Raw genomic sequence first — 55,786 nt, 5'->3', positions numbered from 1 at the left:
CGCGTACGCCGGCGGCAGGCCGAGCCGGTCGCAGTCGTCGGCGGTCAACGGCACGCAGATGTAGCCGGAGGTGTAGCGGATCATGAACGCGACCAGCTCCGGGGTGGCCTTCTCGGCCGCGAAGATGAGATCGCCTTCGTTCTCCCGGTCCTCGTCGTCGATGACGACAACAGCCTTGCCGGCCGCGATATCGGCGACCGCGCGCTCGATGCTGTCCAACCTGGTCACGTCTGCTTGCTCCGTATATTTGGCGGCCGGGGCCGCGGGTTTCTCGGCCCGGTGGGCCTCGATCTTCCCTCCCGGCGGGCACTCCTTCGTCGCACCCTCTGGTCGGTCCAGATCGAGGCGGCCGAGAAACTGCCCTGGGGGATGGCAATGACTTCCTACATTACGGCGTGGCCTCGGGGTGTTCGGTGAGGCCCGGCGCCGATCGGTGTCAGCCTCGCTGGGCGAGGCGCTCCACGTACTTGGCGATGACGTCCACCTCGAGGTTCACGGTGGCGCCGACGGGGGCGGTGCCGAGGACGGTCAGGGCGAGGGTGGTCGGGATCAGGGAGACCTCGAACCAGTCACGGGATCCGTCGGCGTTCGGCTCGTCGTCGATGCCGAGCGCGGAGACGGTGAGGGAAACGCCGTCGACGGTGATCGAGCCCTTCTCCACCACATAGCGCGCGATGGAATCCGGCAGCGAGATCCGCACGACCTCCCAGTTCTCCGACGGGGTGCGTCGCAGCACGGCGCCGGTGCCGTCGACGTGGCCCTGTACGAGGTGGCCGCCGAGGCGGCTGTTCAATGCGGCCGCGCGCTCGAGGTTGACCGGCGATCCGGGGACCAAGCCGCCGATGCTCGAGCGCTTCAACGTCTCGTCCATGACGTCGACGGTGAAGCTGTCGCCGTCGATCACGTCGACGACGGTGAGGCAGACGCCGTTGACAGCGATCGAATCGCCGTGCCCGGCATCGGAAGTCACCAGCTTGCCGCGGATCGTCAATCGGGCGGCGTCGGTCAGCGCCTCGGTGGCCACGATCTCGCCGAGCTCCTCGACGATCCCTGTGAACATGCCTGACTCCCTTGTCGCGTCATCCGTACCCGTTGGGCCCAACAGCAGGTGAGTGGCCGCTATTCCCGCGAGGCCACCCAGCTCGTCGCACAGCCTAGTAGCGCGGCCCGTGAGCCCGGGTCGGGGGCCGAACCCGACCGCGCGCAGCCCTTGATCACCGAAAGCGATCGATAGCGCATCGTCCAGGTCGCAACCGTGTATCGACATGAAGCAACGCCGCCGTTAATCAATACGGCGGTCGGCGTTCAATCCAATTTTCGGCGAACCGATCCCCGGCATTCATCAGGCTGCCTTAGCCTGGTATTACCCGCCACTACGAACTGGAAACACGGTGAGTGTAATGCTTGCGCCCGCCGCGCCGCTGACGCAATATTGTTACGTCAACGATTCCTGCTGTTCAGCCAGATGTCGGGCCCTGGAACTGCAGGTTCTCCCGACATCATCGCCCGGAGCACAGCGGCTACCGGGAGTTCGCCCCAGGGATAGTCCACCACTCCAGGAAGACAACACTGTGGGTCACAACAGGTTCGCTATATGTGGGGGTGCCGCGTGAGCACATTGATCGATTCGACGCTGGAAATGCGCTGCGTGCGTTATCGGCGAGAACTGCACCTACCGGCCAAGATCGATTTCGATTCCCGCCGCATTCTGCTCCAGATCGGCGCGCACTACGGCGCGGTCACCATGCCCGGCGATCTGGGCGAGCGCGTCCAGGCCCGACTGCGCGAGGCCGCGATCGCGGGTCCGGTGGTCGATCATCCCCGCGCGCGGCGCTGGACGTTCCTCACCGGCCCCTGCCGCCCGGACTCCGTCACCGCGACGGCGTCGGCCGAACTGTTCCGCCTGTACGCGACCGTCGCCTGCGCGGGCAGCCAGATCGTGCTGCCCTCCCCCGACGACGAGCGCACCGGCTACCGCACCTGGGTGCAGGAACCCGAGTCCGGCGACCAGCGGCCGCCGGTGCAGGCCGTCATCGACGCGGCGCGGGCGCTGGGCACCCGCAAGCTCCGCGCCCTGTAGTTACGGCAGCCAGGCCGAGGTGGCCAGGTTGCGCAGCTTCTGCACGGCAGCACCCGGGTCGGCCGTGTTGTAGACGGCCGACCCGGCCACGAAGCAATCGATGCCGGCGGCGGCCGCCTGCTCGATGGTGTCGTCGTTGATGCCGCCGTCGATTTCGACGACCAGGTGCAGTTCGCCCGAATCGACCAGATTGCGCACGATCCGCGCCTTCTCCAGCACGCCGGGGATGAACGACTGCCCGCCGAAACCGGGTTCCACGCTCATCACCAGCAGGGTGTCGAATTCGCGCAGGATTTCCAGGTACGGCTCGATCGGGGTGTTCGGCTTCACCGACAGCCCGGCCCGCCCGCCCGCGGCGCGGATATCGCGCGCCACCGCGATCGGATCATCGGTCGCTTCGGCGTGAATGGTGACGTTGTAGGCGCCCGCCTCGGCGTAGCTCGGGGCCCAGCGGCCCGGATCGTCGATCATCAGGTGGCAATCGAACGGGATATCGGTCGCCTTCAGCAGGCTCTGCACGATCGGCAGACCCAGCGTGAGGTTCGGTACGAAGTGCCCGTCCATGACGTCGACGTGAAGCCAATCGCATCCTTCGACAGCGGCGGCCTCGGCGGCCAGATTCGCGAAGTCCGCGGACAGGATTGACGGGGCGATCATCGGCTGGGACGGACGGGAGAACGTCGGAGTGGACACAGCGCGCCAGTGTAGCGACGGCGATGGTGATTGCCCTGCCGGGATATGGGTAGCCTTCTCAGGGTGACCAATTTTTCGGCGGAACATGGGCCCTTCGGCGCCCCGGTGGAGATTCGTGTGGCAGCACAGCTGACGCAGCTGCCAATCGTGCGCGGACTGGCCGAAACACTGGTGCTACTCAGTGATTTCACCCTCGACGAGGTAGCCGACGTGCGCCTGGCCGTGGATGAGGTGTGCTCGACGATCATCGCGATCGCGGGCCCGGATACGCTGCTCACCTGCCAATTCCTCGTCGGTGACTTCGAACTCCAGGTGCGCGTCGACGGTGTCGCTGCGGCGCAGGGCATGCCGGATCAGCGCAGCTTCGGGTGGCATGTGCTGCGCACGCTCTGCGACGAGGTCATCGCCGAACAGCAGGATTTCGACGCAGGCGTGTCCGGGTACCCGACGACGGTCCGATTCCGCAGGGTCCGGGGGAAGGCATAGTGCACGGCGAGGACAACCAGCCCGACCAGCACGATCTCAGCGAACCCGACAAAACCGACTCCCCTGCCGCGGAATCGGAGAACGCCGCGGAACCGGACAAGGAAGCCCTCGAGCAGGACAGTATCGAGGAGGAGACCGAAACTCCGGAACCGGTGTCGGGGTACGACGACGTCAGCGCCTTGTTCGAGCGTCTCGCGGCGACCGAGCCGGGCAGTGTCGCGCACGCGGTCGCGCGCGATGCGCTGATCAACCGCTGCATTCCGCTGGCCGATCACATCGCCCGCAAATTCAGCGGGCGCGGCGAGCCGTTCGACGATCTGTCGCAGGTGGCGCGCGTCGGTCTGGTGCACGCGGTGGACCGGTTCGACCTGAGCCGTGGCTCGAACTTCCTGTCCTTCGCGGTGCCGACGATCATGGGCGAGGTCCGGCGATACTTCCGGGACAACACCTGGGCGATGCGAGTCCCGCGGCGCGTCAAGGAAACCCACCTGCGGATCGGCGCGGCCGTGGATCAGCTCTCGCAGCGACTGGGCCGCTCCCCCACCGCCAAGGAGATCGCCGCCGAACTCGATGTCGACCCCGACGAGGTCACCCAGGCCGTCATCGCGGGCAATGCCTATCAGCCGACGTCGATCGACGCGGCCTCGATCGGGCGCGACAGCGACGCGTCGCTGCTCGACACGCTCGGCGAGGAAGAGTCGCAGTTCGACCGGGTCGAGGAGTACATCGCGGTGCGGCCACTGCTGGCGGGCCTGCCCGAACGTGAGCGCCGCATCCTGACCATGCGATTCTTCGAGTCGATGACGCAGACACAGATCGCGTCGCAGCTGGGGATCTCGCAGATGCACGTGTCCCGGATTCTCGCGAAAACCCTGGCGCGCCTGCGCGAATTGTCCGAACGGGACTGACTCGGGGACAGGACAACGGCGTCCTCTCCTATGCACCCTGCCTCGCGCGCCGCAGCTTCGCGGGTGCGCGCAGCCACCAGGCACTGTCGAGTAGCTCGGCGAGCTGCTGTGGGTCGACCACGTCGAGGTCGATGAGGATGTACGGGTACCCGTCATAGTGCGGGGTCGTGTAGAAAGCTGGGTCGCCGGAAGCCAGCAGCGCTTCCTTCTCCGTGGGCTCACAGAGCAGCACGAGGCCGCCTTCGGCCTCATCACGCAGTCGAGCGAAGCTCTTGCCGCCGACATTCAGGCCGGGACTGCGCCACCAGGTGCCTTCCGCCACACCCGGTAGTGCCGTCGCCATCGCGACCACCTGATCCCATGTCATCGCCATACGCCGATTCTCCGCTCGGCGCTCGCTCCTCGCTTGGACGAATGGAACGGCGCCGCCCCTGCGCGGGGGACGGCGCCGTCGTACTGTCGCGGCTACTTCTTGCGCAACGTCGCCAGGAACATGGCGTCGGTGCCGTGGCGATGCGGCCACAGCTGGGCGGAGGGGCCGTCACCGAGATCGGTGACACCGGGCAGGAACTCGCGGCTGTCGAGTTCCTCGGCGCCGCTGCGGCGGACGAAATCGGCGACCACCGACACTGTTTCGGCGAGGTGCGGTGAGCAGGTCGAATACACGACGACACCACCAGGGCGCACCAGATCCCATGCGGCGGTGAGGAGTTCACGCTGCAGGGTCACCAGCTCCGCCACGTCGGCCGGAGTGCGGCGCCAGCGCGCCTCGGGGCGGCGACGCAGGGCGCCCAGGCCCGTGCACGGCGCGTCGACGAGGACGCGGTCGTAGCCGGGGGTCAGGCCACTGTCGCGACCGTCCGCGACATGCACGGTGACGGGCAGACTCCGGGTGGCTTTGCGAACCAGTTCGGCACGGTGCTCGGCCGGTTCGACAGCGTCGACGGTGAACAGGTCGATCGCGGCGAGCGCGCCGAGCAAGGCCGCCTTACCGCCGGGACCTGCGCAGAGATCGAGCCAGCGACCCTTGTCGGGGCCCTCCAGCGGCGCACGCGTGAGAGCGAGCGCGACCAGCTGGCTGCCCTCGTCCTGGACGGAGGCGATGCCGTCACGGACCGGTTCCAGCAGACCGGGATCGCCGCCGTCGAGATACACCGCGTACGGGGACCAGCGGCCCTCCTCACCGCCGGTGACCAGCGCCAGCTCTTCCGAGGTGATCTCGCCGGGCCGGGCGACCAGGTGCACGACCGGGCGTTCGTCATCGGCTTTCAGGAGTGCGTCCAGCTCACCCGCCTGCGCGCCGAGCGCGTCGGCGAAGGACTGGGCGATCCATTTCGGATGCGCGTGCTCGAAGGCGAGTTTGCCGACCGGGTCGGCGGGGGCCAGCTCGGCGATCCACTCCTCGGCGGTCTTCTCCCCCGCTCGCCGCAACACCGCGTTGACGAAACCGGCACGGCCCTGGCCGAATTCGGCACTGGCCAGGTCGACGGAGGTGTCGACGGCGGCGTGCGCGCTGGTACGGGTCCGCAGCAACTGGTAGACGCCGAGGCGCAGGATGTCGAGGATGGGGCCGTCGATCTCGTCGACCGGGCGGCCCGCGCATGCCGAGATCACCGCGTCGAGCTGCCCCTGCGAACGGCTGGCGCCGTAGGTGAGCTCGGTCGCGAACGCGGCGTCGCGCCCGCTGATCTTGCGCTCGCGCAACAGTTTCGGCAGCGCGAGGTTGGCATAGGCGTCGCGCTCACGCACGGCCCGCAGCACATCGAGGGCGACTTCGCGCGCGGGGTCCACGGGCTCGCCGCGGCGCTTGCGCGGACTGGGCACACTGGGATCGGGACGCTCGGGACGACGCTGAGCGGGCGCTTTGCCCGCCGGCGCACCAGCATCCCGGTTGCCCGCACCACGGCCACGCGAGTCTCCTACGCGCGCACCACGATCGGGACGTGACGCGCCACGGTCGGACCGTCCCGCACCGGAACGTGCCGCGTTGCCACGGTCACCGCGCTGGTCCGCCGAGTCACGGCCCTGAGCCTGCTCGTTCGCGCCGCCGAAGCCAGGGCGGTCGTCGGCACGACGAGGTGCCTCGGAGCGCGGGGCGTCGTCGCGTCGAGCGCCCGCGTCACGTCCTTGCGCCCGGTCACTCGCGCCGCGACCGAATCCGGGGCGGTCGTCTTCGCGGCGGGGCGCGCCGGAGCGCGGAGCATCGTCGCGTCGATTGCCCGCGTCGCGACCCTGCGCGCCGCGAGCGAAACCGGGGCGGTCGTCGGCGCGGCGGGGCGCGCCGGATCGGGCGCCCCCGGGGCGGTCGTCGCGGCGGGGGCGGTCGGAGCGATCCGTCCAGCGGTCGCCGTCCGCGCGCGGGGTGGTGGTGCCCTTCGCGGCGCGGGCGGCCCAGCCGCCGTCGACGTTCTTGCCGGTGATCTTGCGGTCGTCGCGGGGGCTACCGCCGCGCGGCTCGCCAGACTTTCCGGTCGGTTTGCGATCCTCGCGGGGGCTCACACCCTTCGCGGCGTCGGCTTCACGGCGACGGCGGCGGTCCGAGGCACTCATCCGATCACCGTGCCGGGCGCGAGGCGGGCGCCACGCGCCCAGTCCAGGGCGTTCATCATCTTCTTGCCGGGCGGCTGGACCTGACCCAGGCGGACCGCTGTGGTCGATGTTCCGACGAAGACGCCGGATTTGCGCACCTCGATCTCGCGTTCGGGCAAGGTTTCCTCCACCATTTCCACCGGGCCGAGTTTGAGGCGCAGCCCGTTCACCTCGGTCCACGCGCCGGGCGCCGGGGTGACGGCGCGAATGTGGCGGTGGATGGCGAGCGCGGGTTCGTCGAACCCGATCCGCCCGGCTTCCACGGTCACCTTCGGTGCGTAGGTCACGCCGTCATGGGATTGCGGAATCGCTTGCAGCGAACCGTCTTCCACGCCGTCCAGGGTTTTCTCGAGCAGCACGGCACCCGCTTCGGCGAGCCGGGCCAGCAGTTCGCCCGCGGTGTCGGTGAGCCCGATCTTCTCGGTCATCACCCCGTACACCGGGCCCGTATCGAGGCCTGCTTCGATCAGGAACGTCGACGCGCCGGTCATGTCATCACCGGCGTCGATGGCCGCCTGCACGGGAGCCGCCCCGCGCCAGGCGGGCAGCAGCGAGAAGTGCAGGTTGATCCAGCCGTGGGCGGGGATGTCGAGCACCTGCTGGGGCAGCAGCGCACCGTAGGCGACGACCGGGCAGCAGTCCGGTGCGAGCTCGGTGAGCGCGGCGACGAACTCGGGCTCGGACGGCTTGCGTGGCGTGAACACCGGAATGCCGTGTTCGTCGGCGAGCTGCCCGACCGGCGAGCGCAGGAGCTTGCGACCACGGCCCGCGACCGCGTCGGGCCGCGTGACGACCGCGACAACCTCGTGGCCTTCGCTCTCGATCAACCGGCGCAGCGACGGCACAGCGGGCTCGGGCGTGCCCGCGAAAACTACGCGCATCAGCGACCACCGCCGACGCCGCTGGATTCGCGCACGGTGATCCCGCCGCGGAACCAGTCGGATTCGCGGATGGTCCGCATCGCGTCCTTGCGGTCGGCCGGTTCGAGCCGGTTGATGAACAGCACGCCATCGAGGTGGTCGTACTCGTGCTGTACGCAGCGCGCGAGCAGACCGTCGGCTTCGAATTCGACCGGCGCACCGGTGACGTCGACCCCGCTGACCCGCACGCGCGCCGCCCGGCGCACGTCGTACCGCACGCCGGGGATCGACAGGCAGCCCTCGGGACCGACCTGTTCGTCGGCCCCGAGGGCCGACCACTCCGGATTCACCACATGCCCCGCGGCATCGCCGGTGTCGTAGACGAACACCCGCAGCCCGACACCGATCTGCGGCGCGGCCATCCCGACCCCACCGTCGTCGTGCATGGTCTCGGTGAGATCGGCGACCAACGTGGCGAGGTCGGGACCGAACTCGGTGACCGCGTCGGCACGAGAACGCAGGATCGGGTCGCCGAACAGGCGAACGGGCTGAATGGTCACGGCGGCTCCCGGGGAGGACGAATTGCGGTCGTCCCAGTCTAGTGACCCCGCGAGGTACTTCCGTCCAGCCCGGCTGTCAGGAGTTGCCCGCGATGATCACCTCGGGGATGCCGGTGCCGAGCGGGACGGGCGCGCAGACCGGTGCGGGCGCCCGGGCCGGGTCGAGGACGCGCTGGAGCAACTGCTGCACGAAGGGGTCGTAGACCAGGTGGAAGTGCCCGGTCAGGTCGTCGGCGCACAGGTCCTGCAGGACGAGGTTCTCGGCGCCCGCACCGCGCAGCGCGATGTTCGAGAACGGCTGGATCATCTCGTCGACCCGGCTGCCGACGGTGACGTACCGGACACCGGCCACGGTGTCGCCGCCCGCGTTGAGCTCCACCATGAGTGGTTCGCCCTGGGCCTGCTGGACCGCAGCGGTCGAGGTGACCCTCGCGAAGACATCCATCATGCCGGGAACGGCCTGCCCCACCGGGACCAGTCCGTACATGACCCCGCCGTAACTGGGTGAGGCCAAGCCGACCCAGGTCCCGACCTTCGGCGCGCCCCCGAGCTTGTTGATATAGAACCGACTGACGTTCGCCCCCTGCGAGAACCCGACCAGATCGACCTTGGTCGCCTTGGTCGCGACGAGGACATCGTCGACGAACTGGGCGAGCTGGGCGAAACTGATGCGCATGTCCTCAGTGCCGTAGGTGTCTGCGCCCGGCGCTCCGCCGTAGTTCAGCGCGAAGACGCAGTAGCCGGCCGACACCAGCTGCGGCCCGATTCCCGCCCAGTCGGAGTACGCACTCGAGTCGGTGCCGTGTACCAACACGATCGGCCGCGGGTGCTCGGCGGTGGGCGTACACCCGAAGTTGTTGAGCCCCACCGGAACCGAGTTCGGGTTGGCCTTGATGTAATGGGCGGCGTCCAGGTGATCGGACTGCGCCGGACCCGCTTGCATCGGAATGACGGCGGGCCGATAGCCCGCCGGTTCAGCGGCGGCGATCGGTGCGAAGGACACACCGATCACCGCCGCGCAGGCGAGTGCCGTGACCGACACCGCGCCGCGCAATCGTGATGTTCCCCAACCCCACAACGTTCCCAGTTGTTCCATACCCCAAACATTTACTCCATGGGACCGACAACCGCACGCCGGGCAGGGCGGTCACGACGCCCTCACTTCTCGGGGGTTGTATCGCCCTCGGAGGCGACATCGTCCTCGGCGAGGATTCGATACAGCGCCCGGCGGGTCTCGGCGAGCACCTCGGCCGCCTTCGCCGCCTGCTGTGCCGTGCCGACCTGGGCCACCTGACCGACCGCGCCCATCACCTGTCCGACCAGTCCGCGCAGGTCCAGCGCCTGGGCGCCGACGTCCTGCTTGACCTCGGCCCACGGGTCGCCGAGATCCTCACGATGGGCCTCGACATAAGCCTTGCCCTCGTCGGTGAGCTGGGCGGTCTTACGACCGGCCACCTTTTCGATGAGCACCAGACCCTCGTCCTCGAGCTGGGCCAATGCCGGGTAGATGGACCCCGGACTGGGGCGCCAGACATCGTCGCTGCGGTCGCGGATCTGCTGGATCAATTCGTAGCCGTGCATCGGGCGCTCGACGAGCAGCAGCAGCACCGCTGCCCGCACGTCACCGCGCCTGCCACGCCCGCCGCGGCCGCGACCGCGACCGAAACCAGGACCGAAGCCCGGTCCGAAACCTGGGCCGAAGCCCGGTCCGAAGTCGGGGCCGTGGCCATGGCGCCCGCCGTGGCGGAACTGCTGGCGGTCGGGACCGAATTCCCGGGGGCCCGGTCCGCGACCGCGCCGGAAGTGTCCGAATTCTCGTTGTTCTTGGTTCTGCATGACAGCCTCCTCAGGCTCTCTCGTTGTTCTTGACACTATCGACGATATATCGGCAATGCATCGAGCGCAAGGAGTAATCTGAATTCGTGACGGACCCGTCCCGGCCCCTTCGGCTCGCCGAACTCGTCGCCTCGCTGTCACTGGCCACCGACCTCGGGCTCGGCCAGCCGCAGGAACATGTCCTGCGCCAGACCGTTCTCGCTGTCCGGCTCGCCGAGGCCGCGGGGTTGTCCGAGGCCGATCGCGCCGCGGTGTATTACGTCTCGCTGCTGGCGTGGGTCGGCTGTGTCGCCGACTCCCCCGAGATGGCGCGCTGGTTCGGTGACGACCTGCGGATCCGGGCCGACAGCTACAACATCGACAAAACCGGGTTGCCGATGATGGCCTTCTTGCTCGGGCACCTCGCCGAAGGCGGGTCCTCGCTGCGGCGGATCTCGATGACCGGCCGGTTCCTCGCGGGCGGGGTGCGCGACACGATGGACTCGTTCCTCACCCACTGCCGCACCGCGGCCGATATCGCCGACCGCCTCGGCCTGCCGGCCGCCGTCCGGGCAGCGCTGCCTCAAGCCTTCGAACGATGGGACGGCCACGGCGTACCCGGCGGATTGCGGGGCGAGGCGATCATTCCGGTGATGCGTGTCGTGCACATCGCCGACGACGCCGAGGTCCATACCCGGGTGGGCGGTGTCGACGCGGCGGTCCGAATGCTGCTGTCGCGCAGTGGCACCGAGTTCGATCCCGAACTGGTGGACCTGTGCGCCCGGGGCGACGGCGCGTTGCTGGACGGACTCGACCGGGTCGACGCCTGGCAGCAGGTGATCGACGGCTGCGCGGCGCTCGACCGGCCGATCGCGGACGACGAACTCACCGACGTCCTCACCGTCTTCGCCGACTACGCCGACGCGAAAGCAACCTGGTTCCTCGGTCATTCGCGGGCCGTGGCCGACTTGGCCGCCGCCGCGGCCCGCGAGTACGGCCTGCCCGCCGACCAGGCGGTGACCGTGCGGCGGGCAGCCCTGGTGTGTCGTCTCGGCACCATCGGTGTCTCGACGGGCATCTGGAACAAACTGGGTCCGCTGACCGCCTCCGAACGCGAACGGGTGCGGATGGTTCCGTATCTGACCGAGCGAGTGCTGGCGCGCAGCCCGCACCTGGCCGCGCTCGGCGGACCGGCTTCGATGGTGTACGAACGGCTGGACGGGTCCGGCTATCCGCGCGGGCTCACCGGCTCGATGCTGCCGCCCACCGCGCGAATTCTGGCCGCCGCCCAGATGTTTCGCGCACTCGGTGAGCAGCGACCGCACCGACCCGCCATCGAGCCGGACGAGCGAGCCAGGATTCTGCGCGCCGAGGTGACAGCGGGGCGACTCGACGGCGACGCCGTCGCCGCCGTACTGGCCGCGGCCCAGGGCCGAAGACCACGCAAGCGCGCGCAGATCGCCGGGCTCACCGCCCGCGAGCTCGACGTCCTCGCCCTGCTGGTGCGCGGCCGGTCGACCCGAGAGATCGCCCAGGCCCTCGGCATCAGCCCACGCACGGCGGGCAGCCACGTCGAGCACATCTACACAAAAATCGGTGTCCACAGCCGTGGTTCGGCCGCGGTGTTCGCGATGCGCCACGGCCTACTGCCCGACGAGGATCAATCGGCAAAGATCGGGTGATCACCCGATGTTCGACATCGGCGCAGGTCGCAGACTTTTCCCATGACTACTTCGACCCACACCCCGCAGACGACCTCCTCGGTCGCCGACCTGTTTCTCGCCGCGCTGATCCGGCGCGACTTCGCCGCGATGGCGTCCTACCTCGCTCCCGAGGTCACGCTGCGCGGTCTGATCCCACCCGGCCCGTTCACCGCGGTGGGTCCCGATCCGGCGATCGCGCGCTTCCGCGGCTGGTTCGGCGGTCCCGACGACTTCGCCGTCGTCGACTCCGGCCGCGAACACATCGGCGACAAGCTCGCGATGCACTGGCTGGTCCGCATGCGCCCGGCCAACGGTACGACTCGTGTCGCCGACCAGCGCGTTTTCCTGACCACCACCGATAACGCGATCACCACCATCGACCTGCTGTGCTCGGGTTGGCAGCCCACCGATTGACCTCCGGCCACGGGCAGAACCGCGCCGACGAACGACCCCGAGCCGGCGCAGGTGCTATCCGGACTCCTGCGCCAGCTCGTCGATCCATCGTTCCAGCCGGGCACCTTCGGTGACCATCAGTTGCGGGTCACGGAAGGTGTTGGTCAGCAACGAGATCCCCTGGTACGCGGCCACGAAGGCAACGGCGAGCTCGGCGGCGTCGGCGCGACCGAGGGCGGCGAACTGTTCGCGTGCCCACTCCACGAGCAGCCCGATCACGCGTGCGGGCTGCCCCCCGAAGGCGTCTTCGCGCTTGTCGAGTTCGGCGGCGAGTGAACCGGTCGGACAGCCGAAACGCGCCGCCATCTCACGTTGTTCGACCCAGCTGCGCACCATGGCCTTCAGCTTCTCGGCGGGTCCCGGCAGTTCGGCGAGTTCGGTGACGACGCCGGACAGCACCTGCGCGTGCAACTCGATGACCGCGGCGATGAACTGGTCCTTGGTCTTGAAGTAGTAGTAGACGTTGCCGACCGGCACGTCGGCCTCGCGCGCGATATCGGCGATCGTCGTCTTCTCGATGCCCTGCTCGTAGAACACGCGCATCGCCGCTTGCACCAGGCGTTCCCGCTTCCCGATCTTCGGGCTGAGCTGCGCGTCCGATTTAGTCATACAACTAACTATAGACAGAGCGCGGCCGGTGGGATACATTCGTGTCCAGCAAGTCAGTCAGCTAACTAACTAACTAAGGATTCAGATGATCGTCGTCACCGGAGCAACCGGCAATATCGGCAGCACCCTGGTCGGACTACTCGTCGACGCGGGAGCACAGGTCAGGGCGGTATCCCGCGGCACCCGCCCCGTCGACCTGCCGACAGGTGTCGAGCACACGGTCGCCGACCTGGGCGATCTCGACAGCCTCTCCCCCGCGCTACAGGGCGCCGACGCGCTGTTCCTGCTGATCACCGGCGAGCAACTGATGACCGGCCCCGAGCCGGCCCTGCTGCTGAAAACCGCCGCGGACGCCGGCATCCGCCGGGTCGTCTTCGTCTCCTCGCAGGGCGCGGTCACCCGCCCACAGTCCGACGGCTACGCACGAACCATCGCGTTCGAACAGGCCCTCGCCGAATCCGGCCTGGAGTGGACGGCCCTGCGCCCCGGCGCGTTCTTCTCCAACACCTTCGCGTGGATCGAACCGGTGCGCACCCAGCGAGTCATCCCCGCACCGTTCGGCGATATCGGCCTGCCGGCGGTAGACCCCGCCGACATCGCCGCCGTCGCCGCCGTGGCACTGCGTGAAGACGGCCACCACGGCCGCGCCTACACCCTCACCGGACCCGCCGTGATCACCCCACGCGACCAAGCCGCGGCGGTGGCCGAAGCGATCGACGCCCCGATCACCTTCCTCGAACTCACCGTGGACCAGGCCAAGCAGAACATGCTGCGCTTCATGCCCGAGCCGGTCGCCGACCACACACTCACCATCCTCGGCATGCCCACAGCCGAAGAACAGCAGGTCAGCCCTGATATCGAGGATGTACTCGGTCGACCGGCCACCACCTACGCGCAGTGGGCGAGGCGCCATCGGGCGATGTACGCCTGACCGGACCGCGGGGACCCTCGTCAGCCGATATCGACCGGGTCGATCTGCACGCGCAAGGGCGCGTCGGAGCGGTGCGAACTGCGGACGGCTTGGGCCGCGGTGAGGGCGCGCGCCAAGGGAGCGCCGTCCGAGCGGGCCACCCGCAGCAGCATCCGTTCGACCTCGGCGGGAGAATCGCCGCCGGAGAACGGTTTACGGGCCGTCGGCGGCAGCGGTACCGGGCCGAGGATCTCGGTACCGTCGGGAAGCGTGGTGGCGTCGAGCAATTCCGCGATCGAGGCGGTGGTGCCGTCGATGGCGGCGAGCCGGACCGCAGGCGGAAAACCGACCTCGGCGCGAGCCTCCAGTTCGGCGGCGGCATGGTTGACAGGATCCCACCGGACCAGCGCCTGGACGGTGGCGAGGGACGGCTCGGCCATGACGATGACCTGGCCACGGGGGCGGACCAGGGCGGCCGCACCCATCCACCGGCGCAGGGTGTCCTCGCTCGCGCGCAGGTCGGCGCGACCGAGCAGCGCCCAGCCGTCGAGCAACAGCGCGACGCCGTAGCCACCGCGAACGAGGGGTTCCGCACCGACGGTGGCGACGACCACCTGGGCGCCGGGTTCGACCGTGTCGAGCACTTCCCCACCGCCCGAAGCACGAATCGGGACGCCCGAGAACGCACGCCCGAGCTCTTCGGCGGTGCGCGCCGCGCCGATCACCGTGGCCCGCAGCGCTCGCGCACCGCAGGCCTGGCAGCGGAACGCGGCTTCGGTGATGCCGCACCACTTGCACTGTGGACTCGCCGCTTCACCATTGCCCGAATGCGGTAGCGCCAACGGCCCGTTGCAGTGCCGGCAACGCGCGGGGGTACGACATTTCGCACAGGCCAGCGATGGAACATAACCTCGCCGCGGCACCTGGACCAGCACCGCCACGTTCTCCTTGATCGCGGAGCGCGCGGCCGCGAACGCGACGCCGGGCATTCGCACCGAGCGGGCCAGCGCGTCGCGCTCCAGGGCGTAGTCACTGTCGCCCGGCGCACTGATCCGGGGCGTCACCTCACGCAACACCTGACGTTCGGCGAGAAGGTCATGAGCCCAACCGGTTTCGACCACCGCCTGGATCTCCGCGGTCCGCGCGAAACCGGCCGCGACGAACGCGGCCCCCGTCTCGTGCGCCCGGAGCATCGCCACTTCGCGAGCATGCGGATACGGCGAACGGGGTTCGGCGTAGGTGTCGTCACCGTCGTCCCAGAGGGCGATCAGCCCGAGATCCCTCGCGGGCGCGAAAACCGCCGCCCGAGTCCCCACCACGATCCGCGCCTGCCCCCGCAACACCGCCAGCCACCGCCGATACCGCGCTGCGGGGCCCAGCCCCGCCGACAGTCCGACAGCCGAATCACCCACCAGCGCAACACATTCGGCGAGTAGTCGATCGAGGTCGCGCTGATCGGGCACCATCAACACCGCACTGCGACCAGCGGCCACCACCGTCGCCGCCAACTCCGCCAGCCGGGCCGCCCAGTCCTCCCCCGGCAACGCCTGCCACGCCGCCCGCACACCCTTACCCTGTGCCAGCGCGCCGACGAACCCCATGCCGTGCGCATACCGGCCCCAGGCCGACGCGTCGACCTCGCTGCGCGCTTCCGCCGCGGCGCTCGACGTCTGCTCGACCTGGACCGTCGCTGCCTTGTCGCCCGCCGCCCCGCCGAATTCCGCGACCGAATCGCCGACGCCGCCCGAACCCGCCGCCGAGCCATCCGCCCCGGTGGAGCCGTCCACACCGGTGGCACTGCCCGCGTCAGTCGAGCGCGAAAGATGCTCATCATCAACAGCTTCCGGTGCCGAGTCGGCCACGGCGCCCGCACCTTGCTCATCGGCGAGGGCCGGGTCTTCCGGCGACGACGTCGGATCGTCGGCGATATCGACAACGCCAGCCGCCGAACGCGTCGACTTCTTCACGGCATCGGGCTTCTTCGCCCCGCCGGTTTCGGTACGGGCGTGGCGCGGAGGGATGGCAAGACGCAGGACATCAGCGCGAGTTCCCGCGTAGCGGGCGGCGACGGCGGTGGCCAGGCGCAGAATTTCCGGGGTGAGAACGCGTTCGGCGGAGACCACTCGTTCGAGCGGCATCATCTTGCCGTTGTGATCGCTGCGCGGGAGACGTTCGAGCAGATATCCGTCGACGAGGCGGCCTGCGAAACGCACGCGCACGCGCACGCCGGGCTGCGCGATCTCGTCCAGTTCAGCAGGGACGAGGTAGTCGAAGTCGCGGTCGAGGTGGGCAGGCGAAAGCAGCGGGAGCACCCTCGCGATGGGGTGTCCCGCTGCTGTCGATGTTTCGCCCGCTGACACGCGGTCCGTGGGTATTACAGGCCGACGGCCGCGCGCAGCTTGTCGGCGCGGTCCGTGTGCTCCCAGGGCAGGTCGACATCGGTGCGGCCGAAGTGCCCGTAGGCGGCGGTCGGCGCGTAGATCGGGCGCAGCAGGTCGAGATCGCGGATGATCGCGCCCGGACGCAGGTCGAAGACCTCGGAGATGGCGGTGGAGATGCGGGTCGGGTCGACCTTCTCGGTGCCGAAGGTCTCGACGAACAGACCGACCGGGGCCGACTTGCCGATCGCGTACGCGACCTGCACCTCGACACGGTCCGCCAGACCGGCGGCCACGACGTTCTTGGCGACCCAGCGCATGGCGTAGGCGGCCGAGCGGTCGACCTTCGACGGATCCTTGCCGGAGAACGCGCCGCCACCGTGGCGGGCCATGCCGCCGTAGGTGTCGACGATGATCTTGCGGCCGGTCAGGCCCGCGTCACCCATCGGGCCGCCGAGGACGAACTTGCCGGTGGGGTTCACCAGCAGGCGGATGTCGGAGGTGTCGAGGCTGGGCAGGTTCAGGTCGCCGATGACGGCGTCGACGACCTTCTCGCGGATATCGGGTGCCAGGAGGTTGTCCAGGTCGATATCGGCGGCGTGCTGGGTGGAGATGACCACCGTGTCGAGGCGAACCGGGCGGTCGCCGTCGTATTCGATGGTGACCTGGGTCTTGCCGTCGGGACGCAGGTAGGGCAGCACGCCCGACTTGCGGACCTCGGTGAGCTTGCGCGAGAGCCGGTGCGCGAGCGCGATCGGCAGCGGCATCAGCTCGGGCGTGTCGGTCGTTGCGTAGCCGAACATCAGGCCCTGGTCGCCGGCGCCCTGGCGCTCGATCGCGTCGTCGGAACCGCCGACGCGCGCCTCGTGCGAGGTGTCGACACCCTGGGCGATATCGGGCGACTGGGCACCGATCGCGATGTTGACTCCGCAGGAGTTGCCGTCGAATCCCTTTGCGGAGGAGTCGTATCCGATCTCGAGGACCTTCTCCCGCACGATCCGCGGAATGTCTGCGTAAGCGGAGGTGGTGACCTCGCCCGCGACATGGACCTGCCCGGTGGTGACCATGGTTTCCACCGCGACCCGGCTGCTCGGGTCCTCCGCGAGCAAGGCGTCGAGGATGGAATCGCTGATCGCGTCACAGATCTTGTCCGGATGCCCCTCGGTCACGGACTCACTGGTGAAAAGCCGACTGCCTGTCGTACGCACAGTTATTCCCTCTCCCTCAACGGGTTACTCGTTCGGCTTGTGACGGTAACTTCTCGGTGTTACCGCGCAACCCTTCTCATCAAGACTATTCCAAACCACCGACATGGTGGCGAGTAAGTACCAAGCCACGCCGCGAACACCCGCACGGGCGGTAGACTGCACGACCCGCGTTGCCGCGCAACCGTTTTCGCGCGAAATCGACGCGAACTCCCCGGTCAGCGCAGCAGCGGAACCAGCGCGTCGAGCACCCGGCTGGCCAGCAGCGCCTTCGAACCGTGATCGAGAGCAGCCTCGGTGCCGTCGGCACCGAGCAACCAGCCGTCGTTGGTGTCGACCTCGAACGCCTTGCCCTCGCCGACCGCGTTGACCACGAGCAGATCGCAGCCCTTGCGGGCCAGTTTCGCGCGAGCGTGGGTGAGCACGTCACCGTTGTCGTCACCGGTCTCGGCGGCGAAGCCCACGATCGCGGTACCGGCGAGCCGTCCCTCGGTGCGGGCGTCGACCAAGCCGGCGAGGATGTCCTCGTTCTTGGTCAGCGGGATCACATCGGGTTCGTCGGCACCCTTCTTGATCTTCGCCGCGGCCACGTGGGTCGGACGGAAATCGGCGACCGCGGCCGCCATGATCACCGCGTCGGCGCCGAGCGCGTGCTTGTCGACCGCGGTCTTGAGCTGGTCGGCGGTGGTGATGTGGACGAGTTCGACCGCGGCGGGCGGTGCCAGCTCGATCGTGTTGCCCGCGATCAGCGTCACCTGGGCACCGCGCTGAGCCGCGACCCGGGCCAGGGCGTAGCCCTGCTTACCGGAGCTGCGGTTGCCGAGGAAGCGCACCGGGTCGAGGGGTTCCCTCGTGCCACCGGCGGTGATCACCACGCGACGACCGGTCAGGTCGCGCGGCAGCGCGTCGGCACGTTCGAGCAGCAGCGAGGCCAGACCGAAGATCTCCTCCGGCTCGGGCAGCCGTCCCGGACCCGTATCGGTGCCGGTGAGCCGGCCCGACGCGGGTTCCATCACGTTGGCGCCGTGCGCGCGCAGCGTCGCGACATTGGCCACCGTCGCCGGATGCTCCCACATCTCGGTGTGCATCGCGGGCGCGAACAGCACCGGACATCGAGCCGTCAGCAAGGTGGCGGTGAGCAGATCGTCGGCACGCCCCTGCGCGGCGCGTGCCATCAGATCCGCGGTGGCGGGGGCGATGACGACGAGATCGGCCTCTTGGCCGATCCGGACATGCGGCACCTCGGGCACGTCGGCGAACACCGTGGTGTGCACCGGCTGACCGGACAGCGCCTCGAAGGTCGCCTTACCGATGAACTGGAGAGCCGACTCGGTGGGAATCACCCGCACCTGGTGTCCGGTCTCGGTGAAACGGCGAACGAGGGCACACGCCTTGTAGGCGGCGATGCCCCCGCCGACCCCGACGACGATCCGCATGGTCTTTACGCCTCCGGACTAGAGATTGTCACTCGCCCTCGGTGTGTTCGAGCAGGTCGGAGTGGATTTCGCGCATGGCGACCGACAGCGGCTTCTCCTGCAGACCCGGCTCGACGAGCGGGCCGACGTACTCGAGGATGCCGTCACCGAGCTGGTTGTAGTAATCGTTGATCTGACGGGCGCGCTTGGCCGCGTAGATCACCAGGGCGTACTTGGAGGACGTGCGCTCGAGCAGCTCGTCGATCGGGGGGTTGGTGAGGCCGATCGGAGTGTCGTACGCGGGTACTGCGGTGATGTCCGTGCTCACTAGGGGTGACTCCTGCGGGTTAGTGGGTCAAGAACTCGAATTTGTGCTAACGAACAACGATACCAACTGCTCACACGCGGTCGTTACCTCGCTGTTCACGATGACCGTGTCGAACTCGTCACAGGCCGCCAATTCGACCCGAGCCGTCGCGAGCCTGCGCTCGATCACCTCGGGCGTCTCGGTGCCGCGCGAACGCAACCGCGAGACCAGTTCTTCCCAGCTGGGCGGCGCGAGAAACACCAGCAGTGCTTCCGGCATCGCCTGCCGGACCGACCGTGCACCGGCCAGGTCGACTTCGATCAGTACTGAAAGTCCGCTCGCCAGCGCTTCGCGCACCGGGGCGGCGGGGGTGCCCGATCGCTGCAGCCCCCCATGGATGTCTGCCCATTCGAGCAGTTCGTCCGCCGCGATCATGGCGTCGAACTCGACTCGGGAAACGAAGCGGTAATCGAGACCGTCGACCTCGCCGGGACGGGGGTCCCTGGTGGTGGCCGACACACTGAAAACCAGTTCGGGCAGGCGTTCCCGCACGCACCGAACGACCGTGGACTTACCCACGGCCGAGGGGCCGACCAGTACTACCAGTCGGCCCTTCCGCGTGTTTTTGTCCACCAGACTTTAGGCGTCGAAGTCGAAGCGGGTGAGCAGCGCTGCGCGCTGCCGGGCACCGAGACCACGGAGACGACGCGTAGGCGCGATCTCCAGCTCGGTCATGATCTCCGCCGCCTTGACCTTGCCCACCTTCGGCAGAGCCTCGAGCAGCGCAGAAACCTTCATCTTGCCGAGAATCTCATCGGACTCGGCATCGGTGAGGACCTGCTTCAGGTTCGTTCCACCGCGCTTCAGGCGCTCCTTGAGCTCTGCCCGAGCGCGGCGAGCGGCAGCCGCCTTCTCCAGAGCAGCGGCGCGCTGCTCATCAGTCAGCTGGGGAAGGGCCACGGGTTCCTCCGTCTCATCGTTCATTGCCAGATCTACCGCCGGTTACCCGGACGGTCTGTGCGACCGTACCCACGGTGCGCGCCGATTGCGAACCCGACCCCCAGGTCAGGGCAGGATTACGCATGCCGTATGGCGCGCGCGGACCCGATGCGGTGACGGCTGATTCCCACGTCTCGATCGTACAGTCGAATCGCTGAAATGCATCCTCACCTGCGGTTATACCGATATGGGCGATGATAGCCACCGGGTAGCGTGAGTGCCGGGTGCCGCCCTGGCAAACCCGGTGGCGCGCGACCAGCGGGTTTCCTGAAAAAGCCCGCGTGTCGCCCGATTTCGCACAGCGTGTCGTCACGATCGGGTCCGAAACTGGTCGAGAACCGCACCCGATGCGGTCGCTACGACGTCGTCGATCCAGTCCGGAATCGGGGCGGCACGGGCGATGTAATCACGGACCAGACCGTACGGAATCGCCTTCACCGCGGCGTCCGCGATGGCCAGCGAGCGGTCGTCGGCGACCCCGAATTCGGTCACCACGGCCGTCAGCAGCGCGGCGTTCATCTCGTCGTTGACACCGGCGATCGCGGCCCGCAGATCCTCGGCGCCGACCTCGAGCAGTTCGTCGCGATGAAACATCTTCATCGCCCGCGCCTCGGTCGGGTGCGCGCGACAATAGCGCGGCAGAAACGTGGCCGCGGCCAGCAGCGGCGCGGGGCCGGTCAGTGCCGTGATGAAGCCCTCGTGGAATCGGCGGATCGACCGCAGCCACAGGCGGGCGAGCAGTTCGTCACGTGAGGCGAAACGCACATAGATCGACCCGGCGTGCACGCCGGCGGCCCTGGTGATCGCCGTGATGGCGGGCCGGGTGATCGCGGGATCGGCGAGCAGGTCGCGCGCCGCGTCGAGCACCTGTTCATCGGTGAAAAGGCGGGGTCTTGCCACCGGATCAGCCTAGTGGCACAGTTTATGAATATGGATTCAAGAACAAGATTTCCCCTCGCCGGAGCCCTCCTGACATTCATCGGCACGGTGCACACCGCGCTCGGCGTCGCGGTGTTCGCCGCCGGCGATCAGGACATCGAGCTCACCTTCTGGTTCACCGAGTTCGGCGTGGTCAGCATCGGTTTCGGCCTCGCGATGATCGCGCTGGAGCGCGCACTGGGGTACGTGCCCGGCACGGTGCTGCTCGTGCTCGGCGTCGCGACGGTGTTCGGCCTCGCGTTCATGCCGCTGTCGGGGTTCATCACGGTGCTGCTGCCGCTCGGTGCCGGCGTCTTCGGCTGGTGGCGGGCCAGGAACGCGCGAGCCACGGCCTGAGCGGTCAGCCCTGCGCCGCACCCGCCCGCAGGTGTTGCAGGATGGCGAGGACCCGCCGGTTGTGGGCCTCACCGACCGGCAGATCCAGCTTGGTGAAGATCGCGTTGATGTGCTTCTCGACGGCGCTGCGGGTGACGTAGAGCTGTCCGCAGATCGCCGCGTTGCTCAGACCCTGCGCCATGAGTTCGAGCACCTCACGTTCGCGCTCGGTGAGCCGGTGCAGTGGCGAGTCGGCGCGATTGTGCAGCAGGAGCTGGCGCACCACCTCCGGGTCGAAGGCTGTGCCGCCCGCACCCACCCGCTCGACGGCGTCGAGGAACGAGCCGATCGCGGCGACCCGGTCCTTGAGCAGGTAGCCGATGCCGCCGGTGCCGGTGAGGAACTCCGCCGCGTGCCTGCGCTCGACGTACTGCGACAGCACCAGGACAGCGACCCCCGGCTGGTCGCGACGGATTTCCAGGGCCGCTCTGATCCCCTCGTCGACGTGGTCGGGCGGCATCCGCACGTCGGCGATGACCAGATCGGGCGGGCGCACTCGCACGGCGGCGAGCAGTTCGGTCCCGGTGCCGACGGAGTCCACGATCTCGTGTCCCTCCGCGGTGAGCAGCTGGGCCAGGCTCTCGCGCAGCAGCGCGGAGTCCTCGGCCAGGGTTATCCGCACGGAACCTCCACGGTGATGATCGTCGGGCCGCCGGGCGGGCTGGCCACCGTCATGGTGCCGTCCAGCGCGGTGACGCGGGTGGCGATGCCGGTCAGGCCGTGTCCGGTGGGGTCGGCGCCGCCCTGTCCGTCGTCGTGTACCCGCAGGCGCACGATCGATCCCACCCGCTGTACGCCGACCTCGACGGCCGTGGCGCCGGAATGCTTGATGGCGTTGGTGATCGCCTCGCTGGCGGTGAAGTAACAGGCCGACTCGACCGGGCGGGGTGCGCGTTCGTCGAGGTCGACGGTCAGGCGAGTCGGAATCGGGGTGCGGTCGGCGAGGGCTTCGAGAGCGGCGCGCAGGCCGTCGCGGGCGAGCATGGCCGGGTAGATCCGCCAGGAGACCTCGCGCAGTTCGTCGAGGATGTGCCCGGTTTCGGCGATCGCACGCCGGCGTAGGTCGGCGCGCCCGTCCTCGTCGGCCGCCCGGTCCATCCGGCCGAGCAGGATCGACAACGCGACCACCCGCTGCTGCACACCGTCGTGCAGATCGCGCTCGATCCGGCGCCGTTCGTCGTCGATCACTTCGACCATCTCGGCGCGAGTGGTGGTGAGCTGGGCGACCCGCTGGGTCAGTTCGTGCTGTCCCGGGCGCGTGCTCCGGCGCAGGTACCAGGCCTCGGCGCGCACCACCCCGAGCAGACCCTGGACGGCGAGGAAGCAGAGCACCGCGCCGGGAAGAACCAGCACGGCGACCGTCGCCCAGGTGACCTGTCCCGGTTCGGTCGCGTCGATGATCGGTACCGCGGCGCCGGTGGCAGCGCCGTAGACCACGGCCACCGCGACCACGACGCCCAGCACCGACAGCGCCAGCACCAGCGCGCCGAGCACCCCGACGAGCGCGCGGACCGCCAGATACCCCGCCGCCCGCGTCCCGCTCGGAACACCACTCGACCGCACGTCGAGCAACCGGGTGAGGCGCCGCTGCTCGACCTGAGCGATCCGATCGGTGAGGCCCGGCGAGATCGGCGCGGCAAGCACGCCGAGCAGATCGAGAGGCACGGTGAGCACGCCGAGCAGATATCCCGCGACCGCGGCGGCGACGCGTGCGGATCGCGCCGCAGAGGTGCTCATCGGCCAATTCTCGCGTGCCGCGCCCACTCCGGCCATCCGGGCCCCGCCCCCGTCGATGTCCGACCGGCAACCACTCCGGACGCGCGGTCAGCCCACGCCGTGACGCTCATCGGCCGGTGCTCGGCTGTACCTGCCGCTGCCGCACGCGCCGGACGACGAAGACGGCCGCGGCCACGAGCACGGCGGCGATCACGGCCTTCTGCACGATGCCGGCGTAGGTCTCGACGACGTGCCAGTTCTCGCCGAGGAAGTAGCCCGCGAACACGAAGACCGCGTTCCACAGCAGGCTGCCCGCCGTGGTCAGCAGCGTGAAGCGACCGAGCGGCATGCGTTCGACACCGGCGGGTATCGAGATCAGGCTGCGGAAGATCGGGATCATCCGGCCGCAGAAGACCGCCTTGTCGCCGTGTCGGGCGAACCAGTCCTCGGTGCGGTCCAGGTCGGACAGGCGGACCAGGGGTAGCCGGTCGACGATGCGGCGCAGGCGGTCGCGGCCGAGGGCGGCGCCGAGGCCGTAGAGGGCGAGCGCGCCGACGACCGAGCCGAGGGTGGTCCACAGCAAGACCTCAGCGATGCTGAACCGGCCGCGACTGGCGGTGAAGCCGGCCAGCGGCAGGATCACCTCGCTGGGCAGCGGGGGGAAGAGGTTCTCGAGTGCGATCGCGAGGCCGGCGCCGAAGCCGCCGAGCTGTTCCATCAGCTGGACGGCCCAGCCCGCGATGCCGGTCAGTTCGGTCGAATTCCCTGTCGTATCCATGTTTTCGACGCTAGGGAGCCCCGGCGCGGTGATCAGTAGCGTCAACCACCCGGTCGACGCGGTACGACCGCAGTCGCAGGGTGGGGTTTTCCGCACCCGTCGTCGCGGGCCTGCACCATCGATACGGTCCGAGTAGCCCCTTAGCGTCGAAAGCTATGCGACAGAAACTCTTTCGGGCCACAGTGGTCGTTGTGGGCACCGTTGTGACGGCCACGTTGGTGGCCGCTCTCGTCCTCGTGACGGCACGCTGGCGGGTCGTCGGGGATATGGTCGAGGCCACGGCGCGCTGGAACGACACCGACGTGGTGGTGCGGGTTTCCGACGGCGAGCGGCAGCGCGAATGGCACCACGAGGGCAGCGCCGCCGGGCAGACGAGTACGCCGGGACCGCACAGCAGGTTCCGGATCGGCAGCATCACCAAGACCTTCGTCGCCACCGTGGTGCTGCAACTGGTCGACGAGGGCAGAGTCGAGCTCGACGGCCCGATCGCCGGGCAGCTGCCGGAGCCGATTCCGGGCGGTGACCGGATCACGGTGCGGCAGTTGATGAATCACACCAGCGGGCTCTACGACTACATGAAGGAATCGGGCCTGTCGACGAACCGGTGGCGCGGTGACGACCGCTTCCGCGCGCACGCGCCGCGCGATCTGCTCGCCACCGCGATGCGCCACGACCCGTATTTCGCACCGGGCGCCCGCTTCCGGTACTCGAACACCAACTACATCGCGCTCGGCCTGCTGATCGAGCACGTGACCGGGCACCGCTACGGCGACGAGATCCGCGACCGTGTGCTCACGCCGCTGCGGTTGACCGCCACCACCGTGCCCGGCGACGACCCGCGCGTCCCCTCGCCCGCCCTCACCGCGCACCGCGACATCGACGGTGTCGGGCGCGTGGATGTGACCGAGATGAACCCCTCGCTGGACTGGGCCGCGGGTGAAATGATCTCCACCACAGCCGATCTCGACGCGTTCTTCGCCGCACTGCTCGGTGGGCGCCTGCTGAGCCCCGCGTCGTGGGACCGGATGCGGGAGACGGTCCCGATGGGCATGGGTTTCCACTACGGCCTCGGCCTGCAGCGTTTCGAGCCTCCGTGTGGCGCCGACCTGTGGGGACACGGCGGTGAACTGCTCGGCTACGTCTCGTACGCGTTCCGCTCGACCGGCGGCCGATCGCTGACGATGGTTCTCGGCTCGGCGGCGTCGTCGGACGCGCTGTCGCTGTTCACCACGGTCACCGCCACCTACTGCCTCGCCTGACGGAGTTCCCCCTTGGGCAGTGGGGCGCGACAACGACGAGGCCGGGGCAGCGTGTCGCTACCCCGGCCCGCCATGGCGTGCATCAGCGCTGCAGGAAGGCGAACTCCTCTTGCAGCTGTGCCGTCTTGTCGCACAGCGCCGTCACCGACGGGCCCGCGTTGAGCACCTCGCGCGACACCGCGGGGACGGCGGCGGCGAAGTTCGCCTCGGTGACCAGGGCACGGATGGAGTCCGCTCCCCCGCCCTGCGCGCCGACACCGGGCATCAGGATCGGGCCGTTGAGGGCCGACAGGTCGGGCGCCTCGGTGAGCGTCGCACCCACGACCACGCCGACGGAGCCGAAACCGGACCCGGCATTGCGAGCCGCGGCCTCGTCGACCATCGTCTGCGCGATGGTGCGCCCGTCCGCGGCGGTGATCCGCTGCAGTTGCGCCCCTTCGGGATTCGAGGTCGCCGAGAGCACGAAGACCCCACGGTGATTGTCCTTCGCCAGGCTCAGCGCCGGGTCGAGGGAGCCGAACCCGAGATAGGGCGAGACCGTCACGGCGTCCGAACCCAGCGGGCCGTCGCCGAGCCAGGCATGGGCGTAGGCGTCCATGGTGGAGCCGATGTCGCCGCGCTTGGCATCGGCCAGCACCAAGGTGCCCGAGGCGCGCAGCACCGAGATGGTGCGCTCGAGCACCGCGATGCCGCCGGAACCGTAGGTTTCGAAGAACGCGACCTGTGGCTTCACCAGGGCGACGCGCCCGTCGAAGGCCTCGACGCAGATCTCGGCGAACGCCTCGAGCCCGTCGACGTCTTCGGTGAGCCCCCACGCCCGCAGCAGCGCGGGGTGAGGGTCGATGCCGACGCACACGGGTCCGAACTGCCGCATGGCGTGCTGCAACCGGTGACCGAAGCTCATGTCAGCCACGCAGTTTCGAGTGCAGTTCCTGCAGCGAGCGCACCCCGATGCCACCGTTGATACCGGCCTCGATGCCCTGCACCGCCGCGGCAGCGCCCTGCACGGTGGTGATGCACGGGATGTTCGCGCCCACCGCGGCGGTGCGGATCTCGTAGCCGTCCACGCGGGGGCCCGAGTTGCCGTAGGGGGTGTTGAACACGATGTCGATCTCGCCGTCGCGGATCTGCTCCACGATCGAGGCCTCCGGCATGCCGGTGGCCGGATCGGTCGATTCCGGATCCGAGTGCTTGCGTGCCTGTTCGCACGGAATGCCGTTGCGGCGCAGGGTTTCCGCGGTGCCCTCGGTGGCGAGGATGCGGAAGCCCAGGTCGTGCAGGCGCTTGATCGGGAACACCATGGCGCGCTTGTCGCGGTTGGCGATCGAGACGAACACGGTGCCCTCGGTCGGCAGCGAGCCGTAGGCGGCGGCCTGGCTCTTGGCGAAGGCGGTGCCGAAGTCGGCGTCGATGCCCATGACCTCACCGGTGGACTTCATCTCCGGCGAGAGCAGCGAGTCGATGCCGGAGCCGTCGGCGCGACGGAACCGGTGGAAGGGCAGCACGGCTTCCTTCACCGCGACCGGCGCGTCGAGCGGCACATGACCGCCGTCGCCCTCGGGCGGCAGCATGCCTTCCTTGCGCAGGTCGGCGATGGAGGCGCCGAGCATCACGCGCGCGCACGCCTTGGCCAGCGGAACCGCGGTGGCCTTGGAGACGAACGGAACCGTGCGGCTCGCCCGGGGATTGGCTTCCAGGACGTAGAGCACGTCGTCCTTGAGGGCGTACTGCACATTGAGCAGGCCCTTGACGCCGATGCCCTTGGCCAGCGCGATGGTGGAGCGGCGCACGGCCTCGATATCGCTGCGGCCCAACGTGATCGGGGGCAGCGCGCAGGCGGAGTCACCGGAGTGGATGCCGGCTTCCTCGATGTGTTCCATCACGCCGCCGAGGTAGACCTCGTCGCCGTCGCACAGCGCGTCGACGTCGATCTCGATGGCGTCTTCGAGGAAACGGTCGACCAGCACCGGGTGATCCGGGTTGAGCTCGGTGGCGCGGGAGATGTAGCCCTCGAGGGACTGCTCGTCGTAGACGATCTCCATGCCGCGCCCGCCCAGCACGTAGGACGGGCGGACCAGCACCGGGTAGCCGATCTCGCCTGCGATCTTCTTGGCCTGGGCCACCGTGGTGGCGGTGCCGTACTTGGGCGCGGGCAGTCCGGCGGCGACGAGCACGTCACCGAATTCGCCACGGTCCTCGGCCAGGTCGATCGCGGCCGCGGAGGTGCCGACCACCGGCACGCCGGCGTCGGTGAGCCGCTGCGCCAGACCCAGCGGGGTCTGTCCACCGAGCTGCACGATCACACCGGCGACGGTGCCCGACTCGGCTTCGGCGTTGTACACCTCGAGGACGTCCTCGAAGGTCAGCGGCTCGAAGTAGAGACGATCGGCGGTGTCGTAGTCGGTGGAGACGGTCTCGGGGTTGCAGTTGACCATCACGGTCTCGTACCCGGCGGCCGACAGGGTCTGGGCCGCATGCACACACGAGTAGTCGAACTCGATGCCCTGACCGATGCGGTTCGGGCCCGAGCCCAGGATGATGACCTTCTCGCGCTCACGCTGCGGCGCGACCTCGGACTCCGCACCGGGATCCAGCTCGTAGGTGCTGTAGTGGTACGGGGTCTTGGCCTCGAACTCCGCGGCGCAGGTGTCGACGGTCTTGTAGACCGGGCGCACCGCGAGCCGGTGACGCAGCGAGCGCACACCCGACTCACCGGCCAGCTCGGGCCGCAGGGCGGCGAGCTGACGGTCGGACAGGCCGTAGTGCTTGGCGCGGCGCAGCAGATCCTCGTCGAGGACGGGCGCGTCGAGGACTTCGGTCCGCAGCTCGACCAGGCCGAGCACCTCGGCGACGAACCACGGGTCCACACCGGAGGCCAGCGCGACCTCCGCGACGCTCGCGCCGTAGCGCAGTGCGCGTTCGACCTGGTAGATGCGACCTTCGGTCGGCACACGCAGGTCGGCGAGGATGGCTTCGATCGCCTCGCGCACCGAGGCCGGATCGCTGGGATCGGCCGGGGCCCACTGGCCGTCGTCGGTGGTCCAGAAGCTGGCGGCCTTGGTCTCGAGCGAGCGCAGCACCTTGCCGAGGGCCTCGGAGAAGTTGCGGCCCATCGACATCGCCTCGCCCACCGACTTCATGGTGGTGGTCAGCGTGGCGTCGGCGCCGGGGAACTTCTCGAACGCGAACCGCGGCGCCTTCACGACGACGTAGTCCAGGGTCGGCTCGAAAGAGGCCGGGGTCTCGCCGGTGATGTCGTTGACGATCTCGTCGAGGGTGTAGCCGATGGCCAGCTTCGCGGCGATCTTGGCGATCGGGAAGCCGGTGGCCTTCGACGCCAGCGCCGAGGAGCGCGAGACGCGGGGGTTCATCTCGATGACGATCAGGCGACCGTCTGCGGGATCCACCGCGAACTGGATGTTGCAGCCGCCGGTGTCGACGCCGACCTCGCGCAGGATCGCGATGCCGAGATCGCGCATCTTCTGGTACTCGCGGTCGGTGAGGGTCATCGCGGGGGCGACGGTGACCGAGTCACCGGTGTGCACGCCCATCGGGTCGACGTTCTCGATCGAGCAGACGATGACCACGTTGTCGTTGCGGTCGCGCATGAGCTCGAGTTCGAACTCCTTCCAGCCGAGGATGGACTCCTCGATCAGGACGTTCGCGGTCGGCGAGGCGGACAGGCCGCCACCGGCGATGCGGTCGAGGTCTTCCTCGTTGTAGGCCATGCCCGAGCCGAGCCCACCCATGGTGAACGAGGGACGCACGACCACGGGGTAACCGAGGTCGGCGACGGTCTCGCGGACTTCGTCCATGGTGTAACAGACGGCGCTGCGGGCACTCTCGCCGCCGACCTTGGCGACGATGTCCTTGAACTTCTGCCGGTCCTCACCGCGCTGGATGGCGTCGAAGTCGGCGCCGATCAGCTCGACGTTGTACTTCTGCAGCACACCGTTCTCGTGCAGCGCGACCGCGGTGTTGAGCGCGGTCTGCCCACCGAGGGTGGCCAGGATGGCGTCGGGGCGTTCCTTCTCGATGACCTTCTCGACGAACTCCGGGGTGATCGGCTCGACGTAGGTGGCGTCGGCGAACTCCGGGTCGGTCATGATGGTCGCCGGGTTGGAGTTCACCAGCGAAACGCGCAGTCCCTCGGACCGCAGCACCCGGCACGCCTGCGTACCGGAGTAGTCGAATTCGCACGCCTGGCCGATCACGATCGGGCCAGAGCCGATCACCAGGATGTGCTTCAGATCCTCGCGGCGAGGCATCAGGCTCCTTCCATGAGACCGGCGAAACGGTCGAACAGGTATGCGGCGTCGTGCGGGCCTGCGGCGGCCTCGGGGTGGTACTGCACCGAGAAGGCGCGGCCGTCGATCAGCCGGACCCCTTCGACGGTGCCGTCGTTGGCGCAGATGTGGGAGACCTCGGCCTTGCCGAACGGGGTGTCGAACACCTCGCCGCGCTCGCCCTCGAGGGCGAAGCCGTGGTTCTGGGCGGTGATGGACACGCGGCCGGTGCCCTCTTCGATCACCGGGATGTTGATGCCGCGGTGGCCGAACTTCATCTTGTAGGTGCTGCGGCCCAGTGCCCGGCCCAGGATCTGGTTGCCGAAGCAGATGCCGAACAGCGGGATCCCGCGTTCCAGGACACCCTGGGTGAGCGCGATCGCGCCGACCTGGGTGGCCGGGTCGCCGGGGCCGTTCGACAGGAAGACACCGTTGGGGTTCAGCGCGAGGATGTCGTCGAGGGAGGTGTTCGACGGCACCACGTGGGTGCGCACGCCGCGCTCGGCGAACATGCGCGGGGTGTTGGTCTTGATGCCCAGGTCGACCGCGACGACGGTGAACTTGTGGTCACCGATCGGTTCGATCGTGTACATCGCGTCGGTGCTGACCTCTTCGGCGAGGTCGGCGCCCAGCATCGAGGCCTGGCCGTTCACCCGGGCGAGGAGTTCCTCGTCGTTGGCCAGTGCCGCGCCGGAGAAGATGCCCGCCTTCATCGAGCCGCGGCTGCGCAGGTGGCGGACCACCGCGCGGGTGTCGATGCCCGCGATGCCGACCACGTCCTGGCGGTCGAGCTCGTCGGTCAGCGTGCCGGTGGCGCGCCAATTGGAGGAGACCCGCGAGGGGTCGCGCACGGCGTAGCCGGCGACCCAGATCTTGGCGGACTCGTCGTCCTCGTCGTTCCAGCCGGTGTTGCCGATCTGCGGGGCCGTGGCCACCACGATCTGGCGGGCGTAGCTGGGATCGGTCAGGGTTTCCTGGTACCCGGTCATCGCCGTGCAGAACACGGCCTCACCGAGTGTCTGTCCCTCGGCGCCGAAGGCGGTACCGCGGAATACGCGGCCGTCCTCGAGCACCAAGGCTGCCTTCACTGTGCTCATTCATCGTCTCCCGTCGTCACCCTGGTATCCGCAGTCCATGCCGGGTACACCGTCTTGTCGTCGCCCCGGAATCCGGTATCGATCTCGGTTCCGGTCGGCAGTGTCCAGCGAATTACCAGCACACCATTCTCCGTCATCACTTTGCCCGCGTGTCCGCGCTCGGTACGCACGGCTGTCACCGATTCCTGCGGAATCCAGATCACCGTGGCGCCGTCGCGTTCGAGCAGAATCCCGCGTTCGAACCGCGTCAGTTCGGCGGTCGCCCGGAATCCCAGGTCACCGACCGCGATCCGGTCCTGCCAGCTGGGCGCGATGGTGCTGCCCAGGTACATGCCGGTGGTCGGTTCCAGTAGTTGTGCACCCAGTTCGGCCGGCACCGTCGGCAGTTCGCCGATGCGTGCCTGCTGTCGCGTGGCCTTCTTCTGCCAAGCCCGGTACATCAGCCACAGGCACACAATGAAAAATGCCAGCAGCCCGACTACCCACAGCGTTCTTTCCACGTCCTGGCCTCCCTAGATCCCGACCGCCTTGCCCTCGCGGGCAGTTACCCGGCCGCGCAGCACAGTGGCTGTGACCTCGGCCGGGAACGTCATGTCCTCGAACGGTGTGTTGTTCGAGCTACTCGCCAGCTCGGCGCCGCGCACCGTCCACTCGGCGTCGGGGTCGATCAGCGTGAGGTTGGCGGGCTCGCCGACCGCGATCGGGCGGCCGTGGTCGTCGAGGCCGACGATCGCGGCGGGCTTCTCGCTCATCACCTTCGCGACGCCGCGCCAGTCGAGCAGGCCGGGCTCGACCATCGTCTGCACGATGATCGACAGCGCCGTCTCCAGCCCGAGCATGCCGGGGCGGGCGGCCGCGAATTCGCAGCACTTGTCCTGCTCGGCGTGCGGGGCGTGGTCGGTGGCGACGCAGTCGATGATGCCGTCGGCCAGCGCCTGGCGCAGGGCCGCCACGTCGGTGGATTCGCGCAGCGGCGGGTTCACCTTGTTGACCGCGTCGTAGGTTTCCAGGCGCGAGTCATCGAGCAGCAGATGGTGCGGGGTGACCTCGGCGGTGATCGAGATGCCCTGGGACTTGGCCCATTTCACCAGTTCGACGGTGCCCGCGGTGGAGGCGTGGCAGATGTGTACGCGGGCGTTCGCGTCGCGGGCCAGCAGTGCGTCACGCGCGACGATCGACTCCTCGGCGGCGCGCGGCCAGCCGTGCAGTCCGAGGCGCGCGGCGTTGGGGCCTTCGTGCGCGATGGCGTTCTTGGTCAGGCGCGGTTCCTCGGCGTGCTGGGCGATGAGCACGCCCAGCGAGTTCGCGTATTCGAGGGCGCGGCGCATGATCAGCGGGTCGTCGACGCAGTGACCGTCGTCGGAGAACATCCTGACCTGGCCGATACCGGCGGCCATGGTGCCCATCTCGGCGAGCTGCTTGCCCAGCAGGCCGACCGTCACGGCGCCGACCGGGAACACATCGACGAGGCCGACTTCCTGGCCGCGCCGCCACACATGGTCGGTGATGACGACCGAGTCGGCGACCGGGCTGGTGTTGGCCATCGCGAACACCGCGGTGTAACCGCCCAGCGCGGCCGCGGCCGAACCCGTTTCGATGGTCTCGGTGTCCTCGCGGCCGGGTTCACGCAGGTGCGTGTGCAGGTCGACGAAGCCGGGCAGCAGGATCTGGCCGTTGCCCTCGACCACCTCGGCGCCGTCGGACGCCGTGAGGCCCGTGCCGATGTCGGCGATGAGGGTGCCGCGCACCAGGACGTCGACGGGGTCGCCTTCGCCGTAGGGCTTGACGTTCTTGATCAGCAGCTCACTCATACCGTTTCCTCCTGACCCACGAGCAGCCGGAACAACACGGCCATCCGCATGTGCACTCCGTTCGAGACCTGCTGCAACACAGCAGATTTCGGCGAATCCGCGACCGCCGAGGCGATTTCCATGCCGCGCAGCATCGGTCCGGGATGCAGTACCACCGCGTCGTCGCCGAGCAGCGCGAGCCTGCGCTCGGACAGTCCGTAGTTGATCGAATATTCGCGGGCCGACGGGAAGAACCCGCCGTTCATCCGCTCCGCCTGCACCCGCAGCATCATCACCGCGTCGGCGCCGGGCAGTTCCGCGTCCAGCGAGGACGAGACCCGGCAGGGCCAGGCCTCCACGCCGACCGGCAGCAGCGTGCGCGGCGCCACCAGGACCACTTCGGCACCGAGGGTGTTGAGCAGGGAGACGTTCGAGCGGGCGACCCGGCTGTGCAGGATGTCGCCGACCAGCACGATCCGCTTGCCCTCGATGTCGCCGAGGCGCTGGCGCAGGGTGAGTGCGTCGAGCAGGGCCTGAGTGGGGTGCTGGTGGGTGCCGTCGCCCGCGTTGATGATCGACGGGGCGGCGCGGTTCTCCTCGCGCGCCCACTGCTCCATCCAGCGCGCGATCTGGTGCGCGGCACCCGACGCCGGGTGCCGCACGATCAGCGCGTCGGCGCCCGCCGCGTGCAGGGTGAGGGCGGTGTCGCGCAGCGATTCACCTTTGGAGACAGAGGAACTCGACGCACTCACATTGATCACGTCGGCGCTCATCCACTTGCCCGCGACCTCGAAGGACACGCGGGTGCGGGTGGAGTTCTCGTAGAACACCGTCATCACGGTGCGTCCGCGCAGGGTCGGCAGCTTCTTCACCTCGCGGCCCAGCAGCGCCTGTTCGAAGCGCTCAGCTTCGTCGAGGAGTTCAGTGGCGGCGCCGCGATCCAGGTCGGCGACCGTCAGCAAATGCTTCACTCTTGACCTTCCTGATGCAGATACACACCGTCACGACCGTCGTGCTCGACCATCAGCACCGAGATGTCCTCGGCGCGCGAGGTCGGCACGTTCTTGCCCACGTAGTCGGCGCGGATCGGCAGTTCGCGGTGGCCGCGGTCGATGAGCACGGCCAGCTGCACGGCGCGGGGGCGGCCGAGGTCCCGCAGGCCGTCCAGGGCGGAGCGGACCGTGCGGCCGGAGAACAGCACGTCGTCGACGAGGACGACCAGGGAGTTCTCGATGCCGCCGTCGGGCACCGAGGTGCGTTCGAGCGGGCGGTGCGGGCGACTGCGCAGGTCGTCGCGGTACAGCGTGATGTCGAGGGAGCCGAGGGCGGGGCGCACACCGGAGAATTCCTCGATCTTGTCCGCCAGCCGATTGGCCAGGGTGGTGCCGCGCGTCGGGATTCCCATGAGAACCACCCGCGGTGCGTCGGCGTCGCCGGAATCCAAGGCGGTCTTCTCGATGATCTGATGCGCGATGCGCGCTACGGTCCTGGTGACGTCCGATGGCGACAACAGCTCGCGTCCGGCCGCCACCCACTCCGGGGTGTGCCGCTGCGATGTTTCGCCCGCGCCGGTTTTGGCCGCCCGTTCGGGCACAGCCATGCCGACCTCCTTCCCCGCCTCACCGGACGGTCCGTTAAAGGATGCCTAACTCGCCCGTCAGCCTATCAGCGCAGCGAGGTGCCTTTGACCAGGTAGGCCCACCTGTGAGCGCTGCCACGGAGCACAAGAGGGTGACCGCTGCCGTGTCGGTGCTCACAGGCACGCCGAAAGTGCAGCGAGCGCGCATGTTTCACCCCCACGCAGACCTGGGGCGACGGCCCCGAGGCGAGCGGTCGGTGATCGCGTTCACGTCGCCGGAACGACCTCGACAACCGCCGCCGCCTCGACGCGACATGGTTTGCCTTTCGTCACACCCGCTCGGCGAGCACGACGCCGACCTCCGGGTCGTTCACCGCCACGTCTCTGCCGAGGGGAACGATCATGTCGTCCCAAGCGCGGAACCGCGTGTGCCAGCCGTGCTCGAGCAGCCACTGCTCCCCCGGGCGCCCGGCGTCCGGCGGTGGCATACCGGCGTCGTCACCGGCGACGAGGCGACGCAATTCGGCATAGGGCGCAGCCTCGGGGTCGACCGCGAACCGGCTGAGACCGAAGTGGCTGCCGGGCGCGGACAGTGTCGTCAGCGTCGCCACCGTGCGGAGATGATCCTCGGGTGGGAGGTACGGGAGCGCGCCCTCGTCGATCCAGTGGGTCGGCAGCTCGGGCCGAAATCCCCGCTCGCGCAGCGGAACAGCCCAGTCGGTGCGCAGGTCGATCGGTAGGACGTGTCGTAGCGTGGTCGGCGTGGCGTGCAGTGCGCGCAGTACCGGCTCCTTGAAGGCGAACAACTCGGGCAGGTCCAGTTCGTAGACGGTGGCGTCGGCGGGCAGACCCATCCGGAACGCGCGGGTGTCCAGACCGGCGCCGAGCAGAACGATCTGCCTGCATCCGGCGGCGACGGCCTCGGCCACCCGGTCGTCGACCAGGCGAACCCCGACGGATCTTCCCGCGAAGAACTGTTCGGCCACGGCCTCGACTCGCTCCCATTTCGCGGCGCCTGCCCCGGTGCGGGTGAAGTCACGTCGCGCCGCGTCGACGAACGCCGTAGCGAGCGGGTCGGCGTAGAGCCGATCCGGCCTGCGCGACTCCTGCTCGCGGATCAGCGCGACGCCGATCGCTGTCAGCGCCACCCCCGCGGTAGGTGCGTTCACGTGTGTCATCTGCCCCTCCTTCAAACTAACTTGCCGACCGGCTAGTGATCTCGGTCATGATTCGACGGTAGGCTCCCCCTAGCCGGTCGTCAAGCAAAGGAAAGCCCCGTGGACGGACGTCGTAGCGACACCAGGGAACGCATTCGCACGGTGGCGATGGAACTGTTCTCCGAGCGCGGGTACGAGAAGACCTCGCTGCGCGAGATCGCCGAGCGGCTCGGCGTCACCAAAGCCGCGCTGTACTACCACTTCCGAACCAAGGAAGACATCGTCGTCAGCCTCTCCGACGATCTGCGCCGTGGCATCGACGACATCGTCACCTGGGCCGAACAGGCACCGCCGGGTTCCGAACGGGCCGAGCAGATCCTGCGCCGCTACAGCGCGCTGCTGCACAGTCTCGGCCGTGACATGGTGCGGTTCTGGCACGAGAACCAACCCGCGTTCCGCGACCTCGGTTTCGGCGCGGGCCTGCGCTACCAGTTCCGCGTGCTCGCCGACCTCATGACCGCGCCCGACGGTGCTGCGCTGGACATCTACCACGCACGGCAAGCGCTGCTCGCCATCAGCTGGAGCCTGTCGATGATGGGCGATCTCGATCTGACCGACGACCAGATGCACACCGCGGCAACGGATATCGCGATCGATATCCTCGCCAGGATCCACTGAACGTACATCGTCGAGCGCCGGAAACGCGTTGCCCGCGAGCACCTGCGTCCGCGATCATCGATCATGACCATCAGCACCAGCGCTCAGCCCGGGTCGACTCCCCCGCAGCGGATCGATCTGGGCGATCTGCTGCTGCGCCGGTGGCGCCCCAGTGACCTGACCCGCCAGTTCACCGCGCTGAGCGCCTCGCACGCACACCTGCGCCCGTGGATGTCGTGGGCCGGGGAGCCGCCGACGCTCGCCGGGCAACGCCGTTCCCTGCAGATCTCGTCCGCACACTGGCCGACACCCGACGGCGGCTACCTCTACGGGATCTTCACCGCGAGCGGCGAGGTGGCCGGTGGCATCGGACTCCACGACAGGATCGACCCGGCCGCACTGGAGATCGGTTACTGGTGCCATACCGCCCACACCGGACGGGGAATCATCACGCGCGCCGCCCATGCTCTGACCACCGCCGCGCTCGCCCTCCCCCACATCGGTCGCGTCGAAATCCATTGCGACGCGGCCAATGTCCGCAGTGCGGCTGTTCCCCGACGGCTCGGATACGAGCTGGTCAGCACTGCCCCGCGCCCGCGCACAGCGCCCGCCGACTCCGGCATCGGCATGGTCTGGTCGACCATCGAGGGTCCTCGGTCGGGCCGAGGAGATCGCTTGTCGCTCGACGACCCCCGGACTAGACTGTGACGCACACCACATCGCGACGGCGGGTGCACACCGCCGTCCAGCGCGATCGTGATCCGATCGGAGCGCCGGATCGCGGTGTTCGATCGTGGCCCCCCGCTCGTCGGACCGGGCCCGAAGTCACTCCAACCCCGCTCGACCGCGCAAGGAGATGACCGTCATGGCGGTTGCCGTCGAACTCGAATTCACCGGCGCGACACTCGAACAGTACGACCAGGCCCTCGGGAAGATGGGCTTCGTGCACGGCGGCTCCGGCGGCCCCGGCCTCCTGTTCCATCTGGTCAGGAAGACCGACACCGGATTCCACGTCACCGACGTGTGGGAAACCCCCGAGCAATTCCAGAGCTTCGCCGAATCCACCCTCGGCCCCATCGGCATGGAAGTCGGCATGCCCAACCAGCCCACCATCGAAGTCCACGAAATCTACAACTACCTGGCTCAGGGAAACTGACACGCCACACGGGGCGAGTAGTCGCCGAACCACGCCGCTCGAGCCGGTGCCTGTGCCTCGTTCCAGGTCAGGACCTGCGGCTCAGGCCATGTGGGCGCGCAGGGCTTGGGCGAACCAGGTGAAGATCGGGGCCAGGTCGGGTTGGTCGGGCCAGGCGTTCACGGTGCCGAGTAGCCGCCAATAGCGTTGTACGCGTGGGTCGTCGGCTACATCGAGTCGTTCGAGGATCCACCGGCGGAGTGCGTTGTCGTCAGGGCGGTCGAAGGTGGTGGCGTAGCGGGCGGTGAGGGCATCGAGGATGGGGGTCGCGGCCGGGGGTTGTGGGGGCATGCCCGCGGCGACGGCGCCACCGACGAGTGTGCGGACGGCTTCGGTGAGGTCGTGGTGTAGGCCGGTGGTGTCACCTGCGGCGCGTTCGCGGGCCTGGTAGTCGGCCATCCGGCGGACGGCGTCACGGAAGTCGGTGTCCTGCACCAGTTCCGCCAGTTCCATCCAGGCTGCCAGCTGATCTGGGGTCGGGTCGTCGGGGAGGTCGGGCACGCTTGCCCGGACCAGCTCCACCATGGCGGGGTTGGCGGCGTAGCGGCCGAAGGTGTCGTCGACGAAATCCTCGATGAGGCGGTGCCTTTCGGCAGCGGACAGGGCGGCGAGTCGGTGCATGAGGTCCATCTCTCGTTGGCTGGAGTCCCGGACGGCCACCGCTCGCAACACGGCCCGGCGCACCCGCAGGGTCCGGATCTCGACGTCGAGCGCGTCCGCGTGAGTGGCGGCGACCTCTGACATCGCGGATTCGCGATCGAGCACAGCGCGCACGGTGCTCAGATCCATGCCGAGTGCGCGCAGGGTGCGCACGAATTCCAGTCGCGCGATCGCGGCGGTGTCGTAGAGGCGGTGGCCGGCCGGGCTGAGTACGGTCGGCGCCACGATGTCGCGGTCGGCGTAGAAGCGGATGGTCTTGACCGTGAGCGCGGTACGCGCGGCCACTTCACCGATCGTGCGGAGCGTGTCGTCGTCCATGGATCTCAGCGTGCCGTCTCCCCTCGGGGGAGAGGCAAATCCTCGCTGCGCGGAATCAGCGGCGCCGCTCGGCCTCTCACAGCGCCATCGCCGGAGCGGGCGTCTCGCGCATGATCCGGACGGACGGTCACAGCGGTGCGGGCGGTTCCGGCGTGGTCTGGCGGGCGGGCAGGGCGCTGATCGTCAATGCCAGCATGACCAGTGCGATGCCCGCGAGTTCCAGCAGGGTGGGGCGTTGCGCGAGAGCGATCGCGCCCACGACGGTCGCGGTCGCCGGGAGCAACGCGAGCAGCAGGGCGAATCGGGCGCGTCCCACCGCGGTCAGCACCACCTGGTCCAGCGCGTAGGGCACCGCACTCGACAGCACACCGACACCGAGACCGAGCAGCCAGGTCCGCGGATCGGCGAATACCGCGGCATCGATCATCAGCTGCGGAATCAGCACGAACGGCGCCAGTAGCACCGCCGCGGCCGCCATCCCGACAGCGAGAGAATCCTGGCCTTCACCGGTATCGGCGACGCGCTTGCCGACCAGGATGTACGCCGCCCACAGGACCGCCGAGGCGAGAGCGAACCCCACCCCGACCGGCTCGACGTCGAACTGCACGCCGGCCAGCAACACCACACCGACCGCCACCAGCGCCACGGCGAGCAGGTCGCGCGCCCGCCGCGACCCGAGCGTCGCGACGGCGACCGGACCGAGGAATTCGATGGCCACGGCGGTGCCGAGCGGGATACGCGCGATGGCCTCGTAGAACACGATGTTCATCGACACGGTGACGATGCCGAAGCCCGCCGCCGTCGCGATGCCCCGCCGTGTCCAGCGGGTCCGCCACGGCCGCCGCCAGGCCAGCAACGCGACCCCCGCCGCCGCGGCCCGCAACCAGGCGACAGTGGACGGCTCGGTGGTGTCGAACAGGAAGACGCCGAGTGCCGCACCCACATATTGCGAGGTCGCCGCGATGATGAACACCATCGGCACCGACCAGCCGGGTAGCGCGCGCGTCGCCGCCCGGTCGGTTGTCGAGATCGCATTCATCCCAGGAGTAATCCACACACGGGCACGGATTTCAACGCGAACCGGCCCGGGATCGAATGATCGAGGACCGGTTCGCACTACCGGTGACAGTGCGTCCCGTGGCTGCCGGAACGTCGACGCCGGCAGCTGCGGAGTTTCGCGTTCGCGCGGTTACCGGACGCCGAACCACCTGGTCAGCGCCGCGCGCAGATCAGCTGCGGCGGTGTCCGACGACTCGTCGATCGTTGCCACCCAGGCGATGTGACCGTCGGGGCGGATCAGGAGTGCGTCGGCGAGACGATCGCCGGTCTTGGCCGCGTGGATGTCGACGCGCGGCGCCCACTCCCCGACGATCTCACGCAGGTCGGCACGGTCGGCCAGGTCGAGGAAGACCGGTCGCGCGCCGCGCATGATCTCGGCGACGGTGGTGGTGCCCTGGTCGGTGTGCAGGCTCAGATCAGGAGCGAAAGTTCCGGTGAGCGACGGGGTTCCGGGCGTCGGGTAGCGCAGATCGGTGCCCGCGACGAGGGCTCCCATACGGCGCAACGCGGGTTCGTCGGAGAGCAGTTCCTGGAATACCGCGCGCAGTGCCTCGGCGGCAGGGTCCTGACCCTGGCGAAGTGCCGCCTGGGCGCGGGTCTGCAGCAGCGCGCGACCACCGGCGAAGTGACGTTCGTCGTGGTAGGTGTCGAGCAGGTCGGCCGGTGCCCAACCGTGGATGTCCGCGGCCAGCTTCCAGGCCAGGTTCACCGAATCGGTCATGCCGAGATTCATCGCGGCGCCGGTCGCGGGCAGCAGGTGGGCCGCGTCCCCCGCCAGGAAAACCCGGCCCACACGGTAGTTTTCGGCCTGTCGGTCCTGGAACTGGTAGCGCGACAAGCGAGTCGGCGCACCGAGCGCAACCTCCGCGCCCAGCACACGCCGGACGCTGTGGCCGAGTTCGGCCATGGTCAGTGGTTCGTCGTTGTCGTATTCGGCGTCGTCGTTCTCGGTGGTCTGGAAGAACATCACGCGGTCCTCGGAGCTGACCCGTCCCAGCGCGAACACCCCGGTGTCGGTGCGGGTGAATCCCGGATCGATCCGTCCGACACCGGGCACCTCGAGGCCGCCGTCGTCGAGCACGGTCACCGACTCGTGCACCGCGACCACGGCCAGCCGGTTGACCTCCGGATAGGTGCTGCCGGGGAACCCGATTCCGGCCAGTTCGCGAATCCGGCTGCGGCCGCCGTCGCAGCCGACCAGGTAGCGGGCCCGCACCCGGTACGGTTCGTCCGGCCCGTTCACTTCCGCGATCACCGCCTCGTCGTCCTGGGTCACCGCGACCACTTCGTGTCCGCGCCGGATCTCGGCGCCGAGGTCGACGGCGTCCTCGGCGAGCAGTTCCTCGACCCGCGCCTGCGGAATCGCCATGGCGTGCAACGGAGTTTCGTCGAGACCGGTGAAGTCCAGGTGCACCCCGCCGAAAGGGAAGATCGGCTTCGGACTCGCGTCACCGCTGACCGCCGTCATCCGGTCGAGCAGGCCCCGATAGCGCAGCACATCCAGAATTCGCCCGCCGAGACCGCTGGCCTTCTGCGCGGTGCCCGGCCGTTCACGACGTTCGAGCACCAACGGCCGCACCCCGGCCCGGCCCAGTTCCCCGGCGAGCATCAATCCGGCAGGCCCAGCGCCGACAACGATCACGTCGGTGGTCATCTCTTGCATCTCGTCACTCCCGAATACGGCTGGTCCCTGCATTGCCCAGCGATTCTGCAGCACCACCGGGGCCTTGCCGCAAGCCCCGGGGTGAGCTATAAGTTAGAAGGGGCAACGAGTCAGCGGGTCACCGTCAGGTGGTTGTCAGCGGAAGTACACATAGTCCTGGACCCAGTGGAATCCGCGGCTGCGCAAGGTGAAGGTGTCGGGGTCCTTGCGTTCCAGGGTGATCGTGATCGGGCGGTCGTGCAGTGTTCCGCGCAGCAGCAGTCGGTCCGGGGTGGGTTTTTCGGAGGACAGTGTCGCGAACGGTGGTCCGGGGTCGACCGCTCCGATGGCGTTCATCGAGGTGAGCTCCACTTGTCCATCGGGGCGGAAGTGGGCGTGCGCGGGTACCAGTTCGCCGTTCATCCGCTGGTAGGCGGCTTCCTGCGGGTCATCGAAAACCAGTCGCTGCCACCGTGTTTCGTCGGTGGTCAACGGCGGGATCGGCTGCCCGTCGATGGTGAAATCCCGCACCTCCCAGATTCCGTACAGCGCCGACTTGGGGCTCGCGGCACCGGATTGTTCGTGCCAGACCACCCAGCGGTCATAGCCGCTCCCCAACGCGACCCACAGGCCCAGCGCCGCCACCACCCAGATCGCCACGCGGTTCTTCCTGGCGTCGGTGAACAGCGCGGGCTGGGTCAGCGGCGCGCAGGCGCGGTCGCGCGCGAAGACATCGGTCAGCCGGCGCAGGTACGGCGCGAGCAGGAACACGCTGATCAGCAGCAGATGCGCGGCGAGCAGCTTCTCCGGTATGTCGAACGTCATGTTCAGCAGCAGAATTTGCGCTGTACTCGCCAGCGTCAACGCGGCGCCGAGCACTGCGGTCCTGGACACGAACAGCAGCAGCCCCGCCACCACTTCCACCCCACCGAGAGCCATCTCGTACGGATACGAGCTGCCGACCTGCAACCACAACACCGAGGCGGGGCTCATCTCGCCGTACGGCCGCAACAGCTGCGCCAGTCCGGGGGCCGGCATCTGGGTGGGGATCAGTTTGGCGAACCCGAACCCGATCATCTGCCCGCCCAGAGCCAGCCGCAGGAACAGCGAGAACCAGGCGAGCGCGCGGGCGGGTACGGGACGACGGTCGACGGCTGTCCACACCGCGGCGCCGGTCGCCGCGACGACCAGCAGACAGAACACCAGTACCCAGACGGCGGTCTGGTCGCCCGCTCCGGAATCCTGGTGTAACTGAGCGTCGACCCCGAAGACCGCTCGACCCACCGGCCCGGTGACGGGGTCGGTGATGGGCATGTTCCACGGCCCCGGGTATTCGCGAATCCACCGGCCGAGGATGCCGAGCAGCGCGAACGGGATATAGGTGAGAAGCAGGCAGAGCAGGCCGAAGTAGATGATGGAGAATCGGAGGACGATCTGGGTCAGCACGGGCCGACCGGCCCGTGCGGCGACGGGGGCCGACACTGTCGTGGTCACTGCTGCATCCTCGGGTCGTGGGTCGGGTCGGCGTACAGGGGCGGGCAGCCGAGTTCCCCCGCGTCGGAGCGAAGTTCGTAATGCCAGGGTTCGTTCGCGTAGATCTGGCACAACCCATAGGCGGCGCCGTGCGCGGCCAACCATGCCGCGCCGTCGGTCGGCCCGATATCAACCGCCTCACCGGCTACGTGAGCGGAGGTGTAGGGGGTTGCCACCCACCGAGCGGCTTCGGTTTCCGAGCCGTATTTCGAGACTGCCTCGCGCAGCAGTTGTTCCTGGTATTCCGGCGACCGCCAGCCACTGTTGACGACGAGCTCGACTCCGTCGTCCGCGGCGTCGGCGGCGGCGGCGCGCAGGGCGGCGAGCAGATCGGAGTCGAGGTTGCCCACGGACGGATTCCCGTCATCGAAGAGCGTCGCGCCGGGCGGACCGGCGTGGCCGCCGACAAAGGCGTCGATGGATCGTGCGACCGAGGACATGGTCGGCAGCGACTGGTAAACGAGGACACCGACAGATGCCGCGCTGACGATGACAACGGCGCCGAGGGCGATCGATCGGAGACGGCGAATCGCCGGTTCACGGTAGTTCATGCCCCTCAGTCAAGGCAGCATGGTGTTGCCGACGCGTATGCGGTTTCGGATACGCCGACGATATCCCCGGGCTGGGAGAATCGAGCGTCTATGCGTGTACTGATCGTCGAGGACGAACCCTATCTGGCGGAGGCCATCCGCGATGGCCTGCGCCTGGACGCGATCGCCGGCGACATCGCGGGTGACGGCGACACCGCACTGGAACTGCTGAGCGTCAACACCTACGACATCGCGGTCCTGGACCGCGATGTCCCGGGTCCCTCCGGCGACGAGATCGCCGAATACATCGTCGCCTCCGGTAGCGGTCTGCCGATCCTGATGCTCACCGCAGCCGATCGGCTCGACGACAAAGCGAGTGGTTTCGGGCTCGGTGCCGACGACTATCTCACCAAGCCGTTCGAACTCCGCGAACTGGTCCTCCGGCTCAGAGCGCTCGATCGCAGGCGCGCGCACAACCGGCCACCGGTGCGCGAGATCGCCGGGTTGCGGCTGGACGCGTTCCGCCGGGAGGTCTACCGCGACGGCCGCTACATCGCTCTGACCCGCAAGCAGTTCGCGGTGCTCGAAGTGCTCATCGCCGCCGAAGGCGGGGTCGTGAGCGCCGAGGAACTCCTGGAGCGGGCGTGGGACGAGAACGCGGACCCGTTCACCAACGCGGTGCGTATCACCGTCTCGGCGCTACGCAAACGGCTCGGCGAGCCCTGGGTCATCACCACCGTGGCCGGTGTCGGGTATCGCATCAGCGACGGGCGAGCGCGTGGGTAGGGCACCCGGATTGAGTGTTCGCCTCAAACTCACCCTCAGCTACGCAGGCTTCATCACGGTCGTGGGTTCTCTGCTCATCGCCGCTGTGGGTGTCTACTACCTGTGGTACCTGCCCGAGGGGTGGATCTACACCAGCGGCGGCGATTTCTGGATCGATCGCGGCATGCTGCTACGGTCCTTCGCGCCGTTCGTGACCATTGTGATGGCTTTCCTGCTGGCGATCGGTCTGGTGGGCGGATGGTTCCTCGCCGGTTGGATGCTCACCCCGCTGACCCGTATCACCGCCGCTACCCGGACCGCCGCGAACGGCTCACTCGCCCACCGAATCCGGCTGCCGGGCCGCAGCGACGAGTTCCGCGAACTCGCCGACGCCTTCGACATCATGCTCGCCCGGCTGGAAGCACACGTCACCGAACAGCGTCGATTCGCCGCCAACGCCTCCCACGAACTGCGCACGCCGCTGGCGATCACCCAGACCCTGCTCGACGTGGCCCGCGACGACCGCACCCACGACACCGGCGAACTGGTCGACCGCCTGCACGCCGTCAACACCCGAGCGATCGCTCTCACCGAGGCATTGCTCCTGCTCAGCCGCGCCGATCAAGGGTCGTTCACCCGAGAACACGTCGACCTCTCCCTGCTCGCGGAAGAAGCCGCCGAAACGCTGCTCGCCCTCGCCGAAGAACACGGCGTGAGCCTGGAGACCTCCGGCGAGGTGACGCCCACCATCGGTTCGCACGCCCTGCTGTTGCAGCTGACGACGAACCTCGTGCACAACGCGATCGTGCACAACCTGCCCGCACGCGGCATCGTGTGGGTCACGACCGGACTGTGCCCCGAGACCGTGGTGCTCACCGTCGAGAACACCGGCCCGGTCCTCGACCCCCTGGTGGTTTCCACACTGGTCGAGCCGTTTCAGCGCGGCACCGAACGCGTTCGCACCGACCACGCGGGCATCGGCCTCGGCCTGGCGATCGTCGACAGCATCACCGCGGCACACGGTGGAACCCTCGCACTCGATCCCCGTCCGGCCGGTGGACTCCGCGTCACCGTGCGGCTTCCGCGTCGGCCACTTCCGCCGACAGCACGGCGGTAACGGCTCCGACCCGGGCGTTCAGGGAGCACGCAGCACCGAACGCACCACTTCCGCTACCGCCGATCGCAATCGGTCGACCTCGTCCGCCCTGGCCAGTTGCTGTGCGAGTTCCCCGCCGACTGTCGACAACAACAGCGCGCCCACGGTGTCGGCGTCGATATCGGGACGGACTTCGTGCAGGAGCGTGCCGATGTGCTGCGCCCAGAACGTGTGGAATTCGGCGCTGCGCGGATGTGGCGGCATCGCCTGATAGGCCGCGATCAGCTCCACATCGTCGGTGACCATGCGCGTCATCGCATCGAAGAAGGCGAGTAGCCGGTCGGTCGCCGGCGCGCCCGGTCCCAGCGGCGGTGGGCCGCTCGACACCGCCGCCATCAACGCGACGGCGCCCTCGGCGACGAGCTCGTAGAGCAGGCCCGCGCGGCTGCCGAACCGGTGGAAGATGGTCCCCTTTCCGACACCTGCCGCCGCGGCCACCCGATCCATCGTCACCCCGGCCGCGCCGTGTTCGGCCAGCAGCGCGGCGGTGGCATCGAGGATCGCTCGACGGTTGCGCGCGGCATCGGCGCGTTCGGTGGGACGTCGGTCGGTCATCGCACCCGCTTTCTCGGCACCCGCCGATCCGTTGACAAGTTGACCGGCGGTCCATATCGTTCGAGATATATGGACCGGCAGTCAACTTATGGAGTTCTGATGCAGGCAATCGTAATGACCCAGACCGGCGCACCCGACGTTCTGGTAGCGCGCGAGATCGGCGAACCTCGCCCCGGCGAGGGACAGGTCGTCCTCCGGGCCGAAGTGGTGCCGGTGCTCTACCCGGAGACCAAGGTTCGGGCCGGCGCGTTTCCGTTTCCCGCGCCGCTGCCCGAGGTCTTCGGGTTCCAGGCGGCGGGCACGGTGATCGATATCGGCGCGGGCGTCGATCGGGCATTGCTGGGCGCCCGGGTGGTCGCGTCGACCCGCGGCTTCGGCGCCTACGCCGAACTTGTTGTCGCCGATACCGATTCGGTGACCACGATCCCGGCCGACCTGACCATCGAGCACGCCGCCGCGATACTGATGCCGGGATCGGTGGCATTGGCACTGATGGGGACAGCGGGTGTCGCGGCGGGCGAGACCGTCCTGGTCGAAGCGGCGGCTACCGGTGTCGGCAGCTGCCTCACCCAGCTGTGCGCCGCCGCGGGTGTGCGCGTCATCGGCACCGCGGGCGGGGAACAGAAGGCCCGGCTCGCGCGCGAGCGCGGCGCTCACGAGGTGCTCGATCACACCGCGCCCGACTGGGCGGATCAGCTGGCCGATCTCCTCACGGACGGCACGGTCGATGTCGTGTTCGATTCCATCGGGGGCGCATCACTGACGCCGCTGCTCGACCTGATCACGCCCCTGCGTGGCCGAATCCTCAGCTACGGCTGGCTCGACGGCGCTCCCGCACAGCTGGGCGTCACCGAACTGATCCTGCGCGGGCTCACGCTCACCGGCTGCGCGGGCACCGCCTGGCTCGGCGAAGTCGCCCGGCAGCGATCGGCGGCACTCACGGCAACAGCACAGGGCCTGCTGACACCCGCGATCGACTCGATCCTCCCCCTCGCCGACGCCGCGCGGGCACACCGAATGCTGGAGGACAGAACCGCTTTCGGCACGGTGCTCCTGCGTCCATGAACCTTCAGCCTCCTTGAAACTCGAGGTATGCTTCAACCAGCCTGAAGGTTGGTGGACGTCACGCAACCCGGGCACACCGATAGGAGCAAACCTCATGTCACAGGCCACATTCGGCGTCGACTCGCTGGCACTACCGTCCACCCCACTCGCGATCGAGACCCACCGGCTGATCAACGAGGCCCTCGAAACATCGGTATGCCATCACAGCGTTCGCGGGTTCTTGTTCGGACGGGCCCACGCCGCCGAGCAGAGCCTGCGGCCCGGCGCGGACTACGACGAGGAGCTCATGTACCTCATCTGCGCGCTGCACGACATCGGCCTGTCCGAACGCGCCGTCGGCACACAGCGATTCGAGATCGACGGCGCGGATTTCGCGGCCGAGTTCCTCGAAGCGCAGGGCATCGACGACGAACGCGTCGACATCATCTGGGACGCCATCGCCGCACACACGACAGGCCTCAGCGACTCACCCGTGTACCGCCGTCGCCGACCCGCCGCCATCTGGATCGCGGTCACCGGCATCGGTCTCGACGTCGGCGGCGGCCCCGACGATCTGCCCCCGGGATTCGCGGACCTGGTCCACGCCTCCTATCCACGTCTCGGCGGCACGCGAGCTCTCACCGACATCATCGAACGTCAAGCCGTCGCCGATCCGCGCAAGGCGCCGCCGGGCTCGCTGCCGGGCGAGATCCTCCGGCTGCGGCATCCGGAATTGGTGCCGTACACGTGGGACACGGTTCTCGACACGAGCGGCTGGCAGGACTGAGATGTCGAGAGCGCCCGGGCGGCTCCGTCCCAGGGTTACGAGAGCCGAACGGGCCTCGAGACGACGAGCGTCAGCGCGTCCGAAATCGATCGACCCGGCCAGAATGAGCCGGACGAACCCGAGGAGAACATCATGACGGTCCATCGGATGGATCATGTCGGCATCGTGGTCGACGATCTCGCGGCTGCTGTCGCGTTCTTCGTCGAACTGGGCCTGGAGCTGGAGGGCGAAGCCACAGTCGGGGGCCAATGGGCAGACGACCTGCTCGGATTGACGGGCGTCCGAGCCGACATGGCCGTCGTTCGGACACCCGACGGCCACAGCCGGGTCGAGCTCTCGACGTTCCGCTCGCCGACGACCACCCTTGCCGCGCCGAACACGCCGGTGAACATCCCCGGCATCCCGCGCCTGACATTCGTCGTCGACGATGTCGAGAACGTCCTCGACCGCCTGCGCGCCCACGGCGCCGAACTCGTGGGCACGCTCGCCCGCTACGAAGACATCTGCCGCTACGCCTATGTGCGCGGCCCCGACGGCGTCCTCCTCGGGCTGGTCGAGGAACTCCTGTGAGTCGGTTGTCGCCGAGCGAGGTGTGCTCTCCGCCAATGATGCCGTGTGGGCTGTGGCGGTCCGGCAGGTGGAGGTGATCGGGCCGCTGGCCGCGTCCGATCGGGTCGGTGCGCTGGCGGCTGATCGGGCGGCCATATGTGACCGCGGCGATCGACGAGGCCACTAAATCTGTTCCGGGCCTGGTGATCACCCTCGAAGCCCTTCGGCGACCTCGGTGGGATTGTGTTTGGCGCACATGGCGATCGACAAACGTCCCTGACTGGAACAGATCAGGGTGGAGGCCATGTGGCCGATGAGCGGCGAACCACTCGAGCTGTACGTGGACAACGCATCGGAGTTCAAGAGCGAGGCTCTGCGCCGCGGCTGCGAATAACACGGCATCCGGGTCGAACACCGGCCCCTGGGTGGCGCGCACTACGGCGGAGTCGTTGAACGGCTGATCTGGACCATGATGCGGCTGATACACGAACTGCTGGGCACCACGTTCTCCGATCCGGGTGAGCGAGGTGACTACAACAGCGACGCGAAAGCTGTTCTGACGCTGGCCGAACTGCGGCAGTGGATGGCTCTGTCCGTGTCCTGCTGCCACGGCGAACCCCACGACAGCCTGGGCGGTCGCACCCCGGCAGGGATTGTGGAGCAGATGCGCCACATCACCGACACCGCGACCCGATCCAGCCGCAAGGCCCGCCGCGACGGCCAGTGCCGCCGCAACAACACCCCAACCAGGCAGAGCCCGTACCCGGTGGTGCCGCCACCGCCTACCGACACGGTTCCCGGCTCGGTGAAACCGTTCGAGGTGATCGAGCAGCGGCGAATATCGTTGACCCGGTAGATCTGTCGCATCTGCATCCGGGCGCGCAGCGGATCGCGATGTTGCCCGTCGAAGAACGGATCAGGTATGTGCCTACGGATCGCTGGATCGGCTACACCCGCGCCAGCGACGCGCTGACCCGATTGGAGACGCTGCCGACCACGCCCAGTAAGCAGCGGATGCCGAACCTGCTGCTGATCGGGGCGACCAACAACAAGTCGATGATCATCGAGAAGTTCCGGCGCGACCATTCACCGGTGTCGCATCCCGATCGGGAGGAGATACCAGTACTCACGGTGTAGATGCACTCGGGTCCCGCGGTGACTCGCTTCTACACTGCGGTCCTGGCGGCATTGGGAGCTCCGATGCGAACCCGGGCGCCGCGGCCGGACGAGCTCGAACAGCTGGTGCTGCGGCTGTTGCGCGCTACGGGTGTTCGGATACTCGTGATCGGCGAACTGCACAACGTGTTGAGTGACCGCGAAAGCGGCGCCCGACGGGAGTTCTACAACACCACCGCCGAAGAGGTCGACGACCAGCGCGCGTACTTGATCCGCTACGGCGTTCCACCGGGATTTCTGTCTCTGGCCCCGCAACCGTGGTGGGGACGTTCGGTCACCCCTGACGAGGCCGCGGTGATCCGGGTGCATCACCGAGGACGATCTGGGGCAGCTACGGGCGCGGATGATGCCGTGACCAGTAGAAGGTTTTGCCACGATTCGTGTCGGACCCGGTTCGATGCCGGCACGTCATCATGGATAACGACGACAGCGCTGGCGAACAGGTCGAACGCCGCGTCTCCGAAGCCGATCTCGGGCGGCTACGCGCCCAACTCAGCTCGTGACGGCGGCAGCCCTAAGGTAGCTGTAGACGGTTGCCCGACTGCCTTCAATTCCGCCTGTCCACGCGACGGTCGGCGGTCGACGGCGCTGCCGCCCAACTCGCGCATGGCGCATGCTCAGCGAAGAAGGTGGCCGCTACAGCGACTAACGGCACCCCGGTGGCATGCTCAAAGTAATCATCGAGCAATTATTGTTCACCGAGAACATAAATACGAAGCAATCCTCGAGCTAATTTATCAAACTCAGGGATATAATCCCGCCTGGAACGATCGGGCCGAGATAATCGGCAAGTGTGATGTGTGTCATATTGGCCTTGCATGCGAAAGACGGCGGGTTTTATGTTTGTTGCGGGCGCCTCAGAGCGCCACTCATACTCGGGGGGAGGTGATGAAGTGATGCAGAAGAAGCAGAAGTACAGCGCGCCGCGACTTGCCAAGGTCGGTTCCTTCCGGAAAGACACCGGAAATCTCCGTCGTGGCATTCCGGAGCCAGTCATCGTGATCCCGCTCGGCGGGTAATTCCGGCATTCTACGGGGAGGGGCGGACAACGTAATGGAAGAGTACTTCATAGTTTTACCGGACTCTGAGGGGCTTCTCGAAACCTTGACGCCCCTCCCTCTGCCGAAAATTCGGCAAAGATTCAACTACCCTTCCGGGAACGCATGGATAATAGGTAGTTGGAATCCAAATTGGGCAGTATCCGCACATGGCCGAGAATCATCGATCGTCATGATCGGTCCCAGCCACGTCCCGCAGACGACTCACATCGACAAATACGTTTCCGATCCTACTGTGCATCGACTCGATACCCTGGCACACGAAATTCACGGCAGCCAGTACATTATTGCATGGGACGGCTCGTCGACACACGTTCATGGGTCGGGATCGGGCATGCGGAAGGTATTTCACACTCGAGTACAGGGGGTACCTATCGCGGGTAGTCGCGCCGACTATTTGGCCCGACTTCGTGGCGTTGAACTGGACGAGTACCAATTGGCTCTCAGGTTGATGGACTACGTTCCCCACCCCTTGGATGTGAATCCTGTCTGGAGTGGCGTGAACGCGGTGCCGCCAGGCCACGGAGTGCGCATCGCTGGGACCAGGGAGCCCTCGCTCCGTCAGTGGTGGAGCCCTCCTCGCGCCGAACTCGGTCTGGAAGAAGGCGCTGCGAGGGTCAGACATGCCCTCGAACTCGCGGTCCGCGCCCGCACTTCCACTGTCGATCGCATCAGCTGCGACCTCTCTGGGGGTCTGGACTCAACGCCGATCACCCATCTCGTGTCAGCCTCGACCGACCGGTTCACGGCCCGTACCATAGCGAGCCGTGATCCCGCTGACGCAGACATGGATTGGGCGAACCGATCAGCATCCTCACTCGACAACCTCGACCGCGTCATCGTCGCTCCCGCGGATCTACCTCTGTTCTACTCCGGGCTCCTGGAATCTGTTCACCGGACAGACGAACCCGCAACCACCTTGCTGGATCCGCGCAGACAGTTCGCCGGCTACGAACATTTGCGAGCAGAGAACCGACAGGTGCATCTGACCGGGATCGGAGGCGATCATCTGTTCACTCCGCCCATGACTCATGTCCGCGACCAACTTCGTCGCCACCCCGCGCGAGCAGTACGGCACCTCAGGGCGCACCGCGTCCAGGAGAAGTGGACACAGGCCGCAACCCTACGATCCTTGACGCGGCGCGAATCGTACGCTCGGTGGCTCGAGCGGGCTGCGGCATCGGTCATGGCGGGCCACAAGTCGGGGACGGGTAGCACGCCGGATGTTCTCGGGTGGGATATGTTTCCACACATGCCCCTCTGGGCAACCGATCATGCGCGGCGAATGGCACGTTCCGCATTGTCGGAAGCTGCTGAGAACGCGCGACCGTTGCACACCGGACGAGGGATCAGCGCAGATCTCTACGCGATCCAGTTCGGCACGCGTACGACGCGAATACTGCATCAAATGAGCGAACAAAGCGGCATAGCGATGGAGTCGCCGTTCTTCGATGATCGCGTCGTCGAGGCAGCTCTGTCCGTCGAGCCTCTCCTCCGGGCCAGCCCATGGGATTTCAAAACACTCATCAAAGAAGCTATGCGGCCGATCATTGATCCAGCGCTTCTCAACCGCCAGACAAAAGGCACTGGGTCGTCCGATAAGGCTGATGGCCTTACGCTTCATGCGTCTACTATCATCGATACGGTGGTCTCGTCGAGGCTCGCGGAACGCGGACTCGTAGATGCACACCGGATACGTGAAATCCTTGAGCGCAACCCGACCGATATAGCGCTGGTAGCCGGCGGTCTGGATAATACGTTGGCCAACACCCTTTGGGTGGAGGCAGTCGAGGGGAACCGATGGCGAAACTGACAGCGCACGTAGATCTCGCAAAGACCGACAACGGGGCTATTCTGTTGAATTCTCGAACGGGCGCCTACTGGGAAGTCAACGACACGGGGCGACACATCATAGAAGCTCTGATCGAGTCCGGATCCCGAGAAGCGGCCGCGCAGGCCATCGTCGAGAAATTCGACGTGAGCCTCGAACAAGCCGAAGCGGACATCAAAAAAATTGTGGAAGAATTGTCAGAGGCGGGATTGCTGACCGAATGACATACCAATCAGTAATGGAATCGCCGCGCTTTCCATCGCCTACGCGCCAACGTGTCGTCGCTCTCGCGGCAATTCCGATCGCGGCTGCTATCACGCGGCTGTCCGCTGAGCATCTTCGTCGATGCTTGGAGCAGTTGAGGCGAGGTGCTCGCCCGGCGACGTACCAGGAAGCGCTTGCCTGCCGCGACGCCGTGGTCAGCGTCAGCTTGCGGTGTGCGAGTAGGGAGGGCTGCCTGCTGCGCTCTGTGAGCGCTGCTGTCGCCTGCCGACTCCAAGGCAGGTGGCCCACATGGAGTGTCGGTGTGCAGACCAGGTCACCCTTCGGCGCTCACGCATGGATAGAGGTGGATGGGCACATGGTCAACGAGCTGATCCCGGACGACTCCATGAGCCGGTTGTTCTCCGTCCCACCAATTGAACGGCGGCGATAGCGTGACCTCTACCGACTCGATCGTCGATGCGCGCACCGGTTCTGGCTCTACCCGCAAAGTCGGGTATCGAGACCTGCTGAGGCTGCTGGGCACTCACCGCGGAGAGATGATCGGGGGCGGAGTACTGCTCGCGATCGGCACCGGTCTGAGTCTGCTGAACCCGTTGATCACCATGCGTATCATCGACGCCGTCTCCGCCGGATCCGCGGTACTCGGCCTGGTTTGCCTGCTTGCCGCAGCGATAGTGACGCAGGGCGCGTTCGATGTTGCAGGGACCTATGTGACCGCCAGAGCCGGAGAACGGGTCGTTCTCGGGCTGCGCACACGGCTGATCGATCATCTCCTGCGACTGCGTATGCGAGTGTTCGACACTGCACGAGTGGGTGATCTCAGCTCACGTCTGAGCGTCGACACCTCGTTGTTGCGCGAGAACGCGGTAACAACGGTGGTCCAGCTCGTCATCTCCGCGGGTGCCGTTCTTGCCGCTGTGTCCCTGATGTCCTGGATCAGCATTCCGTTGACGCTTGTTTCCCTGGCCACGACGTTGCTCACAGCGTTCATCGTCACTCGCGCGTTGTCGGGAATACGGCTCGCTGCGGAGCGAATCCAGACCAGCATCGGCGATCTGTCCTCGGATGCTGAACGTGCTCTGAGTTCCATCAAAACCGTACGCGCGAGCCACGCGACAGACCGCGAGACCCAACGCCTCGCCGGCAAAGCACACGACGCCTATGGAAGCGGGCTGTCCGCGGCACGCCTGGAAGCGGTCATCCAGCCGACGACTCTGATCGTTGCGAATGCTTCTTTTCTGATCGTGATCCTGGTCGGTGGCAGCTTCGTGGCAGCAGGGCGGCTTTCGTTGAGTGAATTGGTCGCTTTCCTGCTCTATTCCAATCTGCTGGCAACACCAGTGTCGGGTGCTGTAGCTCTGCTCGGATCCCTGCAACGCGGGATGGCATCGTTTCAACGCGTCGACGAGGCGTTTTCACTCGAGGCCGAAGAAGACCACCGACCAGCAGCAGACCGAGGTCGAGAGACTACGGGACACGTTGACGGCCTCGACGCGCCGCGTCGCCCGGCCACGCTTCAGTTCGAAGACGTGTCGTTCGCATACCGCCCCGGCAGCCCTGTCTTGCACAGTGTGTCGTTCGCCGTCGAACCGGGCACCCAGATCGCCTTGGTCGGCCGGTCTGGAAGCGGGAAGAGCACAATCCTCTCGCTCATCGAGCGCTTCTATCGACCCGACAGCGGATCGATCACTTTCGATGGTGAAGACATCTGGGGTCTGCCTCTTCGGCACTACCGCAGCGGGATCTCGTACGTGGAGCAGGACTCCCCCGTGATGGACGGCACGATACGAGACAACCTGGTGTACATGGTGCCCGACGCCTCCGAGGACGATATCGCCACAGCAGCTGTCATGTCCGGGTTCGACGAGGTGATAGACCGGCTCGGCGACGGGCTCGAATCCCTGGTCGGTGAACACGGAAAGACACTCTCTGGTGGGGAGCGGCAACGACTCGCGATTGCGCGAGCGCTGCTTGCCAAGTCTCGGCTGCTTCTACTCGACGAACCAACCGCCAACCTGGACCCGATCAGCGAGAAGGCAATAGCCGAGACGCTGCGAAACCTGCGCGGCAGATGCACGGTGGTCATCGTGGCGCACCGCTTTTCCACCGTGCGCAACGCCGATTCGATCGTGGTCATGAACGGCGGAACTATTGAGGCCACAGGGTCACACGACACTCTCCTCGCGACCAACCCCTACTATCAGCAGCTCACCCGAGACTCCATACTCGATGAGGGCACGAACAACCACCGATTCGAAACCCCACTTCCTGGCGCAAGCGAGGCCCGCAACGCCTGAGCTGCCGGAGCTGTCGATTCACGAGCCTGCGCGTTTGACGAGGCTTCGAACACTGGCGTGTCTCAAACCGCCTGCGCTACAAGCCTCCGGTTCAAACCGCACCGCGGACACGGCGAGTACGGAGCACGGAAATCTCCGAAGCCGTCTCACGCCGGCTCAGCTCGTGACAGCCCCGGCCCGCAGATAGCTGTAGACGGTTTCACGACTGATTCCGAACTCCTTGGCCAGCGTCGACTTCCGCTCGCCTGCCGCTGCGCGCTCGCGCAACTGGTCGCTCTGAGCGTCGGTGAGTGCGGGGTTTGCGGCCGGTGTAGATGCCACGCACCTTGGCCGCGGCGATGCCCTCGCGTTGGCATTCGAGGATCGGGGAGCGTTCGAACTCGGCGAATGCTCCCATCACCGATAGCAGCAACGTCGCCATCGGTGAGTCCTCGCCGGTGACCGTCAACGATTCCTTGACGAACTCCACCCGCACCCCTTTGCCTGTCCGCTGAGCGACACTCTCACCACAAGCCGTCTATCGAACATACATTCGAACACGTTGTAGACTGGGGCTCATGTCGCTGCCCCTGCAAGGTTCACTGTTCGACGGTGATGCGATTGCCCTGGGTTCGATCGAGGCGATCCGGCGCACCCCACTCGACGCGACCAGCTGGGTCGATGTGCTGCCCGGCTGGCTGAGCGGCGCGAGCCGGCTGTTCGATCGACTGGCCGAACGCGTTCCCTGGCACGCCGAACGCAGGCCGATGTACGACCGGGTCGTGGACGTGCCGCGACTGGTGTCGTTCTTCGGGGAGAACGACCCGCTCCCCGATCACATTCTGGTCGATGCGCGGGCGGCCTTGACCGCGCATTACGCGGCGGAACTCGGTGAACCGTTCCGCACGGCCGGGCTGTGTTTCTACCGCGACGGTCGGGACAGCGTCGCCTGGCACGGCGACACGATCGGCCGCGGCGCCACCCACGACACGATGGTCGCGATCGTCTCGGTCGGAGCGCCGCGCGCTCTGCTGCTGCGCCCGCGCGGCGGTGGCGCGAGCGTCCGGTTCACGGCCGGGCACGGGGATCTCCTGGTGATGGGCGGGGCATGTCAGCGCACCTGGGAACACGCGGTCCCCAAGACCGCACGCCCCGTCGGACCCCGCATCAGCATCCAGTTCCGCCCCCGCGGGGTCCGGTGACCCGACCACGTCCGTCGGACTGATTCCGTCGAAACACTTTCCGTTGCGATGGCCGGTTTGCGATCGTCACCGGCGCGACGGTGCGCACACCGACTGGCCGGCGATCGGTGATGCCCGCACGGTTGGCCGGCAGTACTGCACCCAGGCCGAGCTGCACAGTCACATTCGTCGCCAACTGGACAATATTGTCGCCCAGGCCATTTCGCTGTCGGACACCGCGATCATCACCGATGCCGAATCGGAAGCCGTGCTCCGCCAACTGCGCCGCTGGGCAATCGCCGCCCAGGAAGTCCTCGACTACCGCTGCGCCGACACCGACAACGGCGTCGAGGTCGGCACGGTCTATCGCGCGAAGGGCGGGCCAGGGACTATGTCTGGCTGGGGATCGTCCGGGGCTGACGGATGTCGGCGACGTGGCGGATTGTCGGTCGCTGGTCGTAGGATCCGGGGATGGGGAGTTCACTTCTGCCGCATGTGCGGGCATCGAACGCGCTGACGGGGCGGTGGTGCGAAACGTTCGAGGGCGGGGACGCGGTGGTGTCGGGGGCCGGATTGTGGCCGTTGCTCGCTGTGTTGGCCGGGGCTGCTTCCGGCCCGGCCAGGGATGAGCTCGCTGCCGCGG

The 55,786-nt window shown here is 67.8% G+C and carries 58 protein-coding genes and 3 pseudogenes (2 of these 61 only partly in view); 26 read left to right on the top strand and 35 right to left on the bottom strand.

All coding sequences use genetic code 11. The annotated features are described in order from the left end of the window. Both ACFQ9R_RS05215 and ACFQ9R_RS05210 read right to left on the bottom strand, forming a co-directional pair. A protein-coding gene (locus tag ACFQ9R_RS05215; protein ID WP_378627050.1) for a bifunctional 3,4-dihydroxy-2-butanone-4-phosphate synthase/GTP cyclohydrolase II crosses the window boundary here: on the bottom strand, positions 1-228 show its 5' end (the start). Its footprint begins 1,017 nt before the window's first position; 228 of the gene's 1,245 nt are visible here — the first part of the coding sequence; it begins with the start codon at positions 226-228; its stop codon lies off the left edge, out of view. 208 nt (positions 229-436) lie between these two features. Then, positions 437-1,060, bottom strand: coding sequence for a riboflavin synthase (locus tag ACFQ9R_RS05210; protein ID WP_378989081.1), 624 nt, complete (start codon positions 1,058-1,060; stop codon positions 437-439). A 549-nt stretch (positions 1,061-1,609) separates the two neighbouring features. Here ACFQ9R_RS05210 and ACFQ9R_RS05205 point away from each other — a divergent pair. After that, on the top strand, positions 1,610-2,080 hold the full coding sequence (locus tag ACFQ9R_RS05205; protein ID WP_378655995.1) for a hypothetical protein: 471 nt from the start codon (positions 1,610-1,612) through the stop codon (positions 2,078-2,080). On the opposite strand, the gene rpe is transcribed toward ACFQ9R_RS05205, so the two are convergent. Then, the gene (rpe, locus tag ACFQ9R_RS05200) at positions 2,081-2,737 is read right to left on the bottom strand and encodes a ribulose-phosphate 3-epimerase (protein ID WP_378628313.1); all 657 of its coding nucleotides are present in this window, start codon (positions 2,735-2,737) and stop codon (positions 2,081-2,083) included. Between the two features lie 153 nt (positions 2,738-2,890). Between rpe and ACFQ9R_RS05195 the strand changes: the two genes are divergently transcribed. Then, entirely contained in the window at positions 2,891-3,259 is a 369-nt protein-coding gene (locus ACFQ9R_RS05195; RefSeq protein ID WP_378989080.1) for an anti-sigma factor, read from the top strand. After that, the gene (locus ACFQ9R_RS05190) at positions 3,259-4,167 is read left to right on the top strand and encodes an RNA polymerase sigma factor SigF (protein ID WP_378989079.1); all 909 of its coding nucleotides are present in this window, start codon (positions 3,259-3,261) and stop codon (positions 4,165-4,167) included. The genes ACFQ9R_RS05195 and ACFQ9R_RS05190 overlap by 1 nt, the downstream gene beginning before the upstream one ends. Before the next feature lie 28 nt (positions 4,168-4,195). On the opposite strand, the gene ACFQ9R_RS05185 is transcribed toward ACFQ9R_RS05190, so the two are convergent. From ACFQ9R_RS05185 to ACFQ9R_RS05160, 6 genes are all read right to left on the bottom strand, one after another. Beyond that, the gene (locus ACFQ9R_RS05185; RefSeq protein WP_378989078.1) at positions 4,196-4,540 is read right to left on the bottom strand and encodes an MmcQ/YjbR family DNA-binding protein; all 345 of its coding nucleotides are present in this window, start codon (positions 4,538-4,540) and stop codon (positions 4,196-4,198) included. A gap of 92 nt (positions 4,541-4,632) precedes the next feature. Then, on the bottom strand, positions 4,633-5,991 hold the full coding sequence (locus ACFQ9R_RS05180; RefSeq protein WP_378989134.1) for an RsmB/NOP family class I SAM-dependent RNA methyltransferase: 1,359 nt from the start codon (positions 5,989-5,991) through the stop codon (positions 4,633-4,635). 722 nt (positions 5,992-6,713) lie between these two features. Next, positions 6,714-7,637, bottom strand: coding sequence for a methionyl-tRNA formyltransferase (gene fmt / locus ACFQ9R_RS05175; RefSeq protein WP_378662499.1), 924 nt, complete (start codon positions 7,635-7,637; stop codon positions 6,714-6,716). Next, positions 7,637-8,176: a peptide deformylase gene (gene def / locus ACFQ9R_RS05170; protein WP_378989077.1), complete on the bottom strand. Its 540-nt coding sequence runs from the start codon at positions 8,174-8,176 to the stop codon at positions 7,637-7,639. Before def ends, fmt begins: the two co-directional genes overlap by 1 nt. A gap of 76 nt (positions 8,177-8,252) precedes the next feature. Next, positions 8,253-9,272: an esterase/lipase family protein gene (locus tag ACFQ9R_RS05165; protein ID WP_378989076.1), complete on the bottom strand. Its 1,020-nt coding sequence runs from the start codon at positions 9,270-9,272 to the stop codon at positions 8,253-8,255. Between the two features lie 62 nt (positions 9,273-9,334). Continuing rightward, the gene (locus ACFQ9R_RS05160) at positions 9,335-10,012 is read right to left on the bottom strand and encodes a PadR family transcriptional regulator (protein ID WP_378989075.1); all 678 of its coding nucleotides are present in this window, start codon (positions 10,010-10,012) and stop codon (positions 9,335-9,337) included. Between the two features lie 86 nt (positions 10,013-10,098). On the opposite strand from ACFQ9R_RS05160, the gene ACFQ9R_RS05155 reads away from it, so the two are divergent. Together ACFQ9R_RS05155 and ACFQ9R_RS05150 are read left to right on the top strand one after the other, a co-directional pair. Beyond that, the gene (locus ACFQ9R_RS05155) at positions 10,099-11,673 is read left to right on the top strand and encodes an HD domain-containing phosphohydrolase (protein WP_378989074.1); all 1,575 of its coding nucleotides are present in this window, start codon (positions 10,099-10,101) and stop codon (positions 11,671-11,673) included. Positions 11,674-11,715: 42 nt separating this feature from the next. Then, positions 11,716-12,108, top strand: a complete 393-nt coding sequence (locus ACFQ9R_RS05150) for a nuclear transport factor 2 family protein (RefSeq protein WP_378989073.1) — start codon at positions 11,716-11,718, stop codon at positions 12,106-12,108. 54 nt (positions 12,109-12,162) lie between these two features. On the opposite strand, the gene ACFQ9R_RS05145 is transcribed toward ACFQ9R_RS05150, so the two are convergent. After that, entirely contained in the window at positions 12,163-12,756 is a 594-nt protein-coding gene (locus tag ACFQ9R_RS05145) for a TetR/AcrR family transcriptional regulator (RefSeq protein WP_378989072.1), read from the bottom strand. A gap of 85 nt (positions 12,757-12,841) precedes the next feature. Here ACFQ9R_RS05145 and ACFQ9R_RS05140 point away from each other — a divergent pair, with 85 nt between their 5' ends. Beyond that, entirely contained in the window at positions 12,842-13,687 is an 846-nt protein-coding gene (locus tag ACFQ9R_RS05140; RefSeq protein WP_378989071.1) for an SDR family oxidoreductase, read from the top strand. A gap of 20 nt (positions 13,688-13,707) precedes the next feature. Here the strand turns inward: ACFQ9R_RS05140 and ACFQ9R_RS05135 are convergent, their stop codons facing one another. The 7 genes from ACFQ9R_RS05135 to ACFQ9R_RS05105 all read right to left on the bottom strand — a co-directional run bounded on the left by ACFQ9R_RS05135 (position 13,708) and on the right by ACFQ9R_RS05105 (position 20,870). Next, complete coding sequence (locus ACFQ9R_RS05135; RefSeq protein ID WP_378989070.1) at positions 13,708-15,978, bottom strand: primosomal protein N'; 2,271 nt, start codon at positions 15,976-15,978, stop codon at positions 13,708-13,710. A 62-nt stretch (positions 15,979-16,040) separates the two neighbouring features. After that, the gene (gene metK / locus ACFQ9R_RS05130) at positions 16,041-17,252 is read right to left on the bottom strand and encodes a methionine adenosyltransferase (protein WP_101467096.1); all 1,212 of its coding nucleotides are present in this window, start codon (positions 17,250-17,252) and stop codon (positions 16,041-16,043) included. Positions 17,253-17,467: 215 nt separating this feature from the next. Beyond that, entirely contained in the window at positions 17,468-18,685 is a 1,218-nt protein-coding gene (gene coaBC / locus ACFQ9R_RS05125) for a bifunctional phosphopantothenoylcysteine decarboxylase/phosphopantothenate--cysteine ligase CoaBC (RefSeq protein ID WP_378627030.1), read from the bottom strand. A 28-nt stretch (positions 18,686-18,713) separates the two neighbouring features. After that, entirely contained in the window at positions 18,714-18,992 is a 279-nt protein-coding gene (gene rpoZ, locus ACFQ9R_RS05120; protein WP_056810542.1) for a DNA-directed RNA polymerase subunit omega, read from the bottom strand. Between the two features lie 27 nt (positions 18,993-19,019). Continuing rightward, positions 19,020-19,604 (bottom strand): guanylate kinase, encoded by a 585-nt coding sequence (gmk, locus tag ACFQ9R_RS05115; RefSeq protein WP_378989069.1) that lies wholly within the window; start codon positions 19,602-19,604, stop codon positions 19,020-19,022. A gap of 6 nt (positions 19,605-19,610) precedes the next feature. After that, on the bottom strand, positions 19,611-19,931 hold the full coding sequence (mihF, locus tag ACFQ9R_RS05110) for an integration host factor, actinobacterial type (RefSeq protein WP_056815410.1): 321 nt from the start codon (positions 19,929-19,931) through the stop codon (positions 19,611-19,613). A 348-nt stretch (positions 19,932-20,279) separates the two neighbouring features. Beyond that, positions 20,280-20,870, bottom strand: a complete 591-nt coding sequence (locus ACFQ9R_RS05105) for a TetR/AcrR family transcriptional regulator (protein ID WP_378989068.1) — start codon at positions 20,868-20,870, stop codon at positions 20,280-20,282. Between the two features lie 30 nt (positions 20,871-20,900). Here ACFQ9R_RS05105 and ACFQ9R_RS05100 point away from each other — a divergent pair, with 30 nt between their 5' ends. After that, positions 20,901-21,245: a DUF6463 family protein gene (locus ACFQ9R_RS05100; protein WP_378989067.1), complete on the top strand. Its 345-nt coding sequence runs from the start codon at positions 20,901-20,903 to the stop codon at positions 21,243-21,245. A gap of 4 nt (positions 21,246-21,249) precedes the next feature. Here the strand turns inward: ACFQ9R_RS05100 and ACFQ9R_RS05095 are convergent, their stop codons facing one another. The 3 genes from ACFQ9R_RS05095 to ACFQ9R_RS05085 all read right to left on the bottom strand — a co-directional run bounded on the left by ACFQ9R_RS05095 (position 21,250) and on the right by ACFQ9R_RS05085 (position 23,778). Continuing rightward, entirely contained in the window at positions 21,250-21,906 is a 657-nt protein-coding gene (locus ACFQ9R_RS05095; RefSeq protein ID WP_378989066.1) for a response regulator, read from the bottom strand. After that, positions 21,897-23,021 carry a sensor histidine kinase gene (locus ACFQ9R_RS05090; RefSeq protein ID WP_378989065.1) on the bottom strand — a complete coding sequence of 375 codons (1,125 nt, stop codon included), beginning with the start codon at positions 23,019-23,021 and terminating at the stop codon, positions 21,897-21,899. Before ACFQ9R_RS05090 ends, ACFQ9R_RS05095 begins: the two co-directional genes overlap by 10 nt. Positions 23,022-23,127: 106 nt before the next feature. After that, positions 23,128-23,778, bottom strand: coding sequence for a DedA family protein (locus tag ACFQ9R_RS05085; protein WP_378989064.1), 651 nt, complete (start codon positions 23,776-23,778; stop codon positions 23,128-23,130). A 191-nt stretch (positions 23,779-23,969) separates the two neighbouring features. Here ACFQ9R_RS05085 and ACFQ9R_RS05080 point away from each other — a divergent pair, with 191 nt between their 5' ends. Next, positions 23,970-25,037 carry a serine hydrolase domain-containing protein gene (locus tag ACFQ9R_RS05080; protein WP_378989063.1) on the top strand — a complete coding sequence of 356 codons (1,068 nt, stop codon included), beginning with the start codon at positions 23,970-23,972 and terminating at the stop codon, positions 25,035-25,037. An 82-nt stretch (positions 25,038-25,119) separates the two neighbouring features. Here ACFQ9R_RS05080 and pyrF read toward each other — a convergent pair whose 3' ends face one another. The 8 genes from pyrF to ACFQ9R_RS05040 form a co-directional block, all read right to left on the bottom strand. Beyond that, positions 25,120-25,941 carry an orotidine-5'-phosphate decarboxylase gene (gene pyrF / locus ACFQ9R_RS05075; protein ID WP_378989062.1) on the bottom strand — a complete coding sequence of 274 codons (822 nt, stop codon included), beginning with the start codon at positions 25,939-25,941 and terminating at the stop codon, positions 25,120-25,122. A 1-nt stretch (position 25,942) separates the two neighbouring features. After that, positions 25,943-29,305, bottom strand: a complete 3,363-nt coding sequence (gene carB / locus ACFQ9R_RS05070; protein ID WP_378989061.1) for a carbamoyl-phosphate synthase large subunit — start codon at positions 29,303-29,305, stop codon at positions 25,943-25,945. Further along, on the bottom strand, positions 29,305-30,420 hold the full coding sequence (gene carA, locus ACFQ9R_RS05065; RefSeq protein ID WP_378989060.1) for a glutamine-hydrolyzing carbamoyl-phosphate synthase small subunit: 1,116 nt from the start codon (positions 30,418-30,420) through the stop codon (positions 29,305-29,307). The genes carB and carA overlap by 1 nt, the downstream gene beginning before the upstream one ends. Continuing rightward, on the bottom strand, positions 30,417-30,920 hold the full coding sequence (locus ACFQ9R_RS05060; protein ID WP_358062764.1) for a transporter: 504 nt from the start codon (positions 30,918-30,920) through the stop codon (positions 30,417-30,419). Before ACFQ9R_RS05060 ends, carA begins: the two co-directional genes overlap by 4 nt. A gap of 12 nt (positions 30,921-30,932) precedes the next feature. Continuing rightward, on the bottom strand, positions 30,933-32,231 hold the full coding sequence (locus tag ACFQ9R_RS05055; RefSeq protein WP_378989059.1) for a dihydroorotase: 1,299 nt from the start codon (positions 32,229-32,231) through the stop codon (positions 30,933-30,935). Next, positions 32,228-33,181 (bottom strand): aspartate carbamoyltransferase catalytic subunit, encoded by a 954-nt coding sequence (locus ACFQ9R_RS05050; protein ID WP_266290507.1) that lies wholly within the window; start codon positions 33,179-33,181, stop codon positions 32,228-32,230. The genes ACFQ9R_RS05055 and ACFQ9R_RS05050 overlap by 4 nt, the downstream gene beginning before the upstream one ends. After that, entirely contained in the window at positions 33,178-33,810 is a 633-nt protein-coding gene (pyrR, locus tag ACFQ9R_RS05045; protein ID WP_378989058.1) for a bifunctional pyr operon transcriptional regulator/uracil phosphoribosyltransferase PyrR, read from the bottom strand. The genes ACFQ9R_RS05050 and pyrR overlap by 4 nt, the downstream gene beginning before the upstream one ends. A 308-nt stretch (positions 33,811-34,118) precedes the next feature. Further along, a complete protein-coding gene (locus ACFQ9R_RS05040) occupies positions 34,119-34,967 on the bottom strand; it encodes an SAM-dependent methyltransferase (RefSeq protein ID WP_378989057.1) in 849 nt (282 codons plus the stop codon). Positions 34,968-35,066: 99 nt separating this feature from the next. Here ACFQ9R_RS05040 and ACFQ9R_RS05035 point away from each other — a divergent pair, with 99 nt between their 5' ends. From ACFQ9R_RS05035 to ACFQ9R_RS05025, 3 genes are all read left to right on the top strand, one after another. Then, positions 35,067-35,624, top strand: coding sequence for a TetR/AcrR family transcriptional regulator (locus ACFQ9R_RS05035; protein ID WP_378989056.1), 558 nt, complete (start codon positions 35,067-35,069; stop codon positions 35,622-35,624). A 63-nt stretch (positions 35,625-35,687) separates the two neighbouring features. Further along, positions 35,688-36,311: a GNAT family N-acetyltransferase gene (locus tag ACFQ9R_RS05030; RefSeq protein WP_378989055.1), complete on the top strand. Its 624-nt coding sequence runs from the start codon at positions 35,688-35,690 to the stop codon at positions 36,309-36,311. Between the two features lie 157 nt (positions 36,312-36,468). Continuing rightward, the gene (locus tag ACFQ9R_RS05025; RefSeq protein ID WP_378989054.1) at positions 36,469-36,759 is read left to right on the top strand and encodes a hypothetical protein; all 291 of its coding nucleotides are present in this window, start codon (positions 36,469-36,471) and stop codon (positions 36,757-36,759) included. An 81-nt stretch (positions 36,760-36,840) separates the two neighbouring features. Here ACFQ9R_RS05025 and ACFQ9R_RS05020 read toward each other — a convergent pair whose 3' ends face one another. From ACFQ9R_RS05020 to ACFQ9R_RS05000, 5 genes are all read right to left on the bottom strand, one after another. Continuing rightward, on the bottom strand, positions 36,841-37,776 hold the full coding sequence (locus tag ACFQ9R_RS05020) for a MerR family transcriptional regulator (protein WP_378989053.1): 936 nt from the start codon (positions 37,774-37,776) through the stop codon (positions 36,841-36,843). Between the two features lie 127 nt (positions 37,777-37,903). Next, complete coding sequence (locus tag ACFQ9R_RS05015; RefSeq protein WP_378989052.1) at positions 37,904-38,815, bottom strand: DMT family transporter; 912 nt, start codon at positions 38,813-38,815, stop codon at positions 37,904-37,906. A gap of 150 nt (positions 38,816-38,965) precedes the next feature. Beyond that, positions 38,966-40,498, bottom strand: coding sequence for an FAD-dependent monooxygenase (locus ACFQ9R_RS05010; protein ID WP_378989051.1), 1,533 nt, complete (start codon positions 40,496-40,498; stop codon positions 38,966-38,968). A 135-nt stretch (positions 40,499-40,633) separates the two neighbouring features. Next, positions 40,634-41,971, bottom strand: coding sequence for a DoxX family protein (locus ACFQ9R_RS05005; RefSeq protein WP_378989050.1), 1,338 nt, complete (start codon positions 41,969-41,971; stop codon positions 40,634-40,636). Beyond that, positions 41,968-42,561 (bottom strand): M15 family metallopeptidase, encoded by a 594-nt coding sequence (locus tag ACFQ9R_RS05000; RefSeq protein WP_378989049.1) that lies wholly within the window; start codon positions 42,559-42,561, stop codon positions 41,968-41,970. Before ACFQ9R_RS05000 ends, ACFQ9R_RS05005 begins: the two co-directional genes overlap by 4 nt. 90 nt (positions 42,562-42,651) lie before the next feature. Here ACFQ9R_RS05000 and ACFQ9R_RS04995 point away from each other — a divergent pair, with 90 nt between their 5' ends. Both ACFQ9R_RS04995 and ACFQ9R_RS04990 read left to right on the top strand, forming a co-directional pair. After that, positions 42,652-43,326 (top strand): response regulator transcription factor, encoded by a 675-nt coding sequence (locus tag ACFQ9R_RS04995; RefSeq protein WP_378989048.1) that lies wholly within the window; start codon positions 42,652-42,654, stop codon positions 43,324-43,326. Positions 43,327-43,336: 10 nt separating this feature from the next. Further along, positions 43,337-44,422, top strand: coding sequence for a sensor histidine kinase (locus ACFQ9R_RS04990; protein ID WP_378989047.1), 1,086 nt, complete (start codon positions 43,337-43,339; stop codon positions 44,420-44,422). 18 nt (positions 44,423-44,440) lie between these two features. Here the strand turns inward: ACFQ9R_RS04990 and ACFQ9R_RS04985 are convergent, their stop codons facing one another. After that, a complete protein-coding gene (locus tag ACFQ9R_RS04985) occupies positions 44,441-45,016 on the bottom strand; it encodes a TetR/AcrR family transcriptional regulator (RefSeq protein WP_378989046.1) in 576 nt (191 codons plus the stop codon). 99 nt (positions 45,017-45,115) lie between these two features. On the opposite strand from ACFQ9R_RS04985, the gene ACFQ9R_RS04980 reads away from it, so the two are divergent. The 10 genes and pseudogenes from ACFQ9R_RS04980 (at position 45,116) to ACFQ9R_RS04935 (ending at position 53,983) form a co-directional block, all read left to right on the top strand. Further along, positions 45,116-46,081, top strand: a complete 966-nt coding sequence (locus ACFQ9R_RS04980) for a zinc-binding alcohol dehydrogenase family protein (protein WP_378989045.1) — start codon at positions 45,116-45,118, stop codon at positions 46,079-46,081. A 94-nt stretch (positions 46,082-46,175) separates the two neighbouring features. Beyond that, the gene (locus tag ACFQ9R_RS04975; RefSeq protein WP_378989044.1) at positions 46,176-46,847 is read left to right on the top strand and encodes an HD domain-containing protein; all 672 of its coding nucleotides are present in this window, start codon (positions 46,176-46,178) and stop codon (positions 46,845-46,847) included. Positions 46,848-46,979: 132 nt separating this feature from the next. Continuing rightward, positions 46,980-47,417 carry a VOC family protein gene (locus ACFQ9R_RS04970; protein ID WP_378989043.1) on the top strand — a complete coding sequence of 146 codons (438 nt, stop codon included), beginning with the start codon at positions 46,980-46,982 and terminating at the stop codon, positions 47,415-47,417. Between the two features lie 122 nt (positions 47,418-47,539). Further along, a pseudogene (locus ACFQ9R_RS04965) lies at positions 47,540-48,252 on the top strand (transposase family protein); the annotation flags it as partial. A gap of 38 nt (positions 48,253-48,290) precedes the next feature. Then, a pseudogene (locus tag ACFQ9R_RS04960) lies at positions 48,291-48,744 on the top strand (TniB family NTP-binding protein); the annotation flags it as partial. A 724-nt stretch (positions 48,745-49,468) separates the two neighbouring features. Further along, entirely contained in the window at positions 49,469-49,591 is a 123-nt protein-coding gene (locus ACFQ9R_RS04955) for a keywimysin-related RiPP (RefSeq protein WP_378989042.1), read from the top strand. 34 nt (positions 49,592-49,625) lie between these two features. Next, entirely contained in the window at positions 49,626-51,443 is a 1,818-nt protein-coding gene (locus tag ACFQ9R_RS04950; RefSeq protein WP_378989041.1) for an asparagine synthase-related protein, read from the top strand. Then, a complete protein-coding gene (locus ACFQ9R_RS04945) occupies positions 51,431-51,685 on the top strand; it encodes a lasso peptide biosynthesis PqqD family chaperone (RefSeq protein ID WP_378989040.1) in 255 nt (84 codons plus the stop codon). The genes ACFQ9R_RS04950 and ACFQ9R_RS04945 overlap by 13 nt, the downstream gene beginning before the upstream one ends. Then, positions 51,682-52,116 (top strand): lasso peptide biosynthesis B2 protein, encoded by a 435-nt coding sequence (locus tag ACFQ9R_RS04940; protein WP_378989039.1) that lies wholly within the window; start codon positions 51,682-51,684, stop codon positions 52,114-52,116. The genes ACFQ9R_RS04945 and ACFQ9R_RS04940 overlap by 4 nt, the downstream gene beginning before the upstream one ends. Before the next feature lies 1 nt (position 52,117). Further along, positions 52,118-53,983, top strand: a complete 1,866-nt coding sequence (locus ACFQ9R_RS04935) for an ABC transporter ATP-binding protein (protein WP_378989038.1) — start codon at positions 52,118-52,120, stop codon at positions 53,981-53,983. Positions 53,984-54,139: 156 nt separating this feature from the next. Here the strand turns inward: ACFQ9R_RS04935 and ACFQ9R_RS04930 are convergent. Next, positions 54,140-54,470, bottom strand: a pseudogene (locus ACFQ9R_RS04930) (helix-turn-helix domain-containing protein); the annotation flags it as partial. A 70-nt stretch (positions 54,471-54,540) separates the two neighbouring features. Between ACFQ9R_RS04930 and ACFQ9R_RS04925 the strand changes: the two are divergent. The 3 genes in view from ACFQ9R_RS04925 to ACFQ9R_RS04915 are tightly spaced (at most 43 nt apart) and all read left to right on the top strand, a layout consistent with a single transcriptional unit that may run on beyond the window. After that, positions 54,541-55,164, top strand: a complete 624-nt coding sequence (locus tag ACFQ9R_RS04925; RefSeq protein ID WP_378989037.1) for an alpha-ketoglutarate-dependent dioxygenase AlkB — start codon at positions 54,541-54,543, stop codon at positions 55,162-55,164. Positions 55,165-55,207: 43 nt separating this feature from the next. Beyond that, positions 55,208-55,660, top strand: a complete 453-nt coding sequence (locus ACFQ9R_RS04920; RefSeq protein WP_378989036.1) for a hypothetical protein — start codon at positions 55,208-55,210, stop codon at positions 55,658-55,660. Further along, positions 55,615-55,786, top strand: partial view of a serpin family protein gene (locus ACFQ9R_RS04915; protein WP_378989035.1) — the beginning only. It continues 1,022 nt past the right edge of the window; 172 of the gene's 1,194 nt are visible here — the first part of the coding sequence; it begins with the start codon at positions 55,615-55,617; its stop codon lies off the right edge, out of view. Before ACFQ9R_RS04920 ends, ACFQ9R_RS04915 begins: the two co-directional genes overlap by 46 nt.

The sequence above is a fragment of the Nocardia sp. NPDC056541 genome (genome assembly GCF_042794235.1).
Taxonomy (GTDB): Bacteria; Actinomycetota; Actinomycetes; order Mycobacteriales; family Mycobacteriaceae; genus Nocardia.
The sequence above is the reverse complement of the archived record's forward strand: the minus strand, read 5'-3'. Positions and strand labels throughout refer to the sequence as shown.

Excerpts from the sequence above, each read along its gene's own strand:
- ACFQ9R_RS05210 (WP_378989081.1), bottom strand. The coding sequence starts at position 1,060 with ATGTTCACAGGGATCGTCGAGGAGCTCGGCGAGATCGTGGCCACCGAG.
- rpe (WP_378628313.1), bottom strand. The coding sequence starts at position 2,737 with ATGATCGCCCCGTCAATCCTGTCCGCGGACTTCGCGAATCTGGCCGCC.
- ACFQ9R_RS05185 (WP_378989078.1), bottom strand. The coding sequence starts at position 4,540 with ATGGCGATGACATGGGATCAGGTGGTCGCGATGGCGACGGCACTACCG.
- fmt (WP_378662499.1), bottom strand. The coding sequence starts at position 7,637 with ATGCGCGTAGTTTTCGCGGGCACGCCCGAGCCCGCTGTGCCGTCGCTG.
- ACFQ9R_RS05165 (WP_378989076.1), bottom strand. The coding sequence starts at position 9,272 with ATGGAACAACTGGGAACGTTGTGGGGTTGGGGAACATCACGATTGCGC.
- ACFQ9R_RS05160 (WP_378989075.1), bottom strand. The coding sequence starts at position 10,012 with ATGCAGAACCAAGAACAACGAGAATTCGGACACTTCCGGCGCGGTCGC.
- ACFQ9R_RS05150 (WP_378989073.1), top strand. The coding sequence starts at position 11,716 with ATGACTACTTCGACCCACACCCCGCAGACGACCTCCTCGGTCGCCGAC.
- ACFQ9R_RS05145 (WP_378989072.1), bottom strand. The coding sequence starts at position 12,756 with ATGACTAAATCGGACGCGCAGCTCAGCCCGAAGATCGGGAAGCGGGAA.
- ACFQ9R_RS05140 (WP_378989071.1), top strand. The coding sequence starts at position 12,842 with ATGATCGTCGTCACCGGAGCAACCGGCAATATCGGCAGCACCCTGGTC.
- coaBC (WP_378627030.1), bottom strand. The coding sequence starts at position 18,685 with ATGCGGATCGTCGTCGGGGTCGGCGGGGGCATCGCCGCCTACAAGGCG.
- ACFQ9R_RS05100 (WP_378989067.1), top strand. The coding sequence starts at position 20,901 with ATGGATTCAAGAACAAGATTTCCCCTCGCCGGAGCCCTCCTGACATTC.
- ACFQ9R_RS05090 (WP_378989065.1), bottom strand. The coding sequence starts at position 23,021 with ATGAGCACCTCTGCGGCGCGATCCGCACGCGTCGCCGCCGCGGTCGCG.
- ACFQ9R_RS05085 (WP_378989064.1), bottom strand. The coding sequence starts at position 23,778 with ATGGATACGACAGGGAATTCGACCGAACTGACCGGCATCGCGGGCTGG.
- pyrF (WP_378989062.1), bottom strand. The coding sequence starts at position 25,941 with ATGAGCTTCGGTCACCGGTTGCAGCACGCCATGCGGCAGTTCGGACCC.
- carB (WP_378989061.1), bottom strand. The coding sequence starts at position 29,305 with ATGCCTCGCCGCGAGGATCTGAAGCACATCCTGGTGATCGGCTCTGGC.
- carA (WP_378989060.1), bottom strand. The coding sequence starts at position 30,420 with ATGAGCACAGTGAAGGCAGCCTTGGTGCTCGAGGACGGCCGCGTATTC.
- ACFQ9R_RS05055 (WP_378989059.1), bottom strand. The coding sequence starts at position 32,231 with ATGAGTGAGCTGCTGATCAAGAACGTCAAGCCCTACGGCGAAGGCGAC.
- pyrR (WP_378989058.1), bottom strand. The coding sequence starts at position 33,810 with ATGGCTGTGCCCGAACGGGCGGCCAAAACCGGCGCGGGCGAAACATCG.
- ACFQ9R_RS05040 (WP_378989057.1), bottom strand. The coding sequence starts at position 34,967 with ATGACACACGTGAACGCACCTACCGCGGGGGTGGCGCTGACAGCGATC.
- ACFQ9R_RS05030 (WP_378989055.1), top strand. The coding sequence starts at position 35,688 with ATGACCATCAGCACCAGCGCTCAGCCCGGGTCGACTCCCCCGCAGCGG.
- ACFQ9R_RS05025 (WP_378989054.1), top strand. The coding sequence starts at position 36,469 with ATGGCGGTTGCCGTCGAACTCGAATTCACCGGCGCGACACTCGAACAG.
- ACFQ9R_RS05020 (WP_378989053.1), bottom strand. The coding sequence starts at position 37,776 with ATGGACGACGACACGCTCCGCACGATCGGTGAAGTGGCCGCGCGTACC.
- ACFQ9R_RS05015 (WP_378989052.1), bottom strand. The coding sequence starts at position 38,815 with ATGAATGCGATCTCGACAACCGACCGGGCGGCGACGCGCGCGCTACCC.
- ACFQ9R_RS05010 (WP_378989051.1), bottom strand. The coding sequence starts at position 40,498 with ATGCAAGAGATGACCACCGACGTGATCGTTGTCGGCGCTGGGCCTGCC.
- ACFQ9R_RS05000 (WP_378989049.1), bottom strand. The coding sequence starts at position 42,561 with ATGAACTACCGTGAACCGGCGATTCGCCGTCTCCGATCGATCGCCCTC.
- ACFQ9R_RS04995 (WP_378989048.1), top strand. The coding sequence starts at position 42,652 with ATGCGTGTACTGATCGTCGAGGACGAACCCTATCTGGCGGAGGCCATC.
- ACFQ9R_RS04985 (WP_378989046.1), bottom strand. The coding sequence starts at position 45,016 with ATGACCGACCGACGTCCCACCGAACGCGCCGATGCCGCGCGCAACCGT.
- ACFQ9R_RS04980 (WP_378989045.1), top strand. The coding sequence starts at position 45,116 with ATGCAGGCAATCGTAATGACCCAGACCGGCGCACCCGACGTTCTGGTA.
- ACFQ9R_RS04975 (WP_378989044.1), top strand. The coding sequence starts at position 46,176 with ATGTCACAGGCCACATTCGGCGTCGACTCGCTGGCACTACCGTCCACC.
- ACFQ9R_RS04970 (WP_378989043.1), top strand. The coding sequence starts at position 46,980 with ATGACGGTCCATCGGATGGATCATGTCGGCATCGTGGTCGACGATCTC.
- ACFQ9R_RS04955 (WP_378989042.1), top strand. The coding sequence starts at position 49,469 with ATGCAGAAGAAGCAGAAGTACAGCGCGCCGCGACTTGCCAAGGTCGGT.
- ACFQ9R_RS04950 (WP_378989041.1), top strand. The coding sequence starts at position 49,626 with ATGGAAGAGTACTTCATAGTTTTACCGGACTCTGAGGGGCTTCTCGAA.
- ACFQ9R_RS04945 (WP_378989040.1), top strand. The coding sequence starts at position 51,431 with ATGGCGAAACTGACAGCGCACGTAGATCTCGCAAAGACCGACAACGGG.
- ACFQ9R_RS04940 (WP_378989039.1), top strand. The coding sequence starts at position 51,682 with ATGACATACCAATCAGTAATGGAATCGCCGCGCTTTCCATCGCCTACG.
- ACFQ9R_RS04925 (WP_378989037.1), top strand. The coding sequence starts at position 54,541 with ATGTCGCTGCCCCTGCAAGGTTCACTGTTCGACGGTGATGCGATTGCC.